52 protein-coding genes (2 of these 52 only partly in view) are annotated in these 57671 nt (G+C 53.6%); 18 read left to right on the forward strand and 34 right to left on the reverse strand.

Annotated elements, in window-relative coordinates; translation table 11 throughout:
* Window positions 1–849: the 3' portion of a transglycosylase SLT domain-containing protein gene (locus LX66_RS13570; RefSeq protein WP_145714336.1), read on the forward strand. 177 nt of this gene lie to the left of the window's left edge; 849 of the gene's 1026 nt are visible here — the last part of the coding sequence; its start codon lies beyond the left edge, outside the window; its stop codon occupies window positions 847–849.
* 5 nt (window positions 850–854) lie between these two features.
* Here the strand turns inward: LX66_RS13570 and LX66_RS13575 are convergent, their stop codons facing one another.
* Genes LX66_RS13575 through LX66_RS13585 form a run of 3 tightly spaced genes read right to left on the reverse strand, consistent with a single transcriptional unit; the run spans window position 855 to window position 4240 of the window.
* Window positions 855–2681, reverse strand: coding sequence for a type VI secretion system baseplate subunit TssF (locus LX66_RS13575; protein ID WP_145714339.1), 1827 nt, complete (start codon window positions 2679–2681; stop codon window positions 855–857).
* 11 nt (window positions 2682–2692) lie between these two features.
* A complete protein-coding gene (locus LX66_RS13580; protein WP_145714341.1) occupies window positions 2693–3124 on the reverse strand; it encodes a GPW/gp25 family protein in 432 nt (143 codons plus the stop codon).
* A gap of 30 nt (window positions 3125–3154) precedes the next feature.
* The gene (locus LX66_RS13585) at window positions 3155–4240 is read right to left on the reverse strand and encodes a PKD domain-containing protein (protein WP_158642631.1); all 1086 of its coding nucleotides are present in this window, start codon (window positions 4238–4240) and stop codon (window positions 3155–3157) included.
* A 217-nt stretch (window positions 4241–4457) separates the two neighbouring features.
* Between LX66_RS13585 and LX66_RS13590 the strand changes: the two genes are divergently transcribed.
* The 5 genes from LX66_RS13590 (at window position 4458) to tssD (ending at window position 8609) form a co-directional block, all read left to right on the forward strand.
* Window positions 4458–5411: a type VI secretion system baseplate subunit TssG gene (locus LX66_RS13590; protein WP_145714347.1), complete on the forward strand. Its 954-nt coding sequence runs from the start codon at window positions 4458–4460 to the stop codon at window positions 5409–5411.
* Window positions 5412–5424: 13 nt separating this feature from the next.
* Window positions 5425–6279 carry a TssN family type VI secretion system protein gene (locus LX66_RS13595; protein WP_145714350.1) on the forward strand — a complete coding sequence of 285 codons (855 nt, stop codon included), beginning with the start codon at window positions 5425–5427 and terminating at the stop codon, window positions 6277–6279.
* A gap of 11 nt (window positions 6280–6290) precedes the next feature.
* Window positions 6291–7466 carry a hypothetical protein gene (locus LX66_RS13600; RefSeq protein WP_145714353.1) on the forward strand — a complete coding sequence of 392 codons (1176 nt, stop codon included), beginning with the start codon at window positions 6291–6293 and terminating at the stop codon, window positions 7464–7466.
* A 55-nt stretch (window positions 7467–7521) separates the two neighbouring features.
* Window positions 7522–8043, forward strand: coding sequence for a type VI secretion system TssO (tssO, locus tag LX66_RS13605; protein ID WP_145714355.1), 522 nt, complete (start codon window positions 7522–7524; stop codon window positions 8041–8043).
* 179 nt (window positions 8044–8222) lie between these two features.
* A complete protein-coding gene (gene tssD, locus LX66_RS13610; protein ID WP_145714358.1) occupies window positions 8223–8609 on the forward strand; it encodes a type VI secretion system tube protein TssD in 387 nt (128 codons plus the stop codon).
* Between the two features lie 64 nt (window positions 8610–8673).
* Here the strand turns inward: tssD and LX66_RS13615 are convergent, their stop codons facing one another.
* The 7 genes from LX66_RS13615 to pfkA all read right to left on the reverse strand — a co-directional run bounded on the left by LX66_RS13615 (window position 8674) and on the right by pfkA (window position 16170).
* Complete coding sequence (locus tag LX66_RS13615) at window positions 8674–9126, reverse strand: DoxX family protein (RefSeq protein ID WP_145714360.1); 453 nt, start codon at window positions 9124–9126, stop codon at window positions 8674–8676.
* A gap of 77 nt (window positions 9127–9203) precedes the next feature.
* Complete coding sequence (locus tag LX66_RS13620) at window positions 9204–9782, reverse strand: Crp/Fnr family transcriptional regulator (protein ID WP_145714363.1); 579 nt, start codon at window positions 9780–9782, stop codon at window positions 9204–9206.
* 147 nt (window positions 9783–9929) lie between these two features.
* Window positions 9930–10859, reverse strand: coding sequence for a type I pantothenate kinase (gene coaA / locus LX66_RS13625; protein WP_211366212.1), 930 nt, complete (start codon window positions 10857–10859; stop codon window positions 9930–9932).
* Window positions 10860–11018: 159 nt separating this feature from the next.
* Window positions 11019–12380: an NAD-dependent succinate-semialdehyde dehydrogenase gene (locus tag LX66_RS13630; RefSeq protein WP_145714370.1), complete on the reverse strand. Its 1362-nt coding sequence runs from the start codon at window positions 12378–12380 to the stop codon at window positions 11019–11021.
* A gap of 78 nt (window positions 12381–12458) precedes the next feature.
* The gene (locus LX66_RS13635) at window positions 12459–13379 is read right to left on the reverse strand and encodes a helix-turn-helix domain-containing protein (RefSeq protein ID WP_158642632.1); all 921 of its coding nucleotides are present in this window, start codon (window positions 13377–13379) and stop codon (window positions 12459–12461) included.
* Window positions 13380–13682: 303 nt separating this feature from the next.
* Window positions 13683–15179: a pyruvate kinase gene (gene pyk, locus LX66_RS13640; protein ID WP_145714374.1), complete on the reverse strand. Its 1497-nt coding sequence runs from the start codon at window positions 15177–15179 to the stop codon at window positions 13683–13685.
* Window positions 15180–15189: 10 nt separating this feature from the next.
* Window positions 15190–16170, reverse strand: a complete 981-nt coding sequence (gene pfkA, locus LX66_RS13645; RefSeq protein ID WP_145714376.1) for a 6-phosphofructokinase — start codon at window positions 16168–16170, stop codon at window positions 15190–15192.
* 262 nt (window positions 16171–16432) lie between these two features.
* Here pfkA and LX66_RS13650 point away from each other — a divergent pair, with 262 nt between their 5' ends.
* A complete protein-coding gene (locus LX66_RS13650; RefSeq protein ID WP_244620394.1) occupies window positions 16433–18541 on the forward strand; it encodes a prolyl oligopeptidase family serine peptidase in 2109 nt (702 codons plus the stop codon).
* A gap of 62 nt (window positions 18542–18603) precedes the next feature.
* Window positions 18604–19506: an SDR family oxidoreductase gene (locus LX66_RS13655; protein WP_145714380.1), complete on the forward strand. Its 903-nt coding sequence runs from the start codon at window positions 18604–18606 to the stop codon at window positions 19504–19506.
* Here the strand turns inward: LX66_RS13655 and LX66_RS13660 are convergent.
* From LX66_RS13660 to LX66_RS13670, 3 genes are all read right to left on the reverse strand, one after another.
* Window positions 19503–20534, reverse strand: a complete 1032-nt coding sequence (locus tag LX66_RS13660; RefSeq protein WP_145714383.1) for an HU domain-containing protein — start codon at window positions 20532–20534, stop codon at window positions 19503–19505. The two genes, LX66_RS13655 and LX66_RS13660, sit on opposite strands and share 4 nt — an antisense overlap.
* 159 nt (window positions 20535–20693) lie before the next feature.
* Window positions 20694–22334 (reverse strand): TonB-dependent receptor, encoded by a 1641-nt coding sequence (locus LX66_RS13665; protein ID WP_145714386.1) that lies wholly within the window; start codon window positions 22332–22334, stop codon window positions 20694–20696.
* Between the two features lie 140 nt (window positions 22335–22474).
* Complete coding sequence (locus LX66_RS13670) at window positions 22475–25546, reverse strand: tetratricopeptide repeat protein (protein WP_145714389.1); 3072 nt, start codon at window positions 25544–25546, stop codon at window positions 22475–22477.
* Between the two features lie 303 nt (window positions 25547–25849).
* On the opposite strand from LX66_RS13670, the gene LX66_RS13675 reads away from it, so the two are divergent.
* The 5 genes from LX66_RS13675 (at window position 25850) to LX66_RS13695 (ending at window position 30289) form a co-directional block, all read left to right on the forward strand.
* Window positions 25850–26257 carry a DoxX family protein gene (locus tag LX66_RS13675; RefSeq protein ID WP_145714392.1) on the forward strand — a complete coding sequence of 136 codons (408 nt, stop codon included), beginning with the start codon at window positions 25850–25852 and terminating at the stop codon, window positions 26255–26257.
* A 58-nt stretch (window positions 26258–26315) separates the two neighbouring features.
* Window positions 26316–26735: an acyl-CoA thioesterase gene (locus tag LX66_RS13680; RefSeq protein ID WP_145714395.1), complete on the forward strand. Its 420-nt coding sequence runs from the start codon at window positions 26316–26318 to the stop codon at window positions 26733–26735.
* Between the two features lie 109 nt (window positions 26736–26844).
* The gene (locus LX66_RS13685) at window positions 26845–28089 is read left to right on the forward strand and encodes a CinA family nicotinamide mononucleotide deamidase-related protein (RefSeq protein ID WP_244620395.1); all 1245 of its coding nucleotides are present in this window, start codon (window positions 26845–26847) and stop codon (window positions 28087–28089) included.
* A gap of 67 nt (window positions 28090–28156) precedes the next feature.
* Window positions 28157–29506 (forward strand): dihydrolipoamide acetyltransferase family protein, encoded by a 1350-nt coding sequence (locus LX66_RS13690; protein WP_145714398.1) that lies wholly within the window; start codon window positions 28157–28159, stop codon window positions 29504–29506.
* Window positions 29507–29623: 117 nt separating this feature from the next.
* Entirely contained in the window at window positions 29624–30289 is a 666-nt protein-coding gene (locus LX66_RS13695; protein WP_145714402.1) for a response regulator transcription factor, read from the forward strand.
* 419 nt (window positions 30290–30708) lie between these two features.
* Here LX66_RS13695 and LX66_RS13700 read toward each other — a convergent pair whose 3' ends face one another.
* Window positions 30709–31032, reverse strand: coding sequence for an RNA recognition motif domain-containing protein (locus tag LX66_RS13700; protein ID WP_145714405.1), 324 nt, complete (start codon window positions 31030–31032; stop codon window positions 30709–30711).
* Between the two features lie 247 nt (window positions 31033–31279).
* Here LX66_RS13700 and LX66_RS13705 point away from each other — a divergent pair, with 247 nt between their 5' ends.
* Window positions 31280–31999, forward strand: a complete 720-nt coding sequence (locus tag LX66_RS13705; protein ID WP_145714408.1) for an HAD family hydrolase — start codon at window positions 31280–31282, stop codon at window positions 31997–31999.
* Between the two features lie 8 nt (window positions 32000–32007).
* Here the strand turns inward: LX66_RS13705 and LX66_RS13710 are convergent, their stop codons facing one another.
* The 10 genes from LX66_RS13710 to LX66_RS13755 all read right to left on the reverse strand — a co-directional run bounded on the left by LX66_RS13710 (window position 32008) and on the right by LX66_RS13755 (window position 46195).
* Window positions 32008–32622 carry a DUF4230 domain-containing protein gene (locus LX66_RS13710; RefSeq protein ID WP_145714410.1) on the reverse strand — a complete coding sequence of 205 codons (615 nt, stop codon included), beginning with the start codon at window positions 32620–32622 and terminating at the stop codon, window positions 32008–32010.
* Between the two features lie 36 nt (window positions 32623–32658).
* Window positions 32659–33180, reverse strand: a complete 522-nt coding sequence (locus LX66_RS13715; RefSeq protein ID WP_145714412.1) for a cupin domain-containing protein — start codon at window positions 33178–33180, stop codon at window positions 32659–32661.
* Between the two features lie 149 nt (window positions 33181–33329).
* On the reverse strand, window positions 33330–34109 hold the full coding sequence (locus tag LX66_RS13720; RefSeq protein WP_145714413.1) for an AraC family transcriptional regulator: 780 nt from the start codon (window positions 34107–34109) through the stop codon (window positions 33330–33332).
* A gap of 38 nt (window positions 34110–34147) precedes the next feature.
* The gene (locus tag LX66_RS13725; RefSeq protein ID WP_170232378.1) at window positions 34148–36919 is read right to left on the reverse strand and encodes a S9 family peptidase; all 2772 of its coding nucleotides are present in this window, start codon (window positions 36917–36919) and stop codon (window positions 34148–34150) included.
* Between the two features lie 175 nt (window positions 36920–37094).
* Window positions 37095–38765, reverse strand: coding sequence for a RagB/SusD family nutrient uptake outer membrane protein (locus tag LX66_RS13730; RefSeq protein ID WP_145714415.1), 1671 nt, complete (start codon window positions 38763–38765; stop codon window positions 37095–37097).
* 22 nt (window positions 38766–38787) lie between these two features.
* Window positions 38788–41973: a SusC/RagA family TonB-linked outer membrane protein gene (locus LX66_RS13735; RefSeq protein WP_145714417.1), complete on the reverse strand. Its 3186-nt coding sequence runs from the start codon at window positions 41971–41973 to the stop codon at window positions 38788–38790.
* Window positions 41974–42210: 237 nt separating this feature from the next.
* The gene (locus LX66_RS13740; RefSeq protein WP_145714419.1) at window positions 42211–43086 is read right to left on the reverse strand and encodes a DMT family transporter; all 876 of its coding nucleotides are present in this window, start codon (window positions 43084–43086) and stop codon (window positions 42211–42213) included.
* A gap of 8 nt (window positions 43087–43094) precedes the next feature.
* Entirely contained in the window at window positions 43095–43844 is a 750-nt protein-coding gene (locus tag LX66_RS13745) for a polyprenol monophosphomannose synthase (RefSeq protein WP_145714421.1), read from the reverse strand.
* Between the two features lie 71 nt (window positions 43845–43915).
* The gene (locus LX66_RS13750) at window positions 43916–44689 is read right to left on the reverse strand and encodes a 3'-5' exonuclease (RefSeq protein ID WP_145714423.1); all 774 of its coding nucleotides are present in this window, start codon (window positions 44687–44689) and stop codon (window positions 43916–43918) included.
* Between the two features lie 150 nt (window positions 44690–44839).
* Window positions 44840–46195: a UDP-N-acetylmuramate--L-alanine ligase gene (locus LX66_RS13755; protein ID WP_145714424.1), complete on the reverse strand. Its 1356-nt coding sequence runs from the start codon at window positions 46193–46195 to the stop codon at window positions 44840–44842.
* 291 nt (window positions 46196–46486) lie between these two features.
* Here LX66_RS13755 and ytxJ point away from each other — a divergent pair, with 291 nt between their 5' ends.
* Entirely contained in the window at window positions 46487–46813 is a 327-nt protein-coding gene (ytxJ, locus tag LX66_RS13760) for a bacillithiol system redox-active protein YtxJ (protein WP_145714426.1), read from the forward strand.
* 8 nt (window positions 46814–46821) lie between these two features.
* Here the strand turns inward: ytxJ and LX66_RS13765 are convergent, their stop codons facing one another.
* Complete coding sequence (locus LX66_RS13765) at window positions 46822–47382, reverse strand: glutathione peroxidase (RefSeq protein ID WP_244620396.1); 561 nt, start codon at window positions 47380–47382, stop codon at window positions 46822–46824.
* A 63-nt stretch (window positions 47383–47445) separates the two neighbouring features.
* Between LX66_RS13765 and LX66_RS13770 the strand changes: the two genes are divergently transcribed.
* Both LX66_RS13770 and aroQ read left to right on the forward strand, forming a co-directional pair.
* Window positions 47446–48012, forward strand: a complete 567-nt coding sequence (locus LX66_RS13770; RefSeq protein ID WP_145714429.1) for a UbiX family flavin prenyltransferase — start codon at window positions 47446–47448, stop codon at window positions 48010–48012.
* Window positions 48013–48117: 105 nt separating this feature from the next.
* A complete protein-coding gene (gene aroQ, locus LX66_RS13775; RefSeq protein WP_145714431.1) occupies window positions 48118–48534 on the forward strand; it encodes a type II 3-dehydroquinate dehydratase in 417 nt (138 codons plus the stop codon).
* Window positions 48535–48550: 16 nt separating this feature from the next.
* Here aroQ and LX66_RS13780 read toward each other — a convergent pair whose 3' ends face one another.
* The 7 genes from LX66_RS13780 to LX66_RS13810 all read right to left on the reverse strand — a co-directional run bounded on the left by LX66_RS13780 (window position 48551) and on the right by LX66_RS13810 (window position 54669).
* Window positions 48551–48832 (reverse strand): helix-turn-helix domain-containing protein, encoded by a 282-nt coding sequence (locus LX66_RS13780; RefSeq protein WP_145714433.1) that lies wholly within the window; start codon window positions 48830–48832, stop codon window positions 48551–48553.
* Window positions 48825–49289 (reverse strand): hypothetical protein, encoded by a 465-nt coding sequence (locus tag LX66_RS13785; protein ID WP_145714435.1) that lies wholly within the window; start codon window positions 49287–49289, stop codon window positions 48825–48827. The genes LX66_RS13780 and LX66_RS13785 overlap by 8 nt, the downstream gene beginning before the upstream one ends.
* A gap of 227 nt (window positions 49290–49516) precedes the next feature.
* On the reverse strand, window positions 49517–50500 hold the full coding sequence (gene bioB / locus LX66_RS13790) for a biotin synthase BioB (protein WP_145714437.1): 984 nt from the start codon (window positions 50498–50500) through the stop codon (window positions 49517–49519).
* A gap of 72 nt (window positions 50501–50572) precedes the next feature.
* Window positions 50573–51673, reverse strand: a complete 1101-nt coding sequence (locus tag LX66_RS13795) for a M42 family metallopeptidase (protein WP_145714439.1) — start codon at window positions 51671–51673, stop codon at window positions 50573–50575.
* Between the two features lie 43 nt (window positions 51674–51716).
* A complete protein-coding gene (locus LX66_RS13800) occupies window positions 51717–52595 on the reverse strand; it encodes a UbiA prenyltransferase family protein (RefSeq protein ID WP_145714441.1) in 879 nt (292 codons plus the stop codon).
* Window positions 52592–54130 carry an acyl-CoA carboxylase subunit beta gene (locus tag LX66_RS13805; RefSeq protein WP_145714443.1) on the reverse strand — a complete coding sequence of 513 codons (1539 nt, stop codon included), beginning with the start codon at window positions 54128–54130 and terminating at the stop codon, window positions 52592–52594. Before LX66_RS13805 ends, LX66_RS13800 begins: the two co-directional genes overlap by 4 nt.
* 86 nt (window positions 54131–54216) lie before the next feature.
* Complete coding sequence (locus tag LX66_RS13810) at window positions 54217–54669, reverse strand: hypothetical protein (RefSeq protein ID WP_145714444.1); 453 nt, start codon at window positions 54667–54669, stop codon at window positions 54217–54219.
* A 99-nt stretch (window positions 54670–54768) separates the two neighbouring features.
* On the opposite strand from LX66_RS13810, the gene LX66_RS13815 reads away from it, so the two are divergent.
* Window positions 54769–55752 carry an acyl transferase gene (locus LX66_RS13815; protein ID WP_145714446.1) on the forward strand — a complete coding sequence of 328 codons (984 nt, stop codon included), beginning with the start codon at window positions 54769–54771 and terminating at the stop codon, window positions 55750–55752.
* Window positions 55753–55763: 11 nt separating this feature from the next.
* Here the strand turns inward: LX66_RS13815 and LX66_RS13820 are convergent, their stop codons facing one another.
* Both LX66_RS13820 and LX66_RS13825 read right to left on the reverse strand, forming a co-directional pair.
* On the reverse strand, window positions 55764–57452 hold the full coding sequence (locus tag LX66_RS13820) for a GMC oxidoreductase (RefSeq protein ID WP_145714449.1): 1689 nt from the start codon (window positions 57450–57452) through the stop codon (window positions 55764–55766).
* A protein-coding gene (locus tag LX66_RS13825) for a VCBS repeat-containing protein (protein ID WP_145714451.1) crosses the window boundary here: on the reverse strand, window positions 57436–57671 show its 3' portion. The gene runs 3148 nt beyond the window's last position; only the last 236 of its 3384 coding nucleotides appear in the window; its start codon lies beyond the right edge, outside the window; the stop codon is at window positions 57436–57438. The genes LX66_RS13820 and LX66_RS13825 overlap by 17 nt, the downstream gene beginning before the upstream one ends.

Genomic DNA, 57671 nt, shown 5'->3' on the forward strand with positions numbered 1-57671 from the left:
GCCAAATCCGAACAATATTTCCCGCTCATCGTGCCCATCCTGCGGCAGTATGATATCCCGGAAGATTTCAAGTACCTGCCGGTAGTGGAGAGCGGCTTTACCAACGCCACCTCCCCGGTAGGCGCACAGGGCGTATGGCAACTGATGCCCGCCACCGCCACAGAGCTGGGCCTGGTAGTGGGCAGCAGCTATGATGAGCGCAACCACCTGCTGAAAGCCACCCGGGCCGCCTGCGTGCTGATACGCAAACTGTATGACCAGCTACAATCCTGGACCCTGGCCGCTGCGGCTTATAATGCCGGCGCCGGTAATATAAGCCGCAACATCCGCCGGCAGCGCAGCAATGATTATTACCAGCTAATGCTGAACAACGAAACGGCGCAGTACATCTACAAGATCATTGCCGTAAAGCAGTTGTTTGAAAGCCCGGAACTGTACCTGCCCGGCTTCGGGTACAACGTGTTCAATAAAAATGCCGTAAATGGCTCCGTATTTGCCGCTACGCCGGTTCCTGAATCAGACGCTGCTTTCAAAAGCATCCGCATCAATGTAGGCAGGCGGCTGCACAAAACGCCCGTCATCACCTACAATGCGCGGTTGCAGCAGGCCGCCGCCTTTAAGGACGGCCAACTGGTAAGTATCCAACTGCTGGATGATCTGCAGTCCGATGGCGTATACATCAGCAGGAACACCCGCATTTCCGGGAAAGGCTGGCTGGTGAGCAACCGTATTTACGTGGACCTGGGTTTTGGCGATACGCTGGTGCTGTGTGACAGCGAAGGTAAAAAGGGCGTGCCCCTGGACCAGTTGAAGGAGGGGGCCGCGGTGCAGCTCATAAAAGGGGGGTAGCCCTGCTAGACGAGGGTATCATTCATAAATATCCGGTAAGGATAGTGGTTGGGGGAGTGCTCCTGCAACTGCATCAGCAATTCTTCTTTCAGGTAATTCAAGCTGCCGTTGGCATAGGTATCTGCCGGCCTGGTCAGCATAATGCGCACGTCAATGCTGCGGCCATAACCATGGGAGCCGGGCAGCAGGGTAACGCCTTTGGTAACGGCCACGGATTGCAGCTCCTTACCCAGGATATGCCGGCACAAAGCCTTAATATCTTCCGGTGTTACGATCCGGTTGTGCGTAAGCAGGTGGTAGCGGTAGAGGTTGATCTTTTCATCAATGCTCAGGCGGTCCTTTCCGCCTTGCGTGTTGGTAAGCAGGGTAATGCTGCCGGGTTGCACCTGTACGGTGCCATACTCCTGCAGGCGGCTGCCCATACGGATGTTATTGGCGGCGGCGCCATTGGTGGTATAGAATGAGATGAACAGGTACTCCGCATTTTCCCTGGGCTTTACCATCAGGTAAGGAATATTGCCTTTGTTGCTGGACGGCTGCAACTGCTCTTCCAGTGAAGCAATAAGCTGGTGCAGCTCCCGCATGCGGCCGGCCACGTAATCGTTCTTCACTTCTTCAAACAGGGAGCTTTCATCCCGGATCACTTCTATCAGGTAGGCAATGATCTCCTTGGCCTCCCGCGTATCAAAGCGCCCGATACCGCTGCTGCGCACTACCAGCTCGCCTTCCTGCATTTCGCCTGCGGTGGTGAAATTACGCACATGATAATCCGTACCTTCCAGGTCATACACTCTTTTTATGTCAAAAAAGATATCGGGTGTATGCAGGGGGATGATGTTCAGGTAGCGGTTCAGCTTCAGCGACTGCTCATTCTGTTTTTTATTAATCACCGGGAAGCAGTTGATGCTGCAATACAGGTCTTCCAGCAGGGAATGGTGGATGGCCTCGGGGAATACCACCTGCACCCACGCTGTTACGGGCGCCAGGGTGTGCCAGTCCTTTCCGAAGGTTTGCTGCAATGCGGCAGGCGCCGGCGCCTGCCCGTTCATGGCCACTGCCTGGTTCACCGTCAGGAAATGCCGGCGGTAGCGCTGCAGCACTTCCCGGCTGTAGCGGGCATTGGCGTCAAAGGCCAGGTTCATCATGGCGTCCAGCTCTTCCTGGTAGCCCTGGCGGCTGTGGTAATAGCCGCTTTGCAGGGGCAGCTCCGTGCCGTTCACAAAAAAGCGGGCCAGCGGCAGGTAATAGTAGAACATTTCCTGCTGGTGGATGTTGCGCAGGTCAAAGAAAAAGGACAGGCCGTTCATATCCTCCGGGAGCGTCTCCATGGACAGGCCCAGCCATAAATGGTTGGGTGGTGCATCCGGCGGCAGGGCGCCCTGCAGCACCTGTTCCTTGAACCAGTGCTCGCGGGTCTCGAACAGCTTGCCGCCAATGGCCATGTAACGCACCTGCCCGCGGAACACGCGGTGCTGCGCCAGCGGGCTGAAGAACAGGTCGTGGCTGTGCGGGCCGGCCTTGCTGCTATAGTAAAACTGGTGATCGGGTGTAATATGCGTGGCCGGCTCATTGGCGCCGGCATGCAAGATGCCATAGGCGGGCTGGCTGCTGGTAATGGGCTCCGGCATCATGATCTGGGCCAGGCGCTCTACCAGGCGCGCATGGGATACGTCCACCTCGCCGGATATTTTTTCCAGCTCACTGGCGCAGGCTTCCAGCAGTAACTGCACAATAGGATCAAAAGAGGTTTCCACCTCCGCATCCGGGTAACCCCAGAGCCTGGCGGCGGTTTTCAGCATGCGGTCCTTTATGCGTTCTTTTTTTTCTTTCATCCTTTCATCAGTTAATCATACGACAGCGGGCTTACAAAAAAATAACTGCTGTAGTGGAAGGGATTATTATTCCGGGCCAGGGTGCCGTTTATGCTTACTTTGATCTTTTTCTTCACCTTCCTGCCATGCGGCATGGATAGTTCCTCCTGGCTTACCAGGGCGCTTACCTTTACTTGCATCAGCCTTTTCTCATATTGTAGGATGGCTGTTTTGATTGCGTTCTCCACCTGCTCCTTTACTTCGTTGTTGGTGGCTTTAATGTCAAAGTCCGTATCCCATAACTGGCAGCCGTACTCCGGGTCATCCTTGTTCTCTCCCAGCACGGTCGTGATCAGCAGGTGTATATGCTGCCCCACGGATTCCTCCAGGCTGCACACCGGCATATCCTTTTTTTGCAGGATATGGGAGAGATTAAGCGGAAGTTTATAATATTGGTGCTTCATACCTCCTGTATCTTACTTCCTTCTTCTTATTTAAAAAATTCCTAAAAATCCTTTTTTGTCATACCGCACTCTTATTTCCTTCACGCAGCCATCCGGTTCCTTGATCAGGTTCACCATTTCTATCTTGATGCGTTTCTTGCCGCGGATGGCATTGCAAAACTCGCTGAAGGTCTTTACTTCCTTGTCGTTCAGCAGCACGCGCGCGTTCAGGTTATTGCAGAGGTAGGGCGCAAAGTCCTGTACCGTTTTCTGTTTGTCGTTCAGTTGCGTCAGCATCACCCTGAACTGTTCATCAGAGATGTCGGGAGCTTTCGGCTTTTCCGGTTCCGGCGCGGCAAGGGCGGTTTCCGGGCTGGGCGTTGGGAAAGGCGGCGGCACAAACGGCTCGTTGGCGCGGCTTTCCGGCGCAGGGAATACCTGTATGCGTTTCTTCACCATCCGGCTGGTGTCACCGTTTACGATCAGCGTCAATATCCTTTCGCCCGGGGAGCTGAATACATATACATGGGATGATTCCCGGTGTGTTTCCGCATTAGGCTGCTGCAGCCGCCATTCCCAGCTATAGGCGCCCGGCGTGCTGTTACGGTAGGTGACAGGCCGGCCTGCCAGCGCTTCATCCGGTCCTTCGATCACAGGAAATATATCCGCTACGGGCGCTGCATCATTTACAGGTGCGGGATTGCTGACCAGCACTTCCTGCCGCCAGCTACATTTGCCTGCATACAGGGTTACGGTATAGCTACCGGCCTCTGCAAAAGCATGGTATACCTGCGGGCCCTGCTGCTGTACGCTGGAATCTCCAAAATCCCAACTGTAGCCGGTGGGCCGGCTGCCGGCATTATCCGCTTTAAAGGTAAAAGTAATGACCTCGCCTACCGTGAAGGAGGTATTCACACCATGCTGCCGGCTGCTCAGGGCAATGCTTACATTGCTGCAGTCCACGCGTGTGCCGGCTTTAAAGGCCAGCATAACGGCACTGATGACCAGCAAGGCCAGGAATGTGTACAACACCATCGGGTCGATATGGCTGGTGATGCTGCTGAAGGGTCTTACCGAGTGCACTTTTCTCTCGTCGGGTGATTTAGGTGGGGCCATCGGTTTTTCACGTTTTTGCAATTTTAAATAATTTTTTAGATAAATTGCCATTAAAATAATGAGTGAGGATTAACCCGGAAATGAACTAACATATTACACAATTGTTCATATCAACAGTAACCGCAGGAAACCGAGTATGATAACCTTGCATACATAGGCGTATGCCGAAGCGAGGTTCCATGAGACCATAAAAAAAGACTAAGTATGACGAGTGAAAAACCGGAAAATAATTGCTTACATGGCGAATAATGCACAAAAGGCGGCTGTGCTGGAAAACGTGATAGACCATATCCGTAGTTTACAGGAAGATGTACGGGCCGAAGTAGTAGTGGGTGAACTGCTGGACAACCAGGTTCAGCAGGACGCGGTGACCGTGCAAATGGAGAACGTGTTCAGCCGGGCTTTTGCGCGGGATATACTCCATGTGCGGCTGGACGACTCGCAACCCTACCATCCCTTTATTTCGTTGCAGCTTTCCCGTGATGGTTTGTACGATCGCCTGCCTGAAGGTGTGTTCCATGAATTTTCCCCGCGGCAGCATAGCTCCGTGCGGGAGATGGTAGCCAGCTATAAAAAGCAGCAGCAGGAGGAAACACAGGCGCGCAGGTTTTTCCGGCCGCTGGAGCATGAGTTTTTCCTGCAACGTGTTTTCCTGGAGCGGCGGGAAAAACATTTGTTGTTCGATGCATTTGGAAAAGACGCGGACCAGTTGTTCCGCTCTTTCTGGCATATTCCCGGCGGGCTTCCCCGGCCGGCGGTGAACAGGCTGGTAAAATTATTGCCTTATATGCACCGCATCGCAGGCAATATTCCTTTTGTGCAATCCTGTTTGCAGGCCATCCTGGAAGAAGAGGTGGACATCGTTTGCCGGTATGCGCCGCAGCGGGTGCAAAGCAACAACAGCATGCCGCTGGGAGAATGTAGCCTAGGCGAGGATACCCTGGCCGGTGAGGATTTTTATACGGACATGCCGGTGATGAAAGTAACGATAGGCCCGCTGCAACGGCGGCGTATATACGACTATCTGCCCTGGCAGCCTTACGGACAGTTGTTGACCACCTGTTATGATTTCATGCTGCCCGCCGATGTGGACGTGGAGACGATCCTGGAGCCCCACCCGGCGGAAAAGGGCGCCGTTGTAGCAGACGAAAACCCTAAGGAAGGAATAGTGGGCTATAACTTATTCTTGTAGAACATTTATTGGTATGTTACTGAAAGCTAAGATATATTTTGTAGTAGCGGCGATGGTGGCCATCGGCTCTATCACTGTAGCCCTGCTGAGCCGTTTCATCCGGAACTTTGCCCTTTACAAAAAGAAAGCGCTGTGGTATCTTTTTTACATGGCGCTGGTATTTGGCGTGGTGGCTTCCCTGCCATACCTGTTCACCCACCAGAACCTGATGAGCCAGTATGTGTTTTATATGATATGGTTCCTGGGGCTGGGCATTGTGCATTGCCACTTTATGTACACGCGGTTTTGGGCCAATGAGAAAACGCTGGGCTCCGAGCTGGCCTTTATCGTGGCTATCTGGCTGTTTGGCGGGGCGGTATCCGTGCTTATACATCACTGGTTGTCCAAAGGCAGCTACCTGTATTACCCCATGCTCACCTCCATGTTCTCCTTTGTGCTGCCCACCTTTGCATACAAGACCTTTGAGCGGATGATGGCCATACCGGTCAAAGTGCACAAGTGGTGGCAGTACCCGCTGTATAACGAAGCGCCGGAGGTGAACGAGGACGAGATGCGCGACCTGATCGTGATCGGGTTTGAGCTGGAGAAAAAAGCCAATGACAACAACCGTATTTATTTCAGGGCCAGAACACCCATTAAAATGGACCTGGGAGACCTGTTCTATCACTTTATCAATGACTATAACGACCGTTATCCCAATACCCCGATCGACTACGTGGATGCCAACGGACAGCCCTATGGATGGGTGTTCCACCGGAAGCCACGCTGGTTTACCGGCGCCAGGACACTGGACCCTGAAAAACCGGTGTTCATGAATGGCATACAGGAGAACAGCGTGATCATTTGTAACAGAGTAACCGTCAGCTAAACATTGTTTTTATGGCAGAGCCTTTAAAATATTTTCCCGTTAACTGGGTGGATGGCATGAAGATCAGGAAGCAGCATTTCGTGGATACCGAAAATGCCATGCTGGACCAGATACGGGATGCCATTTCCGTAGGACTGCATGCGCAGAACTACGGCCTGCTGCCGCCCAAAGCGGAACAGAAGGAATCCCTGCGTTGCTGGTTTGTAACGGACAACCAGCACCAGTGGCGCATCAAGCTTACGGAGTGCCGTGCGGTAACGCCCGGCGGCGGCCGTATAGAGATACCTGAGCATACCGTGCATTCCCTCAAGTATGCCACTACTTTCCCGGAGGCGGTATATAACTGGGACCCTGCACATGCAGAAGCAACGTTCTATATATTGATACAGGTAAACCCTTTCAGCCGGCAGCCCAGCGGTGAGCCGCTGCTGCAGGAAGATCCGCCCCGGCTGCCCTTTGCCACGCCGGAATATTCCCTGTATGTAACACCGGCTTCCCAACTGCCGCAGGGCCAGCTTGGCAGCTACCAGATGATACTGGGAAGGATCAGCGTAAAGGATGGCCGCCCGCAGCTCGACGATGAATACATTCCTCCCTGCACCATGGCCGCAGCACACCCGGCATTAACGGACCTGCACCAGGAGCTGGACCAGTTCCTGGGGCAGATGGAGCTGTACGGCGTGCACATTGTGCAGAAAGTATACGCCCGCAGGCAGGACAATGACCTGGCGCAGGTGGTGCTGTACATCACGGAAAGGATTGTGCAGTACCTGGGTGCGCGTATATCGCAGTTCCGCTGGCTGGGACTCTATCAAACGCCGGCCGCCATGCTGGAAGTGATAGCCGGCCTGGCCCGGGTGATGAAGAATGCTATTGACCAGCGCGCCAGCGCAGGCAAGGAGGAACTGCTGAATTACTTCAGTGAATGGTGCGAGCTGAAACAGGGAGAGCTGGAAGCGCTGATGGTGAACTGCGCCAACATCCGTTATAAACATATGGATGTACGGGAATGCCTGCAGCCCATGGTGCCCTTTGTACGCGCTGTGAACAAGCTGTTTGACAGCCTCAGCCGTTTGGACTACATCGGCCGGAAAACAGACAGCGGCATTTTTGTGAAAGAGGAATCGCCGGAGGACAGCGAATACCTGCGCAAGCACAAAACAAAAAGATGGTTCTTTACCGATTAATAATAGTATGGTTATACGGATATTATTGATTCCTAATTTTTAATTATTAATTGTAATGAAAGTATTGAACAGACAGGAAAGAACAACTGCCTTCTTATGGTTCCTGTTATTTTTCGTAGTAACAGTAGGCCTCTTTGTACTGGCCGTATTCTTTAACTACCAGGTGCCGGTAAAGGAAAATGCCGAGCTCAGGAAGGAGCTGAACACATTCCGCAAGGAGCAGGCATTCCAGGCTTCTTTCCTGCAGGATGCGGAAAAGATAAAAGTGAACCTGGACTCTATCAACATGCCCAACCAGAATGCCATCTATATGGACCAGGAAATTGCGAAACGCCTGTCCAACATGCACCATGCCATTCCCAAAGACGTGGTGACCCATTATAACCTGTATGACAATTATGTACAGGTAGGCTTGTCATTGCTGCAAAGCAAACAGCAGTTGCGCAACCTGCAGGACGCACAGAAAAGCATCGCGGAGCTGAAAGAAAAGGTGCAGGATCTCACCGGCCAGTTGAACCAGGCGGAAAACCAACTGGACTACTACAAACGGCTTTCCAGCAGTACGCCGGGAAGGTAGGGATGAATATTACAGGATACATTACCGTTTTTAAAAATTAGTATAAATTCTATTTGTTAAATTATCATTGAGCCCCCTAAGCCCGTTGGTTACCTGCCCATTAACTGCTAAATTTGGTGCATACTTATTATTATTTCTTCTTGGTATTTTTTTATTTGGTAACCTTAAACATTTAACCCATGTCCTTCAAATCAGAATTAGAAGTAGCTGGCAAGAAGTACGTAGTTAAAAATTGCAGCTACGACCTCACCCAGGAGGTAGATGCCACCGGGCGTCCTTCATCTGTAACCCGTGGCGGCCGTATCCGTTTAACTGTAGAATCTACAGGAGAAACCGATCTCTTTGAATGGATGGTAAACAACTTTGAAAGAAAAGATGGTTCCATCACATTCTACAAAAGGGATTCCGATTCCAAACTGAAAACGGTAAACTTTAAGGAAGGGTATCTCGTGAAGTTTGAAGAAAGCTTCCATGCAGACAACCCGGACCCGATGACCATTACTTTCACTATCTCTGCGCGGGAGGTCAGCTCCGGCAGTGGCACCCACATTAATCAATGGGTGTGATCGTGAATTGCCAGTAGCGCACACATTTATAAAGTTCCGCTGTCTGTTGGCAGCGGAACTTTTTTTATGCGGTCACTGCTGCCCACCATACCCATAATATGTACACCGGCTGGAACGCCAGCCTGCTCCAGGTGTACCAGGGCGCTGCAGGCAGGCCGCCCGGCGCGGGCAACTGCTTTACCGCTACATGAATGTTGGCCGGGAACATCAGCACCAGCAGCAGGATCAGTCCCCAGCCGGCGTATACGCGCGTGGCAGGAAAGCAGAGCCCGATGCCCAGCAGTATTTCCAGTACACCGCTGATCATAACCAGCGCATACGTATAAGGCAGTATCCCTTCGATCATATAAGTGAGCTTGTATGGTTTGACCAGGTGCATGACCCCGATAAGAATGAACATAACAGCGGCGGCTATACGTGCATCTGTTTGCAGTTGCTGCAGGTAGGGAATACGGAAAAGATACCCGGCTAACAGCAGGAGTCCGCCAATGGAAAGTAATCCGGAAAGAAAAGCCATCGTTCAGTTGTTTTATTTACCCTGCAAATATCCGTTACGGAAGGGGTATGCCGGCCTAACATTTGTTAGTTTCTGCACTAGCGGCGCAGTTGCTTCCGGATCCTGCTAAGGCTTTCCGGCTCAATGCCCAGGTAAGAGGCGATATGCTTAACGGGTATGTGCTGCACCACTTCCGGGTGCTGTTCCAGCAATTGCAGGTAGCGCTCCTGTGCGGTGTGTTGCAGGAAGGATAGTTCCCGGCGGTATTTGCGCAGGTATTGCTGTTCCGCTATAAGGCGGCCCATTTTCTCCGCCCCGTGGTGGGCACGGTACAGTTGCTGCAGGTCGTCATAATAGAATGCGAGGCCGCTCACCGGCGTAATGGCCTGCAGGTTCACTTCCGAGGGCGATTGTAATATGAAGGAGGTATAGGCGGTGCTGAACATGCCGGGAAAAGCAAAATCCAGGGAATATTCTTTGTCCTGCTGTTTGGCAAACACTCTTACGATACCGGCGCTGATAAAATAAATGGCATTGGCGATGCGCCCGGCGGCAGCCAGGTAGGCGCCCGCTTCAAAGCTTACCTCGTGCAGCAGCGGCTCAAAATGAGGCCAGCCCTCCGCATAGGCAGGGTCCAGTTGCAGGAGCTTTTGCTGTAATAAGGAAGTGTCGGACATAACTTATATAAGGATGCTAAATGTAAAATACTAAATGTAAAATGTAAAAGTTAGTGGATGTGGTTCAACGTAACTTTGCTGCCTTAATGTACATGACTGCCTACTTTTACATTTGAAATTTTACATTTAAGATTTTACATTCTCCTTTCAGGTTTTCCTTAACTGTATCGACTGTACGAAATGATGGCTGCCTTTTTCCAGTATGAGGCTGGCCCGGTAACGGGTGGGCTCAATATTCTGTTCCAGGTTGGGCCGGTTGATCTCGTTCCATATCCGGGTGGCCATTGCTACGGTTTCTTCATCAGACAGGTGGGCATAGCGGTGAAAGTAGGAGTGCGGGTCCTGGAAAGCGGTGCTTCGCAGGGATTCAAAACGCGTGATATACCATTCCCGCAGGTTCTTTTCTTCCGCGTGCACATAAATGGAAAAGTCAAAGAAATCGGACACGAATACAGCCGGCTCCCGCTGTTTGCGCGCCCTTACCTGCAGCACGTTAATACCTTCCACGATCACAATGTCCGGTGATGCGATCCACTGCAGCTCTTCCGGCATCACATCATATTCCAGGTGGGAGTAGATGGGGGCGGCAACTTTTTCCATGCCGGATTTTACATTGGCCAGGAACTGTATCAGCCGCCGGATGTCGTAGCTTTCCGGGAAGCCTTTGCGGTTCATCAGGCCTTTTTGTTCCAGCACCCGGTTGGGGTACAGGAACCCGTCTGTTGTAACCAGGTCTACCCGCGGGTGGTTGGGGTAGGCGGAGAGCAGGCGTTGCAGCACGCGCGCGGTGGTGCTTTTCCCCACGGCCACGCTGCCGGCAATACCGATAATGTAAGGGACTTTATGCGCGTGATTATCCAGGAAACGGCTGGTGGTGGCATGCAGTTGCTGCGCGGCGCTGACGTGCAGGTTCAGCAACCTGGCCAGCGGCAGGTATACCTGCAGGATCTCTTCGGATGTTAATGGTTCATTCAGCCCCTGCAGCTTGTACAGGTCGTTCTCGAAATGCAGTACGGCATCGTCTCTTCGTTTGGCCCATTCTTCCCTGCTGATGGTGATATACGGCGAGTAGTGCACTGGTTTGGTATGATGTAAGATGTATGAAGTAGGATGTTTGATGACTGAAAAATATGATGTATGAAATAAGATATAAGATGTATGATGTATAAAATTTGAGGCATGAAGTTAAGGCACCCTGCTCATATTTCCTACTTCCTGCCTCCTGCTTCTTCCTTCCTATTTTTTGATATAGACGGTTTTAATATTCAGGAATTCATGCGCGCCCTCGGTGGAAAGCTCCCTGCCGTAGCCGGACTGCTTCACGCCGCCAAAGGGCAGGCGGGCATCTGAATGCACCAGGTCGTTGATAAACACGTTGCCGCTTTCTATCCGGGTGGCCAGGCGCGCGGCCTTTTCCGTGTCCCGGGTCCACAGGGCGGCGCCCAGTCCAAAGGGTGTCTGGTTGGCCAGTTGTATGGCCTGTTGTTCGTCCTGCGCGGTAATGATGGTGGCCAGGGGGCCGAAGGTCTCTTCCTCAAAAGCCGTCATACCGGGTTGCACGCCGCTTACCAGGGTAGGCGCAAAGTTACAGCCTTCGTGCTGTCCGCCCAGCAGCAGGGTGGCTCCCTGTTGCTGGGTTTGCCGTAGTTGCCGGTCCAGTTCTTCCGCCAGGTCCGGGCGGGCCATGGGTCCCATGCCGGTGTCATTGTTAAAGGGATCGCCCTGCTGCATGTGCTGCAGGATGGCCGTTACCTTCGATGTAAATTCCGCAGCTACCGGGCTTTCCACGATCCAGCGCTTGGCGGCGATGCAGGACTGGCCGGCATTCTGCATCCGGCCCTTTACGGCTATGGCCGCCGCCTGGTCCAGGTCTGCGTCTTTCAGCACAATGAAGGGATCGCTGCCGCCCAGCTCCAGCACGGTTTTCTTGATGTATTTACCGGCAAGCTGGGCCACGCTCATGCCCGCCGGCGTACTGCCGGTAAGGGTCACGCCCTGCACGCGCATATCTGCTATAATGGGCTCTATATTTTGGGACGATACGAGCACGGCCTGGAATGCGCCTTCAGGGAAGCCGGCTTCCAGGAACAGCTTTTCTATGGCCAGGGCGCAGCCGCTCACGTTGCTGGCATGCTTCAGCAGGCCGGCATTGCCCGCCAGCAGGTTGGGAATGGCAAAGCGGAACACCTGCCAGTACGGGTAGTTCCAGGGCATAATGGCCAGTATGATACCTTTGGGCTCGTAGGATACATAGCTTTTCACAGCATCCGACTGCAGGGGTTTGGGCTGCAGCATGCCTGCAATGTTCCGGGCATAATATTCTGCGCTGGCGGCGCATTTCAGCACTTCCGCTTTGGCTTCCTTCAGGGTTTTTCCCATTTCGCGGGTAATGATGGTAGCGTGCTCCGTAGCGTTTTGCCTCAGGAGGGCGGCTGCGCGCAACATCCCGTCGGCACGCTGCTGCAGCGGTAGCTGCGCCAGATGCCGGTGGGCAGCATGGCCTGCCGCCAGTTTCCTTTCTATCTCCTCATTTGTATGCGCTGCGTACTCGGCAATGGTCTCCTGTGTGTACGGGTATACGCTTTTAAAGGTACCCATAGGCTATTTTTAAGCCTCAAATTTAAGGGTATATGGCAGAAGGGGAAACTTTTTCTGGAGGACCGGTGGGTGAAGTTGTCAGCTTGTACCTCTTGTTGCTTCCCGGAGTGCGGCAGGGCTGTAGCCAAAATGTTGGCGGAAGGCCCGGGAAAAGGCGGCCGCGCTTTTGTAGCCAAGTTTTTCCGAGATGAATGATATCTTGAACCCGCTCCTGGTCACCCTGTTGAAGGCTTCTTCCATGCGGAAGCGACGGTAGAATGCATGCAGCGAGATATCGTGCAGTTGTTTGAAACGCTGCGCCTGCAACTGTGGATGGCGCAGGTTTAGCGCGGCGCACAGTTTTTCAAGGGAGAATGGCTGGCTCATATGCTGTTTGAGGTGGGCTTTCAATGTGTCGATATCCAGCACATCCTGGGGTGTCAGCCTGTTTGTGCCGGATGGCGCAGGCGTGCCTGCAAAATGCCGGGCAAAGTACTGCAGCAGTGACCATACTTTTGTATTGAGGTATACTTTGGCTGCAAAGCCCTCATAGGTATGCTGGCGAATGTCTTCAATCAAGGTGGCGCAATAGAGGTTGATGGGCACGGGCCGGGAGTTGATATGGCCATTGCCCTTTTTTACAGTGTGCTTAACGGCTCTTGACAGTGAGCTGAATGCCGGATTTTGCTGCATTAATACAAACAGGTCCTTGGAAATATCCAGGTGGAAGAAGATATGCGTGCCTGCTGGTAATTCCGCGTCGTGGCCACCCCGGTATACATAAAACAGGTCTATGCCAGCCGATTTTAACTTCACCAGCTCGCGCTTGTTTAGCGCTGCATCGGCATCGAGTAGGCCCAGCGTGAAATTTAACCGCAGCCCGGTTTGAGTAGCGGTAGCGCTGATAGCGGTCTTTTCACTACGTACCTTGATCGCATGCCACCATATCCTGCAGCCGGGAACATCCATACACTGTGAAAAGGTGGTATGATGCTCCTGTTCATAATAAAACTTTTTCATTCCATGGATCTGGTACTGCTCAAATCCGGTTGGAGTGCCTTTCTTTAGCTTTACAGGAGCTTGCCCGTTTCGAGAGAGAAATAACATTGTTCTGGTTGGTTTTAGTCATGACAATCTCGAGTTAACATCTAATTGTATATATTTTTGTTTATATACTGGTTAACCGATATCTATTGCAAATTGACACTTTAATTTCCAATGAACAGTTAATCACCAGTTAACGCAGAAAATTTTCAGGCACAAAAAAAAAGGAGAAACAGCTTGCGCCGTTTCTCCTGTTCCTATATTATATTAATCGCGTCGTTACTTTTCCTCTGCCACGCGGGTGATCTTCAGCATGTTGGTGGGCAGGTGCTCTTTTACCGGTGTGCTGCCGGTGTTTACCACCACATCGCCGCCCTTGATGAAGCCTCTTTCCTTGAGGATGTTGATCTGGTCAAACACGATATCGTCCAGGCTTTCCTCTTCCGCGTAGTAGAAAGCGCGTACGCCCCAGCTCAGGCTCAACTGGTTTACCAGCGATCTTTCCTTCGTGAATATGTACAGGGGAGAGCGCGGGCGGTAGCTGCTCAGCATAAAGCCGGTATAGCCGCTCTGGGTCATGCCGATGAGGGCATCCGCATCCAGGTCTTCCGCTATTTTACAGGCGTTGTAGCAAAGCGCATCGCTCAGGAAAGTGGAGGAGTGGCGGTGCGGTATCAGGTTACGGTTGTAAATGATATCTTCCTTCTCCACCTCGCCAATGATCTTTTTCATGGTCTGTATCACCAGTACGGGGAACTGACCGGTGGCGGTCTCCCCGCTCAGCATCACCGCGTCGGCGCCTTCCAGCACAGCGTTGGCCACGTCCGTGATCTCGCTGCGGTTGGGGCGGGTGCGGTCTATCATGCTTTCCATCATCTGCGTAGCCACGATCACGGGCTTGGCGCGGTGGATACATTTGCGGATAATGTCCTTTTGGATCATGGGTATCTGCTCTACGGGCAGCTCCACGCCCAGATCGCCGCGGGCGATCATCACGCCATCGCTTTCCCAGATGATCTCCTTCAGGTTCTGGATAGCTTCCGGCTTTTCTATCTTGGAAATGATCTTGATCTTGGAATTACGCTCCTGCAGCTTCTTGCGCAGATCTGTCAGGTCTTTTACGTTGCGCACAAAGGAGAGGGCCACCCAGTCGCATTCCTGGTCGATGATGAACTCCAGGTCTACCAGGTCTTTTTCGGTCAGGGCCGGCAGGGACACCTTGGTATCCGGCAGGTTAAAGCCTTTTTTGGACGACAGTACGCCCGGCAGGGTTACCTCCGCCTTGATCTCGCCGGCAGCGGTCACTTCCTTTACCACGGTCTCTATCTTGCCGTCGTCCAGCAGTATCTTCTGGCCGGGTTTAATGTCGCGGTGCAGGTTCTCGTAAGACACGTAGATCCTTTCCCTGGTGCCTACTACCTTCTCATTCACGAAAGTGAGCAGGTCGCCTGCTTTCAGGGGCAGGGCATTGTTCTCAATTTCGCCCACGCGCAGCTTCGGGCCCTGCAGGTCGGCCAGGATGGCCACGTTGTAAGGCTCTGTTTGATTGATCTGGCGAATGTAAGTTATAATGCGCAGCTTGTCTTCGTGCGTGCCGTGAGAAAAGTTCAGGCGGAACACATTCACACCGGCCTGCACCAGCGCCAGCAATTTTTCATAGGTATCACAAGCAGGGCCTACCGTGGCAACAATTTTCGTCTTGTGGTTGGAATGCTCCCTGGATGCCAGGTGATCCATCTGCTTGTAGTAATATTTGGATAAATCCTTTGTACTCATACGCTTATTTTTAGCTCGCTAGAATTTTACACATCTTAACCCATTCCGGGTCCATTTCCTGTTTGGCCTTGCACGCATGATCCAGCGGTGTATAGTGGATCCTGTCGTTCACAATACCTACCATTACGTTGTGGGTGCCTTCCAGCAGGGCGTTTACGGCGGCATAGCCCATACGGCTGGCCAGGATACGGTCCTGGCAGGTAGGGGAGCCGCCCCGCTGTATATGGCCCAGGATACATACCCGGGTATCTGCATTGGGCAACTGATGCTTGATCATTTCCGCCACTCCATTGGCGCCGCCGGTCTCGTGCCCTTCCGCCACCACGATCAGGTTTACCAGCTTGCGCCGGCGTTCGTTGGCCTGCAGGTCGGCAATGATGTCGTCTACATCGGATTTGTGCTCGGGCATCATAATATGTTCCGCACCAGTGGCAATACCGCTGTGCAGCGCAATGTAACCGGCATCCCGTCCCATTACCTCTATAATAAAGAGGCGGTCGTGGGCGTCGGCGGTATCGCGTATCTTATCGATCGCTTCTATGGCGGTATTTACCGCAGTATCAAAACCGATGGTGAAGTCGGTGCCGGCAATGTCCTTATCAATGGTGCCGGGCAGTCCTATGCAGGGAATATCGAACTCTTCGGAGAATTTCTGGGCGCCCTTGAAAGATCCGTCGCCACCAATTACCACCAGGCCGTCAATATTGTGCTTTTTCAGGTTCTCGTAGGCTTTTTTCCGTCCGGCGGGTTCGTAGAACTCCTTGCACCGGGCGGTTTTCAGGATGGTGCCCCCACGTTGTATGATGTTGGCCACTGACTTGGATTCCATCGGCAGGATCTCGTTCTTCAGCATTCCCCGGTAGCCGTACATGACGCCATACACATTCAACTGATGATAAATACCTGTTCTTACGACTGCCCGGACGGCTGCATTCATACCTGGAGCGTCCCCGCCAGAAGTAAGTACCGCAATGTTGTTCACTTTTTTCATTCGTTAATATCTGTAATTTTCCTGTGCGAAAAAGTGCTTGCGCCCGTTTCATTCAGGATATAATATTTATCTTCCCGGTGTTATACTGATTTGTTAAAAAAACACCGAAAGGGCGCACAAAAATAACATTTTGGATTTTGTTTCCTAACAGATGTGTGACGAAATAACCTAAATTTTCAATTTTCATTAAGTAAAGCAGGAAATTTTTATAAAAACCTCAGATATGTTAAAAATGGTTTATAGACCAATCCTGATATTGTGTATGAGTATATTAACAGGCAGTGCAATGGCACAGCAGGCGTCCGGCATTGAGTACCCGGTTACGCGGCAGACAGATTCAACAGATGATTATCATGGCGTTCAGGTACGGGACCCGTACCGCTGGCTGGAAGACGATCACAGCGCAGCTACCGCCGCCTGGGTACAGGAGCAGAACGCGGTGACCCGGTCCTACCTGTCAAAGATCCCTTTCCGGGAGGATATTGAAAAGCGCCTGTCCGTCCTGTGGAACTACCCGAAAACCGGGGCGCCGTTCCGGGAAGGGGACTACTATTATTTTTATAAGAACGACGGCCTGCAAAACCAGGCTGTGCTATACCGGCAAAAGGGGCTGGAGGGGGAGCCGGAAGTGTTCCTGGACCCTAACCGCCTTTCTGCCAGCGGTACCACGGCCCTCAGCTCCATCAGCTTTTCAAAGGACCACAAATATGCCGCCTACCTGCTGGCAATCGCCGGCTCCGACTGGCAGCAGGCTTTTGTGATGGACCTGGCTACCAGATCGCTGCTGCCGGACAAGTTGAACTGGATCAAGTTCAGCGGCCTTTCCTGGCGGGGCAACGGGTTCTATTACAGCCGTTATGACGCGCCCGATGAAACAAAAAAGCTGTCCAAAAAGAATGAGTTCCATAAAGTGTACTACCACCGCTTGGGCACGCCCCAGGAGCAGGACGAGCTGGTGTACGTGGACAGGGAGCACCCGCTGCGCAATGCGCATGTGGGCGTTACGGAAGATGAGCGCTTCCTGGTGCTCAGCACCTCGGAAGGCACCTCCGGCCGGGAGATCCGCTACCGCGACCTGCAGGATGCAGGCCAGCAGGATTTCAAGCTGCTCATCAAAGGTTTTGAGTACGAGCCGGATGTGATCGATAACGTAGGCGGCCGGCTGCTGGTGCGCACCAATCATGGAGCGCCTAATTATAAGATCGTGCTGATAGACCCGGCACAGCCGGAACAGGCGCACTGGCAAACCATTGTGCCGGAAAAGCCGGAGGTGCTGATCAACGCCGTAACAGCAGGCGGCAAACTGTTTGTGACCTACCTGCAGGATGCCTCCGAGCGCATGTACCGTTACGATCATTTTGACGGGACAGGGGAAGCCGTGGCGCAGGCGGTGGAACTGCCCGGCATCGGCTCCGTAAGTGATTTCAGGGGCAGGAGGGATGACAGGGTGTTGTTTTATTCCTTCACCTCTTTTACCACGCCCGGCACCATATACAAATACGATGTAGCCACCGGCCGCTCCTCCCTGTACAGCCGCCCGGCGGTACAGTTCAACCCCGATGATTACGAGACCCGGCAGGTGTTCTTTAACAGCAAGGATGGCACCCGGGTGCCCATGTTCCTTTCTTATAAGAAAGGTATGCAGCCGGATGGCAATAACCCGGTGCTGCTGTATGGGTACGGCGGCTTCAATATCCCGCTCACCCCCAGCTTCAACGTGTCCAACCTGTTCTTTATGGAGCAGGGCGGCATCTACGCGGTAGTAAACCTGCGCGGCGGCAGCGAGTATGGGGAAGCCTGGCACAAGGCGGGCATGCTGGATAAGAAGCAGAACGTGTTCGACGATTTCATCAGCGCTGCAGAATACCTGGTACAGGAAAAGTATACGCAGCCGTCGCGTATAGCCATCCGGGGTGGCTCCAATGGCGGCTTGCTGGTGGGCGCCTGCATGACCCAGCGGCCGGAGTTATTCAAGGTAGCGCTGCCGGCGGTAGGCGTAATGGATATGCTGCGCTACCAGCAGTTCACCATTGGCTGGGCCTGGGCTGTAGAGTACGGCAGCAGCGACAACCCGGAGCAATTCCGCTATCTTATCAAATATTCTCCCCTGCATAACCTGCGGCCGGGCACGGCATACCCGGCTACGCTGGTGACCACGGCCGACCACGACGACCGCGTGGTGCCGGCGCATTCCTTCAAGTTCGCCGCCACCCTGCAAGCCTGCCAGGCAGGCCCTAACCCGGTGCTGATACGCATTGAGACCCAGGCAGGGCATGGCGCCGGCAAGCCTACTTCCAAACAGATAGAGGAGGCCGCGGACGTATGGGCGTTTACTATGTATAACCTGGGAATGACGTTTGCGGAAAAGTGAAGGGTGAAAGGTGATCACCTTTCACTTTTGATGATTCTTCGTAAATTTAATAAATGGCTGCTATGAAGGTTTTAATCACAGGAAGTAATGGCTTACTCGGACAGCACCTGGTACCGCTTTTTGTTGCAGACGGACAATACGAGGTGATTGCGGCGGGGAGAGGCGTGAACCGCCTGCCCTCGCAGGAAGGATATACCTATGAATCCGTGAACCTGCGCACTGCGCTAAGCGTACAGCAATTGCTGGAAAAGCACCGGCCGGATATTATCATACATACGGCTGCCATGACCCAGGTGGATGAATGCGAACGCAACAAGGACGCCTGCTGGGATACTAACGTGGCGGCTACACGCTACCTGATACAGGCGGCAGAGCAGTACCGGCCCTTTTTTATTTTCCTTTCTACAGATTTTGTATTTGACGGGTTGGAAGGCCCTTACCGGGAAGAGGATCCGCCGAATCCCCTCAGCTATTACGGGGCCAGCAAAGTAGCGGCAGAGCGCATGGTGAAGAACAGCCAGTTGCCCTGGGCCATTGTTCGGACCGTACTGGTATATGGTACAGCTATAGACATGCAGCGCAATAATATTATCAGTTGGGTGAAGAACAACCTGCAGCAGGGCAAGAAGATAAAGGTAGTAGACGACCAGTGGCGCACGCCTACCCTGGTGCAGGACCTGGCCGAAGGGTGCAAACTGCTGGCTGATAAGCAAAACAAGGGCATCTATCATATATCCGGGAAGGAAATGCTAACGCCTTATGAGATGGCGGTGCAAACGGCCCAGTTCTTCAAGCTGGATACCCGCCTGATAGAAAAAGTAAATGCCAAAAGCTTTACACAACCTGCCAAACGCCCGGCCAAAACAGGATTCATTATTGACAAGGCGGTACAGGAACTGGGATACCAGCCCCGCAGCTTCGCAGAAGGACTGGAGATCGTGGCACAGGAAATGGCGGTGCGCTAAAATTCCAGGTACACCTGGCTGTCCCTTCCCCCGTAATTATTCTTTACCGTTTCGATATTGGCGGCCGTGTCGGCTGCTATTGAGCGGAAAGGCACTGCCAGCTTGAAGTTGGCGGAGTCGCGCGTGCTGTACATCGTTACATTCAGCCCCCATCTTTTCATTTTGCGGAACCGCTTGTCGGCGGCGGCGCGGTCTGTGTAGGTGGCAAATACCACGTAATACTGCAGGGTGTCCGTAGCGGATATGATATGCCCGGTATCTGTAGGGGTCACTTCCTGCGGCAGGGACATAGTATCCATAGCGGCGGGCGTTTCGGCTGTTTCCAGGTTGACGGCGGAGGTTTCCGCAGGGGCCTGGTTGTTTATGAACCACCAGATGGCGGTGGCTACCAGGGCGGCGGCAATGGGGATCACCACCCACCACCATTTAAAACGGGATTGCTGCTGTTCTTCCAGCTCCCAGGGCGGTGTGGGGTAGGACTGCTCTTCGCCTGCGGCCTGCTGCGGTTCCTGCACGGGCTGTTCCGGGGCAGCCGCTGCTTCCACAGGGGCCGGGCTTTCCGGGACGGCCGGGGGAGGCGGGGGCGCCGGGGTAGTGGCGGCAGGTTCCTGCGCCGGCGGTGCGTCATACCGGAACACCGGCTGCAGTTGCAGCGTATCCGGCTTACCGGGCAGGCGCTCCGGTTCAAAGTAGATCTGCTTCAGCGCATCCACCTGCAGGGTGCCTATACCCGGCAGTTCCAGCGGATGGCCGCTATGCAGGCTGGTCTTCAGCGCTTCAATGTACTTGTCCAGCTTCATCCGGGCTACTGCCGGCACCAGGTTCTCTTTCAGGGATATCCATTCCAGGCAGGAGCCGTCGTCTGTCCATTGCTCTTCAAAGGTTACCTGCTGCCCGGGGGGATCAAGACTCCTGTCCACCGCGTTATACTGCGCTGGTATATGCTGTAGGGTAAAGGTACCAATACCGGGCACTATGCACACTTGCTGCCGGAAAAGCACGTCCTGGATGTATTGTCGTAATATCATTGCAAATTCCAAAATCCAAATTTCAAAAATCCCAAATTCCAACACCCAAATCCCAAATTCAAAGCTCAAATATCAGATTCCGGGTCCCAAATTCCAAAAGCGGACTGTATTATTTTGGAATTAGGGATTTGGGTGTTGGAATTTAAGTTTCGGGATTCATTAAAATTTAATCATCACCCCTCCCACAATATTGAAGCCGTAGGTGGGGTACCCCTTCCAGCGTTCATAATGGGTATTAAAGAGGTTATTGGCGTTCACCCACACGTTAAAGTTGCGGCCTATGTCGTAGCTGGCGCCGGCGTTCAGGTCCCAGGCGCCCTTGGTTTTGTCAAAGTCCTTGTTGGGCAGCAGGTAGTAGCTGCCGCTCAGGGCGTACAGGTTGGCATCCAGGTGCAGCTTTTTGCCAATGGTGTATTGGGCAAAGGCATTCGCCTGGAAAGGCACCAGGTGCCAGGGCTTCACCTCCGTATCCTGCTTGTTGTAGTTGTACCAGTCGCCGGTAAGGCGCAACTGGAACTTCTCTTCCTCAATATAGCCGATCTCCGCGTGCAACTGGAAGGCGCGCAGCTTTTCTTCGTTGCGCACCAGGAAGGTGTTGCCCACCGTGCTGTCATTCACGAACAGGGGCATATTGTACCAGGTAACGGCGGCAAACTTGGTGTTATAGTTAATATGGCTGCCCAGGGTGCCCTTGATGCCGGTGTATTTTTCCTCTACCCGGGTATTGAGGATGCCGGGCGGGTACTGGCCGATAAAGGGGTTTTTGTTCGCCATATTGCGGAAGCTGTTCTTGTCGATGTAAGAGATCCAGCCGCTGCTCAGGATCACCTTCTTCCGGATCAGGTGCGATTCGTTCACGATATCCGGCAGCAGGTAAAATTTGCTGTTGGTCCAGGTAGGATTTACCCCGGCATGCAGCATAAAGCCCGGTTTTACGATCTCCAGCGCCGGGTGTATGGCCACCACGTTATTGTTCACCTGCTCCTGGTCGTCTTCCTTGAAGGTAGACAGGTCCAGCACGCCTTCCGCTTTCAGGTAAATATCTTCCAGCAACTGCTTGCTCACCGGCGCGTTAATGATCACGGTATTTTCCTTGCGGTCAAAGGCGTCGGTGAACATGATGAATTTGGCCCTGGGCGCTATCATAAAAGCCCAGTCGTTCTGGGTGCGGTTCTTCAGCCCCACCTGTACGGTGCCCTGGTTGAAGGCCTGCTTTACATCGCCTTTGGAGAAGTCATACAGGTTATGATCGTAGCCGTAGTAGTGGATCACGTTCCGGTCAAAGCCCACGCTGCCGTTGATCTCGAACAGGGGGGAGTAGTAGGTGCCGGAGGCCAGCACGTTCAGCGTGCTGTAGTCCTGGTTCTTTATATCGCCTTTGGAGGACGTGAAGTTGCCGTACAGGCCAAAGTTATACTTGTCATTACGGTTGCTGCCAAAGCCGGCCTGTATCAGCGGGGTGCTGTAGTTGCCGAAGCCGCCTTTGATAAAATTGTTCTGCAGCGCGGCCAGCGAGTCCTTGCCCAGGGCCAGGGGCCGGAGCGGTACGGGCTGGTACATGAAATACAGGTTCAGCGCGGGCACCTGGTACTGCAGCCGTGGACGGGCGGTGTCCTGTCCCGGCAGGGAAGCCGTCAGGTTCAGCTTGGCGGCGTTGCGCAGCTTGGGTTGGTAGGTAGAGATGATGTCTATGGTTTCCTGCTTCAGCGAGTCCTGCGCCTGTGCCGGCTGCTGCAGGCAAAAGCCTGCCATGGCCAACATCCATCCCCACCTGCTGATATATCTGGTATTATTGTTCATTATCTGGAATTTCAAATTTTAAATTTCAAATGTAAAATGTAAAAGTTGGTAGGTGTGTTTCAATGTAACATTACCGAGTGTACTGTGCATATCCTCCAACTTTTACATTTGAAATTTTACATTTATCATTTTACATTTTCTTACTTGATCTTTGATGCGGCCTTTTCCGCTGCTTCCACTTTGGCCAGCTTATCTGCTGCTTCCTGTTTCAGCTCCGGGATGGGACAGTTCTCCACCAGGCTCTGGAAGGTGGCCTTGGCGTTAAAATAGTCTTTCTGCTGCGTATATACATCGCCCAGCAGCAGGTAGGCCCTGGCCACCCAGTACCCGTAGGAAGGCGTATTGCGGATCACGTCAAAGCCGGCTTTTTCCGCAGCGGCCAGGTCGTTCTGCTGCAGGTAGCATACGCCGGTATAGTAACGGGCTTCTGCCCCTGTCTCTGATTTGGTAAGGCCGGCCACGGTCTTAAACTCTTCAATGGCTTCCCTGCACTGGCCCTGTTCCTGCCGGGCCCTGCCCAGGTAGTAATGGCTGGTGATCTGGTCGTCCGTGCTGATATTGTTGCTGGACAGCAGCATTTCGGCATAATTGGCCACCTCTTCCCAGTGCTTCAGTTGGTAGTTGCTGCGCAGCAGGCCGCGGGTGGCGGTCAGGGTATTTTCCTTGCTGGTGCTCAGGTCCTGCAGTTGCAGGTAATAGTTGCGGGCCTTTTCGTAGTTCTTTACCTGGTAAAAGTTGATGCTGGCGGCCTGCAGTGCGGAGCGTTCCGCGTACAGGCTGTTATTGCCGGCCAGCACTTTCTCGTAGCCCGGCAGCGCGGCCGTATAGTCCTTATTGTTATACGCGCACTCGGAGCGGTAGAAGTAGGCCGGCAGCAGGAACTGCCCGTTCGGGTATTGCTGTATGTAGCTGTTAAAGGCGGTAATGGCGCCGCTGCAGTCACCGCTGCGGAAGCGGGTTTCTGCGGCTTCATAGGCCAGGGAATCTGCTGCGGAGGCGGTCACCGTTCTGCCGGCGGCTTTCAGCAGGGCCAGGTAGTCATTGGTCCTGCCCTGGCTTACATAAATATCTTTCAGGCTTTGCAGGGCCTCATTGGCTTCCTGTGAGTTGGGATATTTTTCCACCACCTGCCGGTAGTAGGAGAGGGCCCTGCTGCTGTTGTTCATGTTATAATAGGAAAGCCCCAGCTTCAGCAGCGCCCGGGGCGCGTTAGGCCCGTTGGGTTGCTTTTGCAGCACATTCTCCAGGTAGGGAATGGCCTCTGTATATCTTTCTGACGCCAGGTAGGTGTTGGCGATCTCGTAGTCTGCATCGTTGCCGAAGCCGGAGGAAGGGAATTTGTTGCCCAGTTGTTTCAGGAGCGCCAGCTTTTCGCTGTGCTTGCCCTGTATGCCCAGTATGATGGCCTTTTGGTAAAGCGCGTAGTCGGAGCCGGGATCGTTGTTGGCAATGATCCGGTCATACAACTGGTTGGCTTTGGCAAAATCCTCCAGCATGTAGTAACAGTCCGCGCTGCGCAGCATGGCGTCGTTGGCGATGAGGGCCGCATTGGGGCCGCTTACGCGCTGGGCCGCCTGGAAATGCTGCAGGGCGTGGGTGTAGTCCTCTTTTTTCAGGAGGCTGTAGCCCATGTTATAGCTGGCGGTTTGCGCATTGGCCTCGCCGGAGGCAGGCACGCCGCCGGTCAGGTAGCTGTTGAGATTAATGATGGCGTTGTCTGTACGCTGCTGGCGCAGGGCTATTTCCGCTTTCCAGAAGTGGGCCAGTTGCTTGATGTTGGGATCGTACGGGTTTTGGATGGCAATGTCCAGCAGGCGGTCCGCTGCTGCCAGTTGCTGGTCGTTGATCAGTTGCGTGGCGCGGCCATAGGCTACCCGCTGGTAGGCCCGCAGCACGGTGGGGCTTTTGTCGGGAATGGCCTCTATGGTGGTCAGCGCATCCTTGTAGTTATTGGTATTGGCAAAAAGGTTTACCAGTATTTCCCGCGCCTCCTTGTTGTAGGGGGACTGCGGGTAGTTGTTCACAAAATTGGTCAGCTCGGTCAGCGCCACGTCCTGGTAGCCCAGTTCGTAGGACAGCTTGCCGTAGTTGAACCTGGATATTTCCTGCTGCTGCGGGTTGGAATTATTGCGCGCCCCAAAAGCAAAAGCGTTTCGGGCATTAGCTTTTTGGCCGGTGCGCAGGTAGCAGTCACCCAGCAGGTACATGGAGTTCTGCCCCAGGGAGTCTTTTTCGCTGCTCAGTTGCCTGAAGCCGTTAATCGCCTTGTTATAGTCGCCGGTCTGGTAGTAGCAGTAGGAGAGCTGGTATACGTCTTCCTTCCTGACCTCTTCCGCGTTGTCCTGGTATTCCTGGAGGTAGGGCAGGGCCTTTTTAAAGTCCTTTTTCTCAAAATAGGCCTGTCCCAGTAATTGCTTCAGCTCCGTATCATAGTAGATATCGCCTTTTTGCAGGAGCGATTCGCCGTAGGAGATGGCCTCGTCGCGCTTGTTCTGGAAGTAGTAGATCTCCGCCACGTAGTACGGCACGATGGTGCTGTATTTCGGTTCCTGCTCCACGCGCTTGAAGCTGGCCAGGGCCTCGTTGTACTGTTTATTGTTATAGGCGATAAAGCCGTAGTAGTAATTGGCGGGAATGTAATATTTGCCCTCTATTTCCCGGATGGAGGCAAAGAGGGGCTGCGCTTTGTCAAAATCCTTCACATTGAAATAGCAGTAGGCCAGCTCAAAGCGGGCGTCCGCAATTTCGGCGTTGGAAAGGTTGTCGATGTTCGCTTTTTCGTAGTAGGGGATGGCCTCTTTCAGCTTGTTGCGGTGAAAGTAGTACTTGGCCAGTTGATAGCTCACCAGTTGTTCGCGGGCATTGTTATTGGCGCGTTTCAGGAAGCGGAGCGCTGTTTTTTCCGCGTCTGCCTGCTGCAATTTCAGGGCGCATACGGTGTAGTAGTACTGCGCATCGGTTTTCACCAGCCAGCGGTTGGTTTCCCCGAAATAATTAATATTATCCAGCACCTGGTCAAAAAGCTGCATGGACACGGCATATTTTTCCTGCTGGAAAAGCCGCTGCGCATCCTTGAAAACTTTATCGGGATCGGTGTAAATGCGGGTCTGCTGCGCCCTGGCCGCCGGCGCCGCCAGTAAGCCTGCGGCGGCAAAGGCCAATAGGGATATATACAATTGTCCGGGAACCACGATCTTTCTTAAAAATTGCATGCTTTGTGTTTGTTAAAATGATTTATTGGCTTACCTGTTCGTTTAGTGGACCGCTTGTTACTGACAATCAGTTGGTTAAAAAAATTAACAGGGCAATCAATAACAGACAGGGCGGATCTACTAAAGGGACGGATAAACCGATAAACGCTAAATCAATGGTAGCAAATATAAAAGTTTATACCTTTTTCCTTCCGACAGCTTTTCTACAACAATGTGGATAACTCTAATACAAGGCATAGGGGTATTACCCTATCTTGCAGATAATTTATTATAATACAAGAATTAAACCATTTTTAAGATTCTATGAGAAGACTCTTTTCTGCCAGCTTTACCAATGGTACGGTTCATTTCTCCCTGCTGCTCATGCGGGTGGTGTTTGGCGCCATGATGCTGACGCACGGCTGGCCCAAGCTGATGAACTTTGCCAGCCTGTCCCGCAAGTTTGCCGATCCTTTCCATATCGGCAGCACCACCTCACTGGGACTGGTAGTATTTGCAGAGGTATTTTGCTCCGTATTTGTGATACTGGGCCTGCTGACCCGCCTGGCGGCCATTCCGCTGATCATTTGCATGTGCGTGGCATTATTTGTGATACATGCGCATGATGCGATCGAAGTAAAGGAGAAGGCCATCCTGTACCTGACCGCTTTCATCGTGGTATTGTTCTGCGGTCCCGGCAGGATCAGCTTTGACAGCATGATCGGGCGATAGGAGGCAGGAAGTAAGAGGTAGGAAGTTAGAAGTATGATGTAGGATAAAAGAAGAAGAAATGTTTACGTCCATTACACAAATACGTGTGCGCTACGGGGAAACAGACCAGATGGGGTACCTGTATTACGGTAATTACGGCCTGTATTACGAGGTAGGCCGTGCAGAAGCGATCCGGGAGCTGGGCTTTACCTACCGGGAGCTGGAAGAGCAGGGCGTGATCATGCCCGTGGCGGAGCTGCAGATCAAGTACCTGCGTCCCGCCTATTATGACGACCTGATAACCGTAAAGACTATACTGAAAGAGCTGCCTGCCGGTCATAAAATACAGTTCCACTCGGAGCTGTACAATGAAAAAGGCGAGCTGCTGAACGTGGGAGTGACCACCCTGGTGTTCCTGCATACAGCAACGAAAAAGAAATCCAACCTGCCGCAGCCGTTAAAAGAAAGGCTGGAGCCCTTCTTCCGGCAGCAGGTATAAGGCGCTGGCTGTGTTTACGCAAAAGCCCTGCCCGGTTTACAACTGCCTGGCGGGGCTTTTGCTATATGTTTTTCTCTATATTTGAGCCTCGTTTATAAAACCGTTTTGTGTGGAAAAGATAACAGCCAGCATCATCACCATCGGGGATGAATTGCTGATAGGACAAACGATCGATACCAATTCCGCCTGGATGGCGCAGCAACTGAACGCTATGGGCATCTGGGTGAAGCGCCGTGTAGCCGTGGGCGATAACCGGCCGGCTATACTGGCGGCGCTGGATGCCGAAAGCGCGGAGGCAGACATCATACTGATCACGGGTGGACTGGGCCCGACGGCCGATGATATTACCAAACCTACCCTGCGCGAATATTTCGGGGGCGGCATGGTGCAGCATGAAGCCACCCTGCAACGCCTGATGCAGCTATTTGAAAGCCGGGGCCTGCCGGTGCTGCAGCGTAACATAGACCAGGCGCTGGTGCCGGACGCCTGTACGGTGCTGCTCAACAATTGGGGCCTGGCGCCGGGCATGTGGTTTGAAAAGGACGGTAAAATATATGTGTCCATGCCGGGCGTGCCGCATGAAATGAAAGGCATTATGCAGGATCATGTATTGCCCCGCCTGCAGGAACGGTTCCAGGCAAAGGCTGTGATACACCAGACCCTGCTCACTTCCGGCATGGGCGAATCCTTTGTGGCGGAAAAGCTGCTGGCGTTTGAGGCCCAATTGCCTCCATACATCAAGCTGGCCTACCTGCCCAGCTACGGCCTGCTGAAGCTGCGACTCACCGCCCTGGGGGAGGACAAGGTGTCCACCGCAGCGGAACTGACCCTGCGCTTCCAGGAAATGAAAGCCCTGTTGTCCGATATCGCCGTGTACGATGAGGATATCCCGATGGGCGAGGTGCTGGGGAGACTGCTATCTGCTAAAAATAAGACCGTAGGTACGGCAGAAAGCTGCACCGGCGGCTTTATAGCGCATAATATCACCGCCATTGCCGGCAGCTCCGCCTATTACAAGGGCAGCGTGGTGACCTACGCCAATGAAATGAAGATGAAACTGCTGGGCGTGCAGGAGCAAACCCTCCGTGAACATGGCGCAGTGAGCGAAGCTACGGTACGCGAAATGGCGGCCGGCGCACTGCAGTTGCTGGAAACGGACTACGTGATCGCCGTTTCCGGTATCATGGGCCCGGAGGGCGGTACGCCGGACAAGCCGGTGGGCACCGTATGGATAGCCGTGGGCAGCGCCGGGCAACTGGTCACCGTTAAATACCGCCTGCCCTATGACCGGGAGCGCAATATCCAGATGACGGCGGTGTATGCCATGAATGAACTGCGGAAGCTGATATGCTGATGTGCAAATGTGCATATTCGTACATTAACCTTATTTTTGTTGACAGCTAAACACTAAAATAGATCTTATGGCCATTGTAGAACTGGTAATGCCTAAAATGGGGGAAAGCATCATGGAAGCCACCATATTGCGCTGGCATAAAAAGCCCGGTGACCAGGTAAAAGCTGATGAGACCGTGCTGGAAATTGCTACGGACAAGGTGGACAGCGAGGTGCCCTCCATCGCCGACGGGGAAATTACCGAGCTGCTGTTCGCAGAAAACGAGGTAGTACCGGTAGGCGCTGTCATTGCCCGTATCAGCACCGCCGATACGGCGGAAGAAGATACCCCGGAGCCGGTAGTAACGCCGCCGGCCCGTCATGCTGCGCCAACTGCCCACCATACTACCGAACCGGCAGCCCCGGTAGCGGCGCCCCAGCCTATAGAGCCCAAGTTCACCACCGGCAGCCCGCGTTTTTACTCCCCGCTGGTGCTCACCATTGCACAGCAGGAAGGCGTGAGCTTTGCCGAACTGGAAAAGATACCCGGCAGCGGCAACGAAGGCAGGGTGACCAAAAAAGATATCCTGCACTACGTGGAAGCGCGCAAGCATGGTCATGCCCCGCAGCCGGCGGAAACGGAAACCGCCACCGCTACCGCCGCTCCGCGCCCGGCAGAAAGCGCACCGGTAATGACGCCCGCGGTAAATTACAACGGCAGCACCGGCGGCAACGTGGAGATCATTGAAATGGACCGCATGCGCAAGCTGATAGCAGAGCACATGGTGCGCAGCAAGCATACCAGCCCCCATGTGACCAGCTTTGCCGAAGCAGATGTAACGCACCTGGTAAAATGGCGCGACGGGGTAAAAAAGGAATTTGAACGGCGCGAAGGCGAAAAGCTCACCTTTACGCCCCTCTTCATAGAAGCGCTGGTAAAATGCATCAAGCGTTTCCCGCTGGTAAACTGTTCGCTGGAAGGCGACAAGATCATCCTGAAAAAGGATATCAACATCGGCATGGCCACCGCCCTGCCCAGCGGCAACCTGATCGTACCGGTGATCCGCAACGCGGATATGCTGAACCTGGTAGGCCTTACCCGGCAGGTAAACCACCTGGCCAATGCCGCCCGCCAGAACAGGCTGAAGCCGGAAGATACCCAGAACGGTACTTTTACACTTACCAATGTAGGCACTTTTGGCAGCCTGGCCGGTACGCCCATCATCAACCAGCCGCAGGTAGCCATCCTGGCGGTAGGCGCTATTAAGAAGCGGCCCGTGGTGATTGAGACCGAGCACGGCGATTCCATTGCCATCCGCCATATGATGTACCTGTCCCTTTCTTATGACCACCGCATTGTGGACGGCGCTTTAGGCTCCACCTTCCTGAGCGCGGTGGCGCAGGAGCTGGAAAGCTTTGACCCGCATAAGGAATATTAACCAGGATAGTCAATAGTAAATGAACAGGCAAAAGCAGCGGCGATCCCGCTGCTTTTGCCTGTTATAACACAAACGTTACTGCCATCATTAACATTTAATTAACTGCTAAATGATTAAATGACAGTAATTTACTATGCCTATCCTATCCATATGATCAGTATCGGGATTATTGAAGACAACTATTTCCAGCTCTGCAGCTACAAAGAATTTTTTGAGGACTTCCGGGAATGCAGGGTAGCGTTTGCCTGTCTGTCCATGGAAGCATTCCGGGTGCTGTCTTACCATGAAATGAATGTGGAGGTGATCCTGCTGGACCTTTCCCTGCCCGGGGAGTCCGGGATGGAGGGAATTACCCGGCTTCGCTGCATTTTCCCGGAAGCAAAGATCATTATCCTTTCCGCCCATCGTGAAAAGCAATATGTGGTAGACGCTATCAGGCAGGGCGCGCATGGCTATATTGTAAAGACCAGCCGGCTGGCGGATATTTACCAGGGCATACAGGATGCCATAAAGTACGGCGGCGCCTTATGCCCCAAGGTGGCTTACCAGTTGATCAGCCATGTGGGTGAAGACCCGCTGCAGGCCATCCGGTACAAGCTTACCGAACGGGAATACGAGTTGCTGACCCTGCTGAAGGAAGGCCATTCCTACAAAGTAATGGCAGAGCGCCTGCACCTGTCCGTTTTTACGATCAATCATCACCTGAAGAAGATCTACCAGAAGCTGAACGTATCCTCGAAATCGGAGCTGGTTTCCAGGATATGCCTGAATAACCTGGATTAGCCACTATATTAAGTAGGCGGCGCTGCAAGGCTATGCGGGGGAATCACTTGAATCAGTGGCGGCCGGCAGTGCGGTTTGATACCTGGAAAACAGATTTTCACATTATTATATCACAAGCAGTTTCAACCTTATTATACGAAGGGGGGGTATAAGAGATTCTAACCGGTAATTGACCAGGTTAGTGATCCATATCCATGAACAACGTATATGGCGCCGCACACTAAAAGTTGTGCTCCGTTCCCGGAGCATGCTACGGTTTTCACAAAGGCAGCGGCGCCATCTTTTCCTGCCTGCGTATGTGTGGGGAAACATTACAACCGGGCACAAGAAAAGGGCCGTCTTGCTTATAACAGGACGGCCCTTTCAATTCGTTCTGGCCTTTGAAAAACCCGGCGCAATAGAATAAATAACACCATTAATTAATAGCGACGATCGCGGCCGCCGCCACCATATCCACCGCCACCACGGTTTCCACCACCACTCCTGAAGTTATTATTCGGTTGTTTAGGTCTAGCTTCGTTTACCATTAATTGTTTGCCTTCAATCTCGCTGCCGTTTAAACTGTCCATAGCCTTTGATGCTTCGTCCTGGTTAGGCATTTCCACAAATCCAAAACCGCGGGAACGGCCGGTTTCGTGGTCTTTAATGATTTTAGCGGAGGTCACTTCCCCAAATTCGCTGAATATCTGGTGAAGGTCCTCATCGTTCAACCTATAGTGCAGGTTGGCTACGTAAATGTTCATGACTAAAGAGTTAAAATGAAAAATAATACTGAAGATAAAGAAATTACTTTGATAAAAGTGAGAACCGCGTAAACTATTTGTAAAAAGAAGCCCCGGGGGTATAGGTCATATACCCCGGATACTGCACAGGCGAAGGTTTTGCCCACTTTTTTTGAATATTTATTTAGATGATATGAGTGGTAACATGGGCTGCAGTTATCATCTTTTTTTTGTAAATTTAATATATAATCCATTAAATTTTATTACTATGGGTGTATTGAGTGAAACCTGGTTTGCAGACGGGTATATAGACTTTGAACAGAAGAAGTATACTTTACTGGCCTACCTGCAGGAAATCAACCGGTATTTCAATGAGAACAAGCTGTACCCCCAGTTGGCGGATGTGATCTTCCACTATAACAACCTGGTGGCTTTCCGGGAAAACAAGCAGCACCTGCAGCAGCATTTTCCCAAACGGCTCACCGCCCTGAATATGGAAAAGCTGCAATTGCTGTTTGAACAGATGATCGCGGATGACGAGCTGATGCTGGAGCTGGAAAGTATTATTCACTACGCCCTCAAAAAAATGGACCATACCATCAAGGAGGGTACGGAGATCTACGAGTTTGTAGAGGACAGCATTAACATAGCGCCGGTGGGCCTGATACCGCTGGATACGCAGGAAGGGTACCTGTTCCTCTCCGACGGCCGGCACCGGGATACGCTGGTGTATGAATACCGCCTCACCATTTTTGAACGGCATGATGAAAAGTACCGGGGCATTCACACCCACTATATCGATGCCTACCGGAAGGACCTCGTGCATTCCGCCGAGCACATCAAGACCATCCTGATCCGCCAGCGCAAGAAGCTACCCAATCCCGCAGTGTACCATATTGATACCAAACTGGCCTTTCCGCTGGACGAAACGCTGCTGCCGGTGGCAAAAAGGTGCCTGGTGAAGTATATTGCGAAGAACGCTGCCTGATGTGCGGATTATTGCAGCGCCGGCGCACTTCCTTCTTCAAACACCACTTCCAGCGTATGATCCTGTAAAAAGGGCTGGTAGTACTGGGTGATGATCTTCTTTATCTTGTCTTTTGACTGCTGCTGGTATACCGCATTGGATTCCAGTTGAACGCGGGAGGTTTGATAGAGTTTCTTCTGCACGTCGGTATAGGTCTCATCATCCTGGAACAGCAGCCAGCCCTTGCGGTTGGAGGTTTCCATTTTATCCAGCTTCAGCTCGTAGCTGAGCAGGCGGGGGGCCGGCAGTCTTACCGTGATCTTTTTATCGGTAACGGTAAGCCGGAAATTCTTTTCATTGATGTCTACCCCGTATTTGGCCAGGTAGGGCACGGATACCCAGATGGTGTGCTCCAGGAACATTTTTTTCAGGTTGTCCGTCCAGTCGCCGCTGTTTTCCAGGTTGCTGCGCTTGATGCTGGCTACGCCTTGTACTTCCAGGCTGGCCAGTTCCGCTATCTCCTTTACTACCAGGCTGTTGCTGAGCACTTCCTGGCTAAGCGTTCTGCTGCCGAACTGTTTGCCCAGCCAAAACACGAGTAATATTACCAGGGCGAATACAAGTAAAGCGAAAAATCTCTTCATGCTTTAAGATACTTAAATAATTGTACGCTGCACACCTTATGCCCGTGTAAGCGCACTGATCAGGTCTTTGTGCTGCGGATAGAGGGATTGCAGCGTTTTGCGCTGCGCCAGCTCAAAGTCCTCAAAATCAAAGCCGGGCGCTACGGTGCAGCCTACCAGGGTAAAACCGGCTTCCCCGTCTATGCGGGCGGCAAACCAACTGCCGGCGGGGATCACTACCTGCAATTGCTCGCCTAGGTGGAGCTGCCGTCCCAGCCGGTGCACGGTCAGCCGGCCGGCCTGGTCTATTTCGTAAATGCTTAAGGGCACGCCGTCGTAGAAATGCCAGATCTCGTCGGCGGCTATGCGGTGAAAGGCGGAAAACTCGCCCTGTTCCAGTAAAAAGTAAATGCAGGTAGCGGCATGCCGGTTGCCTTTCATGCCGGGCGGCAGGGCGGATTTGTGCAGTATCCATGGGGAGCGGTAGTGCTCGCGGAAAGCGCCGCCTTCCACATGCGGCTGCAGTTGTAACTGTTCCCGCCAGTAGGCAGCAGTTCTATCAGTTGTCAGCGTGGTCATGTATTTTGGGTTTTTCGTATGAGGGAGTGGGCAACGTACCCCTTTGCCCGGTAGGAAGCACTGGACAGGAAGGAATGGATCACCGGTACCCGCATGATCTCCATAAGTCATGAAAATTGTTCCGGCAGCAAAATAGTAAAAAAGCTGCTTTACGCCACTGCTGCTCCTGCCGTTGCCTGGGCGGGCAGTTGCGCCACGGCTGCTGCTGCGGGCGCAAAGAAAGAGGGCATCTGCACAGCTTCTCCTGGCTGCCGGCGGCTGGCGTTTATCTGCTGCACCACCCGCATGGACCATTTAAAGCGCAGCATCTGTGCATACAGCTTGGGCGGCAACCCTACCACTTCCAGGAACATACGCTCCAGGGTAGGCCTGGATAGCCGGAACCGGGCTGCCAGGTGGCCGATGTTCACCTGCCCGTTCTGCTGCTGCAAGAAGTCCGCCACCTGTTCCACCTGCCTGCACTGGTATACCTTTTGCGCCATCCCGGTTTGCAGGGCCTGGTCCAGCAGGGCGGGCGCCTGGCCGGCGTTCACGGTACGCAGTTGCGCCGCCAGTTGCTGCCAGTGGCCGCCCGGCAGCTTGGCGAGGTTGCGGTAATAGTTGTTGATAGAGTGCATGTTAATGCCCAGCATGCGGTAGCCGCCATAAGCATTCAACTGCACGATCACGGCTTTTACCGGCCCTTTTACCTTTAGCTGGCTGGAGCAGGTAAAATGTCCTATCACGGAAGCTTCGGGCAGGCTGAAGGCAGCATGCCGGCAGGGCTGGCAGTTTACTGCTCCTTCCAGGAGGAATACCATATACTGATCACCTAATGACAGGAGGCTTTGCGGTAAGGTAATCACCCCCGTTGTATCATCGTGCCAGTAGTAATAATGTTTTACATACGGATGCAAGTTGGCTGCAGGACGATAGATATGGAAACTCATAGGATAAACTGTTGGCTATGTAAACATAGTGAAAATATTTAATAATTCCATCCCCAATTTATCCCTTTTTCCGTGGCGGGCACCCCGTGCAACAACCATTGGGGCGCGGGGGCGCCTTTCAGGAAATGGTCAAAGAACTGTTGCTCACGCCTTTGCACATCTTTCCGGTTCTGGCGTTGCACCAGGTTATGCGCTTCGTTGTTGTAATTGAGCAGCCAAACCGGTTTGCCCAGGCGGCGCAGGCCGGTGAACAACTCTATGCCCTGGTACCAGGGCACGGCCCCGTCCGCATCATTGTGCATGATGGCCAGGGGAGTGGTTACATTGGGCAGGTGGAAAAGGGGAGAGTTTTCTATATACAGCTCCGGTTTTTCCCACAAGGTGCCGCCAATACGGCTTTGGGTATGCTCGTACTGGAACTGCCGGTTCATGCCGCTTTCCCAGCGGATGCCGCCGTAGGCGCTGGTCATGTTCGCCACCGGGGCGCCGGCCCAGGCGGCCTTGAACAGCGAGGTTTGCGTGACCAGGAAGGCCACCTGGTACCCGCCCCAGCTCTGCCCCTGTATGCCGATGTTGGTGCTGTCTACCCAGGCATGCTGCGCCAGCGCACGGGCGCCGCTCACAATGTAATTATAGGCGCTCCGGCCCGGGTGCCCTGCTTCATAAATAATATCCGGTGCAAACACGAGGTATCCCCGGCTTACGAAAAAAGGGATATTCAGCCGGGAGGGCGTAGGGGCGGGCGGCTGGTAATGATACAGCAAGTCCGTCAGCTTCTCGTAGAAGTAAATGATCATGGGGTAGCGTTTCGTACTGTCAAAATCCTCCGGTTTATAGAGAATGCCTTCTGCGGGCTGGCCGTTATAGGCAGTCCATTTGAACAGGGAGGCGGTGCCCCAGTTATATTGTTGCTGCTGCGGGTTAATGTGGCTCAACTGCTCCGCTTTTGCAAAGGACGGGCGTTTGCCGCCGGCCAGCGCGGTGTAGATATCCGGCGGCAGTTGGAAATTGCTTTTGGCAAAAATATACCGGTCCGCATTTTTGGCCTTTTCCGGCAGGCGGTAGGCATATGGTCCCATGGCCAGTTGTAGCAGGGCGGCATTACCGGCCCTGAGCAGGTAAAAGCCATTGTACTTGCTGGTTTCGTTGTAGGCGCTAAGCAGCAGGTCCTGGTCTTTTTTGAAGAAATGCTCGTCCTTGTCCAGCTTTTCATAGCGGAAGCGGGTCTTTTCCTGCCGGCCCTGCCCGCCGGTGAGATTTACGGGGGTGGCTGCGCCGGCAGGGTCTACCTGCCAGATGTCGTAGCGGTCATAGAGGTATACATACCGGTCGCCTTCCAGCCAGCCTGCCATCCCGTAGGGCCCGGGTGTATCCGGGTGGTCGTCGTCCTCTTCATACATGGTTGCGGGAATAGCGGTAGTGATGTTACGGATAGCGCCGCCGTCCACCTGGTAAGTGAACCAGTGTCCAGCCGTCCTGTCAAACCAGAGCAGGTAACGGCCTTTGGGCGAAATATAGAAACGGCCGTCCACCATTTCCTTTACCAGGCGGCGGGCGCCATTGGTGACATTTACCAGCCAGGCGGTTTTCAGGGTGCGGCCGGTCCATTGCATGGGAATGCGCTGGTCCTTGTCCGTATAGCCGAGGGCGTAGTTGCTGTCGCCTTCGTCCGTTGTGGCCAGGTCTTCCAGCGACTGGTCGGCCAGTTGCACCACTTTCCCATTATCAGGGTAGTACACAGCGGTGTAGCTTTTCTGCAGGTCCTTGCGCCGGTTCTTCAACTGCATGGGCTGCAGGTAATCATCCTGGTAGTGCCAGATATCCACTTTGGCCACTTCAAAGTCCACGATGGTGGTATCTTTTGGCGGCCGTACAGGGGCGGCGCCAAAGAATAGCCGCTGGCCGTTTTTACTGAAGCTAAGGGCGCTGCTGTCCGCTACTCCCCATTGAGCAGGCAGGCCGGCGGTGTGCTTGTCCACGGCTATGCGCCCGCTGTCCTGCCCCGGGCGGTAGTAGTACAGGCAGTAAGTATGCTGCAGGGCTTTGGCGCTGTCGCGGGTGCTAAGCCAGGCGGCCTGTTGTCCGGTTTCGTCAAACGCAAAGGCGCTGCGCCGGCCCGCGCCCCTGCTGAGGGTATCTGCGCGGCAGGTGGCAATGTCCCATAGCAGCACGCCCGCGGTGGCCAGGCTGTCTTTCCCGGAGGGCGCTATTGCTGCCAGCAGCTTGTTACCTGCCTTGCTGAACGTATATTCCAGCACATGATCAATGGTATCCTCCCGGCCGGCGGGCAGGTTGCGGATTACCAGGGGCGTACCGCCGGTGCTGTCTTTGCTGCCCTCCGGCTTTTCCAGCAGGTAGGCCAGCACGCCGCTGCCTTTTTCCGGTGTTTTAAATGATTTTACGCGCGGGGTTTTCCAAACCTGCCATTGCTCCAGGGATACAATGCCCAGGGAGTCTTTTGGCATGGCGGCGGATTTCTTCTTTTTGATCTTTGCCTGCCGCACTTCGCTGTAAAGCGGGTCAATGTTGAATACGACATAGCGGGAGTCCTCCGTGATCACGGCGCTGCTGCCGCGCGGCACTTCCAGGCTGCGCCGGTTTTTGGTGTTGTATATCACCAGGCGGGCATCACCCTGCTGGGGATTGATAGTATATACGATCCACTGGCCGTTATTGCTTACTGCTTTGCTGTTAATACTTTCCCAGCCGTCGTACACGCTGTGGTCCAGCGGAGGTTTCGCAGGGGACTGCGCATAGGTAACAAGGGACAGGCCGGAACAAGCCGCCCACAACAGTATATTGCGTATCATGATTGCTAAAATAGGAGAAAAGATGAAAGGGCGGAAGGGAAAAAGGAAGAGTGGCGGGAGGGGGAGAATATCAAATGTAAAATGATAAATGTAAAATGCAAAAGTGGAAGGAAATTCCCTTTCTTGCATTTTACATTTATCATTTAATATTTATCATTTTACATTCCTCACCACTTTACCAACCCGGGTTCTGCCCCAGCACGCCTTCCGGGTACAGGGCTATTTGCCCCGTTGGAATAGGCGCCAGGTAATGTTTCGGGTCCAGGAAGATTCTTTTGGTGCCGGCCTGGTAAGGCGTAATATAGCCATCCGGGTTCCGCAGCACCGTGCCGTTATCCGGCACTTTGGCGCCCAGCATAATCTCCGGGTTCTTTTCCGTATCCATATAGGTACCTTTTTTCCAGCGCAGGATGTCCCAGTAACGGAAGCCGTCCATCATCAGCTCCACCCTTCTTTCCCGGCGTATTTCCCATACCAGGGAGCTTACATCCGCATCTTTTGCCGGGTCGGTATAGGGTACGCCGTTCACGGCTACGCCCTGGGCGCCGCTTAGCTGCAGGTGCGGCAGGCCCGCCCGGTTGCGCAGCAGGTTAATGGATCTATCCAGGTCTGCCTGGGAAATGGCATAGGTGCCCAACTGGTCCAGCTCAGCGCAGGCTTCCGCATAGTTCAGCAATACTTCGGCCAGCCAGAAGAGGGGGCCATCCGTATCATTGTAAGGCGAGCGCTCGTCTGCCACTTCCGGCTGCAGGAACTTGGAAGGCCGGTAGCCCGTGCTGGAGCTTAAGCCATTCACCAGCGATCCGTTGTAGCAGAGGAAAGTATCGATGGTGATCAGCAGGCGCTTGTCGCGGTTGGCCCGTACATTGGTAATGTTGTCATCGCCCATGTAGCGGGCAGACAGGCCGATGGGCAGGCCGTCGTCGCAGAGATAGGCTTCCACGGCCGATTTGGTGAGGCCGCGCATCTGGGTGGTGGCGGTGGTGTACCCGATCACGGAGTGGGTGAGGATACCGGGCACGTACCTTTTATACAGCAGCACTTCTTTGGCAGCGGGGCCGCCGCTGAGGTCCAGGGAATTGTATATGGCCTGGTAATCATCGGATAATGCATAGCCGGCGGTCAGCAATGCTTCCGCGGCGCTCCTGGCTTCCTGCAGGAATTTGTCTGCACCGCTCAGCCCCAGTTCCGTATGGTACTTGCGGTAGGTGCCTTCGTGCAGGCATATACGTGATTTAAGCGCCAGCGCTACCTCGCTGTTCACGGTATTGGCCACATTATCCTTTGTGCGCATGTGCTCCACCGCGAAATTGATATCGGCCAGTACACTGTCCATCACCAGCGCGCGGGGATCGCGGGGCTTGTAGATCAGGTCCGTTTCAGCAATGTCCAGGGAGCGGCCTATCCAGGGCACGTCCCCGTAGTTCCGCACCAGCTCAAAATACCGGAGCGCACGGAAGAAGCGGGCCACGCCTTTCCAGTGGTCTTTGGCTTCATCGCTCATGGGCACCCGGTCTATACGTTCCAGCATAATATTGGCCTTGCGGATGTAGGTCCAGCTCCATTCATTGGATGAGGCCGGGGCTGATACGGCGTAGTTGGCAAAGCTGGGCGCCGCTTGGTCGTCCGAGAAGGAGGTAAAGTAAAAATCCCCGAAGCCGGAGCCGTTGCCATAGCCGGTGAACATGTCGTAAAAACCCCAGCTATAGGTCCTCACCTTGTCTTCAGAGGTCCAGAAATCGTTGTCGTCAAACTGGTCGGGCAACCCCTTGTCTATGAACTTGCTGCAGCCTGCCAGCATGAACAGCAGCAGGGCCGGGCATATATATCGTATGATCGTTTGCATGGGTCAAATGTTTTTAAGGTTATTAAAAGATCACCTGCAGGCCAAAGGAATAGGTGCGCTGGAAAGGGAAGGTGCGGCCTATGAAGCCCAGCTCACCGTCGGTGATCTCGGGGTCCAAAGGAATACCTACGTTGGAAATAATATCCGCCAGGTTCTGCCCGCTCACGTACACGCGCAGCTTCTGCAGGTGCATGCTTTTCAGCAGGTGGTCCGGCAGGCTGTAACCGAGGGTCACGTTCTTCAGGCGCAGGTAGGCCAGGTTCAGCAGGTATTTGGACTGCGGGTAAAAGTTGTTGCCGCCATTAGCCAGGCCGGCTATCCTGCCACTGGCATTGCCGGAATAGGGGCGGGGGTATTTGGCGCCGGTGTTGGTGGGCGTCCAGTAATCCAGTTGGTGATCGTACATAATGTCCGCGCCTCGGTACAGGGGCAGGGCTACATCGCCAATGCCCCAGAAATCGCGTTTGCCCACGCCCTGGAAGAAAATGTCCAGGTCCAGGTGCTTCCAGCTACCGCCTATACGAAAACCGTACTGGTAACGGGGCTGGTTGTTGCCGATCACTTTCAGGTCGCCATGATCGGTAGCGGTCAATTTGCCTGCATTGATCACGCTGTCGCCGTTCAGGTCTTTGTACTTGATATCGCCGGGGCCATATACAAAGTTGCCACTGGCCAGGGCCGTCTGGTCCGGTATCTCTCCCTTGTTTTCCATATCGTCCTGCTCCGTAAAATAGCGGTCCGTCTCAAAACCCCATATCTCGCCCCAGGTTTTGCCGGCGTAGTTTTGGGAGAGCAGCATGGAGGGATTGTCCCACTGGGTGATCACGGATTTGCTGTCGGCCAGGGTGAATACACCGTAGATAGCCAGGTCCTTGTTGATGTTGTAGACACCGTCAATGCTGATTTCCCAGCCGCGGGTGCGCAGGGTGCCGTCGTTCACTCGGGGAGCATTGGCGCCAAAGGTAGCGCCTACGGCCTTGCTGGTGTGCATGCCCGTGGTGTTGCGCTCAAACCAGTCGAAGGTAACGCCCACGCGGTTGTTGAACAGGCTGATGTCCGTACCCAGGTTCAGCATCTTCACTCTTTCCCAGGTGAGGGACTCCGCTACGGCAATGGGGGCGCCGATGGCCGGCGCTCTCACGTTGTCCGGCGTTACCCAGTTGGCGGAAGTTACGGGCATGGAGGGAATGAAGTATTTCCCGCCTACGTCCTGGTTGCCCAGCGTACCATAGGAGGCGCGCAGTTTCCAGTCGCTTAAGGTGCGCCGGATGCCCTGCATAAAAGGCTCTTCGGTAACGCGGTAGCCTACGGAGCCGGAGGGGAAGAAGGCCCATTTGTCGCCGGCAGGAAAGGAGGAAGACCCATCGTAGCGGCCGTTCAGCTCCAGCAACCACTTGTCGCGGAAGGCATAGTTAAACCGGGTAAAGTAACCGGCATAGGCGTCGTTGCCATGGTAGCCGTCTACTGTCTGGGCGCCCACTGCCAGGGGCAGCTCGCCTTTTTCCGGGTCCAGCGGATTCTGCCTGTTGGCGGTAAAGCCGATGGATTCGTTTTCTTCCGCGTTCACACCTGCCATGAACTTGATCTTGTGCTTCCCGGGAAAGGTGTTCTCATAAGTAGCATAGGCATTCAGGGTGTTCACCTTGTAGCGCCCGGTGCCGTATTCCACTTCGTTCTGCGAAGCGGTGGCAATGTTCCTGACCTGCGGTGCGCCGGAAGCCCAGAAGTCCCAGGCGCTGATAGGGCCGCCTACTTCGTGCCGTATGTTGTTGTCCCGGCCAATGGTATAATCCGCCCGGATGTTGATATGCTTGTTCACCTTGATGGTAGCGCCCAGGTCTACCCGCTGGTAGTTGTCCGTCAGGCTGGAGGTGCGGGCTTGTGACAGGTAGGCCGGCACATGGCGGAAATAAGTGCCTTCGCGGGTGCCGTAGGGGAAATAGGCTCCCCAGCGCCACATATAGTAAAAGTAGCTTTGGTACTGGTAAGGATATTCGTATTTGAATTGCCGGTACAGCATGCGTCCCCGTACGTCCAGCCATTTGGTAACGGTGGCGTCCACGCCGGCCACGATGTTATACTTCTTTACATTGTCCGGGTTCATTTTCATTTCCCCACCCTGGTCGCTGTAGCCGGCGGAGAGGTAGTAGCCTACTTTTTCGCTGCCGCCCATTACTTTCAGGTCGTGTATCTGCTGGGGCGTCCATTTCCGCAGCATTTTGTCCTTTACATCCCACACGCGGTAAAAGTACATACGGCCGTCCTGCATCTCGAAATCTTCGCCTTCCACCATTTCGTCGCTGGTGCGGTTGCCGGCATACTTTTGCTGCCAGTTGGCAATGCCGTCGCGGAGCTTGAGCAGTTGCATACCGAATATTTCCGGGGAGGAAATGCCGGAGCGCTGTGCGCCTTCATAGATGCCGGTCAGCTCCTTCACCGGGTCGGCAAAGTCGGGCAGCGTGGTGTAGGTGCTCCAGGAGAAGTTGTTGGAATAGCTCACGGTGGTCTTCATATTCCGCAAACCGGATTTTGTTTTGATCAGCACCACGCCAAAGGCGGCGCGGGCGCCATAGATGGAGGCGGAGGCGGCATCCTTCAGCACGGATATGCTTTCGATGTCGCTGGGGTTGATGATGGAGAGATCGCTGGTCTCCACGTTGTCTACCAGTATCAGGGGACGGCTGGCGCCGTTGACGGAGCCGATGCCCCTGATGTTGATGCCCGGCGCGGTGGTAAGCCCGCCGTTTCCGTAGGTGATGGTAAGGCCCGGCACCACGCCCTGCAGGGCTTTGCTGGGATCGGTGAGCGGCCTGCTTACCATGGTTTTGCTTACATCTACCGTGTTAACGGCGCCGGTAAGGTTTGCTTTCCTTTGTGTGCCATAGCCTACGGCCACGTACTCATCCAGGGAGCGCCCGTCCGTTTCCAGTTGCACGGCATAGCTCTTTTCACCGGTCAGCACAATGGTCTGTGTTTTGTAACCGATAAAGGATACCTGTAATGATTGGGCGCCCTCGGGCACCTGCAGGGAGAATTCCCCTTTTTCATTGGTAACGGTGCCATGCGTTTTATCCGCTGCAATGGTGGCGCCGATAACGGGTTGATGGGTGGTCTTGTCAAAAACGGTTCCGCTGACCCGCTGCCCCCAGGCAAAGGAGCTGAGCCCGCATAGTAACGCGAGCAGGAATAGGATTTTGCGTGTGTACATACATGTTAGATTTTGGTAAGTGATACATGATATGAAATGTGAAGTGAGAAGTATGATGTAGGATATAGGATATATGCAGCAGGAAATAGAAGGAAGATAGCAGGAGTTTCATCATACTTCCTACTTCTTACTTCATAAATGCTACATTATATACAGGTATAGCTACATAGTACAGTTACGTATAGGTTCAATACTCTCTACCTGTGAAAGTAACAAATGTTTGCGAAAAAATATAGTTTATGGTTGCACCGGCTGCCGGCTTACGCGCATCATTTGCAGCACTACCGACAGCAGTATGCAAAACAGCCCGGCATAGAAGGAAAGGTGCAGGTATTTGTTTTCCTGGAAGAGGAGAAAGGCCAGCAGTATGCTGTATACCGGCTCCAGGTTGAAGCAGAGGTTCACCGTAAAAGCGGATATCTTTTTTAAGGCGTTCAGGTTAAGCGCATACAGCCAGACGGTGCAGGCCCAGGCCAGCGCCAGCAGGTAAGCGGCATCGCTGAGAGAGGGCAGCAGCGATGCTGCGGGAAATGCGCGCAGGTAAAAAGGCAGGATGAGCGTGATGCTCAAGGTGCCCACTACCAGCTCGTAAAAGCCCAGGGTATAGGTGTCAAAACGCAGTATTAACCTTTTGTTAAATACCGTGAACAGGGCGGCGAACATGGCGGAGATAATGCCCAGGATAATACCGGTGCGGTACTGCGTGTCAAAATGAAAGATGAGCAGGATGCCCAGGAGGGTGAGCAGGCTTAGCAGCATATCCACTCCGTCAAACCGCCGGCGGTTGATCAGCGGGTCAAAGATGGCGGTGAACAGGCTGGTGAGTGAAAAGCAGACCACGCCGATGGATACGTTGGCATATTTGATGCTGCCGTAAAAGAAGATCCAGTGCAGCCCGATGATAGCGCCGTTGGACCCGATGATCAGCACATCGCGCAGGGGGAGCTTTTTGAGCAGGCCGCGCCAGCGGAACAACAGGTATACGGTAATGGCGGAGATCAGGAGGCGGTACCAGGTGAGCAGCCCTTCATTCATGGAGATCAGCTTTCCCAGTATGCCGGTAAAGCCGGCCAGGAAAACGGAGAGATGGAGCTGTATGAATGCCTTTTTCATGTTGTCACTTACGACTGCCGGCTGCTGACCCTTCTTTCATAGCGCCGGAAAAGGCTTTGCCATTGTATTTTCAGCACGCCCAGGATGCCTTCCTTTATAATGCCCTTGCTCATTTTGGAATAGCCTTCTCTCCGGTCGCGGAAGGTGATGGATACTTCCTTTATCCTGAAGCCCAGTTTCCAGGCGGTGAACTTCATTTCTATCTGGAAAGCATATCCTACAAACTGGATGGCATCCAGGTTAATGGCTTCCAGCACGGCGCGCTTGTAGCATACAAAACCGGCGGTAGCATCCTTTACGGGCATCCAGGTAACAAAGCGCACATACACGGATGCGCCGTAGGACAGTATAGCCCGGTCCCAGGGCCAGTTCTCGGTGCGCCCGCCCCTGACATAACGGGAGCCTACGGCCACATCGCCGCCGCCGGTGGCGCAGGCGTCGTACAGCCGTACCAGGTCTTTGGGATTGTGGGAGAAATCCGCGTCCATTTCAAAGATGTAGGCATAGCCTTGTGCCAGGGCCCATTTAAAGCCGTGGATATAGGCGGTGCCCAGTCCCTGCTTGCCGCTCCTTTCTTCCAGGAACAACTCGCCCGGATGCTGTTCCTGCAGTTGCTTTACGATGGTGCCCGTACCATCCGGCGACCCGTCGTCTACAATGAGCACATGAAAATCATGCTGCAAGGAAAATACAGCGTCAATGATCTTCCGGATATTATCCTTCTCATTGTACGTGGGTATAATGACAAGCTTTTCCAATCAGCGAAACATGGTTTTGGACTGCGAAAATAGTGTAATCAGGCCGCAAGATAGGACGTTCCTTAAAAATATTACATTTTTTTTAACATCATACTGTGATAAATTTCTGTCAGTTTCTGCTTGGTGTTCAGCGGGAAGTCCGCCTTCATCATCCAGTCATAATACTGCGGCTCCACCTTCAGCACATCGCGCACGGGGCGGCCTTTGTACTTGCCGAAGTTGAACACTTCCACACCGCTTTGCATCACCATGCGGCGGGCAAAATCAATGTATTCGTCTTCCCGCGTAAATTCCGCCAGTCCGTCCACGTCCGCTTTCAGCGCCTCATACCGGTTCAACTGGGCCTCCAGTATCTCGTAAGTGGCCAGGGCATCGGCCTCTGCGCTATGGGCGTTTTCGAGCTGCTTGTCGCAATAGAATTTGTAAGCCGCTGCGAGCGTACGTTTTTCCATGAGGTGGAAGATCTTCTGTACATCGATGAACTTGCGGTGGGACACGTCGAACTCCAGCCCGGCGCGGAGAAATTCTTCTACCAGCATAGGGATGTCGAAGCGGTTGGAGTTGTAGCCGGCAATGTCGCAGTTGTCCAGGAACTGGCGCATCTCGTTAGCCATCTGTTTAAAGGTCTGGCAGTCCTTCACATGGTCGTCCGTAATGCCGTGTATGGCAGTAGAGGCAGGAGGGATAGGCATTTCAGGGTTAACACGTTTTACCTTTGACTGGGTGGACCTGTCGGGAAATACCTTTACGATGGCAATTTCAATGATACGGTCTGTGGCCACGTTAGTGCCGGTAGTTTCCAGGTCGATAACAGCCAGGGGCCTTTTAAGTTGTAAAGTAGACATGAGTGCAATTTTTCAAATTCCAAAAAGGGAAATTCCAAATTCCAGCATCCAAATCCCAAAGTTGGCACATGTTGCCTGAGCTATTGGCAGGCTGCAATTTACGCGTGACTTATCCGCCGGTTTGGAGTTTGGGATTTGGGTTTTGGAATTTTATGACAAGTATTTTTTTAACGAATTTACATCCAATCCTTCATAGTCGCCAGAGGTCATCATCAGCAGGTTCGTGTTGCTGTAGTCCTGTGCGTCCAGGAAATTTTCCAGTTGTGCGCGGTTGTTGAACACCTGCAGGTCTTCCCGGCCAAAGCCTGTTTTTACCTGTTCCGGCTGCAGGTCCGGCATGCGCTTTATTTCCAGCGCGTGGCGGCTGTAAAACACCCCAGCTACGTCTGCCCCGGCCATAGCGCCCTGGTACTGGCTCATGAAGCCGGCATTGAGGCTGCTGTAGGTATGCAGCTCCAGCACGGCTATGAGCCTGCGCCCGGGATACTGGTGCTGCAGGGCCTGTATGGTAGCCTTTACCTTGGAGGGCGCATGGGCAAAGTCACGGTAGATAGCGCAATGCGCATTGCGGCCCACCAACTCCAGCCTGCGGGCGGCGCCTTTAAAGCTGGCAATGGCCTGCAGGAAAGCTTCATCATCAATGCCCAGCTCGTTGCACACCAGTTTGGCGGCGTGCATGTTCAGCAGGTTATGCTCCCCGAACACCTGCAGATCGGCATAGCCTTCATCGAAGAACACGCGGGTAATGCCTTCCCGGATCATGTGGATAGGCAGGTTGTAGGGCACCAGTTTCAGGTGGCGGCCTGCTGCGTTCACCAGGTGGTTCAGGGCTTCATCCGCGCTGTTGTAGATGAGCGTGTGGCCCGCCTCCATCTGCCGGATAAAAATGGCAAACTGCTCCAGGTAAATGTCGTAGGTGGGGAACACGTTGATGTGATCCCAGGCAATACCGCTGATAACGGCAATATGCGGATGCAGGAAATGGAACTTGGGACGTTTTTCTATCACGGAGGCGGGGTATTCATCGCCCTCGCACACGATCAGCGGCGCGTCCGTAATGTTGACAGACTGCTCAAAACCTTCGAGGCGTGCGCCTACCAGGTAGTCAAACGGTTGCTGCCGCGCTTTGAGCACGTGCATGATCATGGCGGTGATGGTGGTTTTGCCATGACTGCCGCCTACCACTACCCGGTTTTTCTGTCGGCTTTCCTGGTAAATATATTCCGGGAAGGAATAAATGGGAAGGCCCAGCTCCTGTGCGCGCAGCAGCTCCGGGTTGTCTGCCCGGGCGTGCATGCCCAGGATCACCGCATCCAGGCCGGGCGTAATGCGTGCGGCATCCCAGCCCATGGCGGCCGGCAGGATGCCTGCCTTTGCCAGGTTGCCGAGGGCGGGCTCAAATATTTCATCGTCACTGCCGGTTACCCGGTACCCTTTACGGTGCAATGCAATGGCCAACTGGTGCATCACACTACCCCCGATCGCAATAAAATGGACGTTCATCATTTGTCAGGAGGAGATCACAAGGTGTTATCTTGTTGTTTTCTTTAATATATTTTTTATATTTGCAAAGTAACGTTACAAAGGACGATTAAAAAAGCGTTTATAAGAATCCCTATGAATTTTCGTTTAATATCTAAACTTCCAGTCATGACATCTCGTGCTAAATTATTGGGCGTTGCCGGCCTTGTTTGTATCTTTGCGGTTTTATTTACATCGTGTGCAACGCATTCGAAGCTGGGATGCCCGATGAAGATCACGAAATCGGCCCCTGCTGAAAAAAGCAAGGATTGTTAAATGAACTGGATCACGCTGGACAGCGAATCTCAATTAGATCAGATCAAAACTACCTCGGCCACGCAGCCGGTAGTGATATTCAAGCACAGCACCCGCTGTGCTATCAGCGCTATGGTAAAGTCCCGGCTGGAACGTGCCGGGGCGCCGCAGGGAATGGATTTCTATTACCTGGACCTGATACGCCACCGTTCCCTTTCCAACAGGATAGCTGATGATTACGCGGTGGAGCATGAATCGCCGCAGGTGCTGCTGATCCGCAACGGGCAATGCGTTTATGACGAAAGCCATAGCGGGATCAGCATGGAGGAGCTGGCCAGGATGTGCTGATGCGCACATTACTGCACGGCTTTTATTACTTTACCGCCAAGGGGGGAGACTGAAGGGCCAAAATAGCACTGTAGTGCGCCCGTTTCATCTACCAGGTATTTACTGAAGTTCCATTCCGGTGGCTGCTCATTCCAGCCATTGGCGGCGGCATCCGTTAACCAGCGGAAAACGGGATTTTGCTGCGGCCCTTTTACCACGCTGCTTTTGGCGGCCAGCATAAAGCGCACCCCGAAATTCACCTGGCAGAACCGGGCAATCTCCTCATCCGTACCTTTTTCCTGTTCCTTAAAATCATTAGCCGGAAAACCGATGATCACCAGTTCCGGGAACCGGTCCTGCAATTGCTGCAGCTCCGCGTACTGGGCGGTATAGCCGCAATCGGAAGCGGTGTTCACCAGCAACAGCTTCCTGCCGGCAAACCTGTCCAGCGGTATGGTATCGCCGGTGTTGCTTACAACATGCAGCGAAGCAAGCGGCACCGGGGGCCTGGCGCCTTTGTCATTCCGCAGTATCTTGCTGTTGGTTCCCAGCAGGCGGGTAGCCTTCATTAACAGCGGGTAAATTTTCATGAGGAAAGATTGTCGGCCTGTCATGCCTCAAATTTCCTAGTTTTGTGCCATATATACAAAAGCATGAAGCATCGTATAGTAGTAGCTGTTACCGGCGCCAGCGGCTCCATTTATGCCCGCCAGTTGCTGGGCAAGCTGCAGGCGGCGGCCGCGCAGATCGATACCGTAGCCGTGGTAATGACGGAGAATGCCAAAACCGTGTGGGAAACGGAACTGGGCAGCAGGGACTACGACCAGTTGCCTTTCCGCTTTTATACGCAGCAGGATTTCCATGCGCCTTTTGCCAGTGGCTCCGGGCAGTTCGGCACCGTGATCATCTGCCCCTGCTCCATGGGTACGCTGGGCCGTATTGCTACCGGTGTTTCCAACGACCTGATCACCCGCGCGGCGGATGTGGTGCTGAAGGAGCGCCGTAAGCTGATATGCGTGGTGCGGGAAACGCCCTACAACCTGGTGCACCTGCGCAACATGCTGACGGTTACGGAAGCCGGCGGCATTATTTGCCCGGCTACGCCTTCGTTCTACAGCCAGCCGGCTACGCTGGAAGCAGTGGCGGCCACCGTTACAGACCGGGTGCTGGACCTGGCGGGGATTGAGCAGGAAACGTACAGGTGGGGGCATTCTAATTAACAATGAATAGGTAATAATTAATAATATGCGTTACACAGGCGCTTTATTGAAACAGCAGTGTTGCGGATATTATTAATTATTCATTCTTAATTATTAATTACATAAATGCATATTGTCATTATCAACGGGCCTAATTTAAACCTGCTGGGCAAGCGGGAGCCGGGCATTTACGGCAGCGAGTCTTTCGAAACCTATTTTGCCACGCTGCAGGCGCAGTACCCTGCGGTAACGTTCAGCTATTTCCAGAGCAACGTAGAAGGGGAGATCATCAACTACCTGCACCAGGAGGGGTTTACGGCCGACGGCATCCTGCTGAATGCAGGCGGCTATACCCATACTTCCGTGGCTATACGGGATGCCATTGCTGCTATTAAAGCGCCGGTGATAGAAGTGCATATCAGTAACGTATACGCGCGGGAAGAGTTCCGCCATACCTCGCTGATAGCGCCCAAGTGCGTGGGGAGCATCTGTGGCCTGGGAATGAAGGGGTATGAGCTGGGCGTGAAGTATTTTTTGAAATAGTACTGCACACCGCGTATTATTTTTTTGCTTTGGAGAAATTCAGCGGTGTATCTATAATTTTTTCGCCCAGGGCTTTTTGAATGGCGGAGATGGTGGACAGCGTAAAGTTGTGGGTGCCGCGCATCCATTTGCTGATCTCCGATTCCCGTTTACCCATCAGGTTGGCAAGATCGCGTTGCGTCATCCCTTTTCGTTGCAGGATGGCGGAGATCTGGTCAATGATGTCAAAGTTCAATGACACCCTTTCCCGGACATCCTGGGGAATATCATGAATGGCCTGTTCAAATAATTTAGTCATAACAGTCTCCGATTTCAAAATTCAGGTCGCCGGTCAGGATACCGTCTTTTTCTGACAAGGTCCTTTCCCAGACCCTTTTGTTTATATTTTTCATTAAGGCGTTCATCAGTTCAAAATGGGGCCGGCAATCCGGGCTGTTTTCAGGAAGGCGGGAAGTCTTAACGCCTCCATTACACAATATCACGATCCGGCCGGAGTAGCGGCCGCAATACAAACGTAAATTACCTGATTTGTAAGGTGGTGGCAGCGCTTCACCATAGCGCTCCCCACGAAAATAATCTACGTTCGCGCCCCTGTTTCTCCCCATTTCATTGATCACGGCCATGATCATATTAAAATCCTGCCCGTACAGGGCGTGATCCTTAAAACGAGTAATGAACTTTTCGGTTTCCGTTAATTGCGCTCCCCTGAACTGGAAGGAGTAGTAAGTGACCCTGGGCATTTGTTGCTGGATCACCAATCTACCTTTATAACACTTCACTTTTAAGTTAAGTTCGAAGTTAAACAATAATTTTCTGAACCGCAAAGAAAAATTATTATTAACTGGCAGGGAGTTAATTACATATTAATGTGCAGCAAGAGGTTGGGAGATGTGCAAATGAAAACAGGTATAAAAGCAGCATGTGCAGATGCCGGTATTCGTTCCAGGCCATCTGCACATCCTTATATCAGTATCAGTATTATCTACGCTTCCACTTTCTCTTCCTTGAACGCTTCCCGGGGCTTCAGGCCCAGCAGCTCAAACATCATGTGATCCTGCTCAAAGGAAGGATTATCCGTAGTCAGCAGTTTTTCCCCGGTAAAAATGGAGTTGGCGCCCGCCATAAAGCACAGGGCCTGTTCCGACATGGACATTTCCGCACGTCCGGCGCTGAGGCGTACCATAGCGCCCGGCATCAGGATGCGGGTAGTGGCGATCATGCGCACCATGTCCCAGAACTCCACTTTGGGCATATGCTCCAGCGGGGTGCCTTTTACGCGGGTGAGGGCATTAATGGGCACGGATTCCGGGTGCGTGGGCAGGTTGCTGAGGGTGTGCAGCATCTTGATGCGGTCCTCGTGTGTTTCGCCCAGCCCTATGATACCGCCGCAGCATACGCTCACGCCTGCCTTGCGCACGTTATCCAGCGTTTGGAGGCGGTCGTCGTAGGTACGGGTGGTAATGATCTCGCTATAATATTCATCGGAAGTGTCCAGGTTGTGGTTGTAGGCATACAGCCCGGCATCGGCCAGCTTTTTGGCCTGTTCTTCGGTGAGCATGCCCAGGGTGCAGCATACTTCCATGCCCAGCTCGTTTACGCCTTTTACCATGTCCAGCACGCGGTCAAAATCGCGGTTGTCGCGCACTTCGCGCCAGGCAGCGCCCATACAGAAGCGGGTGGAGCCGGCATCGCGGGCCTGGCGGGCATATTGCAGCACATCTTCCTTCTTCATCAGGCCATGCACATTGATATCGGTATGGTAACGGGCAGCCTGGGGACAGTAAGCGCAATCTTCCGTGCAGCCGCCGGTTTTGATGGAAAGCAGCGTACAAACCTGTACCTCCGCCGTATCCTGGTATTGCCGGTGCAGGGTGGCTGCACGGTATACCAGCTCCAGCAGCGGCGTGTTGTAAATGTCTTTTATCTCTTCAATGGTCCAGTCATGACGGATCTGCACATCTTGCATAATTGTAAAATTTAATAGGAGCAAACCTACACAAAAAAAGCAAAAGGTAAAAAGTAAAAAGAAAAAGCCGGTTTACAGATATTGGAAATTTGTTTTAGGTGTAATGGCCAGCAACGTATGGTATATGAGCTGAATGGTATGCTCTATATCCGATTTCTTGACCATTTCCACGGTGGTGTGCATGTAGCGCAGCGGAAGGCTGATCAGAGCGGAAGGCGTGCCGCCGTTGGTATAGGCAAAAGCGTCCGTATCCGTACCGGTGCTGCGGCTTACCGCATGCCGCTGGAAGGGGATGTCGTTCTTCCTGGCGGTTTTAATGACCAGGTCGCGGAGAATGTTATGCACCGCCGGGCCGTAGGTAATGCTGGGCCCGTTGCCGCAGCGCACTTCCCCTTCAATATTCTTGTTGATCATGGGCGTGGTGGAGTCGTGCGTAACGTCCGTGATAATGGCCACGTTGGCATTAATGCGCTTGGCCACCATCTCGGCCCCGCGCAGGCCTACTTCCTCCTGTACGGCATTCACAATGTACAGCCCGAAAGGCAGGGACTGTTTGTGCTCTTTCAGCAGGCGGGCCACCTCGGCTATCATAAAGCCGCCGATGCGGTTATCAATGGCGCGGCAGATGAAGTAATCATAGTTCAGCTCTTCAAAGCCATCTTCAAAGGTGATCACGCAGCCTACGTGAATGCCCAGGTCCTCCACTTCTTTCTTGGAGCGGGCGCCGCAGTCCAGGAAAATGTTGTCCACTTTCGGCTGCGGTTCCTTGCCGTCTGATCCGCGGTTGCGGGTATGGATGGCGGGCCAGCCGAACACGGCTTTTACAATGCCTTTTTCCGTATGGATGTTCACCCGCTTGGAAGGCGCTATCTGCTGGTCGGAGCCGCCGTTGCGGATCACGTATATCAGGCCTTCGGGCGAAATGTAGTTCACAAACCAGGAGATCTCGTCGGCATGCGCCTCTATCACCACCTTGAACGGCGCGTCCGGGTTAATGATACCCACCACGGAGCCGTAAGGATCTACAAAATGTTTGTCAATATAAGGTTGCAGGTATTGCAGCCACAGCTTCTGTCCTTCCTTCTCAAAGCCGGTAGGGGAGGCATTGTTCAGGTAATTCTTCAGGAAGGCCAGCGATTCTTTGCTCAATATGGATTTTTGTTTCTTGGACATGATCTGCATTGTTGTATTAGAGGGCAAAAATAAGGAAAGATCATTAGCTATCAGCCAGGAGATACAGCACCAGGTGCAGCAGGGCGGACAGCATCATCAACCCGTCCAGCACAAAATAGTACATATAGTCGGAACGGTTACGCCGGGCTTTTTCCGTGAGCAGCCAGGTCACGGCCACTGGGGCCAGCAGCGTGGCGATAACGGCGGGCGTGACAACAGGCCACAGCAGCAGTGCCCCCAGGGCAGACAACACCAGGGAAAGGTAGTAGACCCTGAATAATTGCTTTTCCGGCAGGAAGGTGATCAGGCTGCGGATGCCCTGCTGCTTGTCCGCTTCCACATCCCGGAAATCAAACAGGATGCAGATGGCATAGATCAGGAAAAAGCGGTGCAGGGCAAAGGATACGGTGCTCCAGTTTACCAGCTCGTCGGAGATCAGCACGGGCAGCAGGGTGGTCACATACATCCATACAAAAGTGAGGAACAGGGTTTTTCCTACCGCTATTTTACGCAGCCATACAAATGCCCTTTGCGGTAGCTTGGGCGCGGAGTAGAGGAAAGTAAGCACAGCCGCGCCGCTCAGCGGCAGCCAGTGCGCCCGCAGCAGCCACCCGTAATACACGGCGCCCAGCCCGCCTGCTGCGCAAAGCCCCAGTTGCAGCGCTTTGTGCCGGGCGCCCCATTGTATGCGCTCCGAGGTGGAGTATTCCGCCGGCGTCAGGTACCAGTGAAAGTTATAGCTGCAAATGGTGGAACAGCACACAAAGGCAAAATAGATATAAGAATGCGCAGATGCCCGGATGTGCGGGTAGGTGGAAGCATAGCCGTATTGTAAACCCAGCAGCACATCCGTTTGCCACACCATCAGCACTGCGCACAGGGCGATATAGAGCGAACTGAAGATGAAAAACCTGAATATCAAAGCGGTATATTTCCGTGTTTTTTCCTGGGCATGTGCACTACCTTGTTCTCCAGCATTTTAAAGCCTTTCATCAGTTTGATGCGGGCCTGGTCCGGGATGATCACCTCGTCTATATAGCCTTTCTCCGCGGCCAGGTAGGGATTGGCGAACCGCTCTGTGTACTCCGCCACCAGCTCGTTCATACGCGCTTCGGGATCGGCGGCGGCTTCTATTTCCCTTTTGAAGATGATCTCTACCGCACCTTTGGGCCCCATCACGGCAATTTCCGCCTGGGGAAAAGCATAGTTCAGGTCCGCGCCGATGTGCTTGGAGTTCATAACGCAGTAAGCGCCCCCGTAAGCTTTGCGGGTGGTGACCGTTATCCTGGGCACGGTGGCTTCGCTCAGCGCGTACAGCAGCTTGGCGCCGTTGGTGATAATGGCGTTCCATTCCTGGTCGGTGCCCGGCAAAAAGCCCGGTACATCCACCAGCACCAGCAGGGGAATATTAAAGGCATCGCAGAAGCGGGTAAAGCGGGCGCCTTTTACGGAGGCATGTATGTCCAGCACGCCTGCCAGGTGGGCCGGCTGGTTGGCAACAATGCCAATGCTGCGGCCACCAATCAGGGCAAAGCCCACAATAATGTTCTCCGCAAAATCGCGGTGCACTTCAAAAAAGCTGTCCGTATCCGTCAACTGGGCGATCACTTCCTTCATATCGTAGGGCTGGTTGGGATGCTCCGGTATGATATTGTTCAGGGCCAGGCGGGTTTCATCCGTCTTTTCGTAGGGATATACCGGTGCGTCTTCCTCGCAGTTCTGTGGTATGTAGGTGAGCAGGCGTTTGATATATTGTATGCACTCCACTTCATTGCTGCAGGCAAAGTGCGTCACGCCGCTTTTGGTAGCATGTGTTTGCGCCCCGCCCAGCTCTTCGGCCGTTACTTCTTCATGGGTTACGGTCTTTACTACGTTAGGTCCGGTCACGAACATGTAGGAGGTTTGCTCTACCATCAGGATAAAGTCCGTAATGGCGGGCGAGTATACGGCGCCGCCGGCACAGGGGCCCATTACGGCGGATATCTGCGGGATCACGCCGGAGGCGCGGGTGTTGCGGTAAAAGATATCTGCATAGCCGCCCAGGCTTACCACGCCTTCCTGGATGCGGGCGCCCCCGCTGTCATTCAATCCTATTACCGGTGCGCCATTTTCCATGGCCAGGTCCATGATCTTGCAGATCTTGCGGGCATGCGGCTCGGAGAGGCTGCCGCCGTATACCGTGAAATCCTGGGAGAACACGTATACCAGCCGGCCGTGAATGGTGCCATAGCCGGTTACCACCCCGTCACCCAGGAACTGCTCCTGGTCCGCAGTGAGGCCCCGGTTGCGGTTGGCCACCAGCATGTCCAGTTCTTCAAAAGAGCCTTCATCCAGCAGCAGTTGCAATCTTTCCCGCGCGGTGAGCTTGCCTTTCTTGTGCTGGGATGCAATGCGGGTCTCACCGCCACCCAGGACGGCTTCCGCCATTTTGGTCTGAAGTTGTGCGATCTTGTCCATGTGCGTTAATAAGGGGGTAAAGCTAAAAAATAAAAGGATTCCTGTGAAAAAGGAATCCTCTTATGAACTAAGTTAGGTATTCTGCGCTAATATTTTATAATAGGTATCTTGGGAGTGATGATGGTGTCGCTGCTGTTGCCTGCATCATCTATAATAAACACCCTTAAACGGAAGCTGTCGGGGTTTACGTTCGGATCATATATTTTGAAATCGGAGCTTTGCAGGTTATAGATCACTTCCGCATCCACCTTACTGCCTTTGTGCGCGCCGATGTTGGGCATTTGCCGGGGGGCAAAGGCGCTGTCTGTCAGGGAGAGCGGGTCGCTGTCTATCACCGGGCGGAAGTAGAACTGGTTCTGTATGTCGCCGTCGCCGTCCACCACCTGGAAAGTAGCGTCAAACTGGTCTACCAGGCTGTCAACAATGGCGGGAATGGAATAGGACTTGAAGGTGATCTGCGGCTTGGTGCCCACACTATCTTTGGAGCAGGCCACCAGCACCACTATGGCTGCCGCGGACAGTAAAAGTATTTGCTTCATATAACAAACCTACGTTAATTATTTTACATTAATAAACGCGTTTAGGGCATCATTTGTTACCTGGCAGGCGTAACTTTGTGCGGTTTTTAAAAACGACTGATGAACGGCCTGTCCCCGGAACATATTTTCAACCTGCAGGCGCCGGACCTTGAACCGGTGGCGCTGGAACTTTTCCGGTTCCAGTACCGGCATAACGACCTGTACCGGGCCTATACGGACGCACTGCACATACGGCCCGCCGGGGTAAATGCCCTGACGGATATTCCCTTTTTGCCCATACAGTTCTTTAAAACGCATACGGTTACCACGGGCCATTTTGAGCCGCAACTGGTATTCGAGAGCAGCGGCACCACCCAAACGGTGAACAGCCGCCACCTGGTAAAGGACGCTTCCCTGTATGAACGCAGCTTCATCACCGCCTTTGAACAGTTCTACGGCCCGGTGACGGATTACGTGGTGGTGGGATTACTGCCATCTTACCTGGAAAGGCAACATTCCTCGCTGGTGGTAATGGTGCAGGAAATGATACGCCGCAGCGGGCAGGCCGGCAGCGGTTTTTACCTCTACGAACATGAAAAGCTGTACCGGCAGTTGCAGGAGACGGAGGCCCGCGGGCAGAAAGTGCTGCTCATTGGCGTTACGTTTGGCCTGCTGGATTTCGCGGAAAAATACCGCCTGTCCCTGCAGCATACCATTGTGATGGAGACCGGCGGCATGAAAGGCCGGCGGGAGGAATGGACCCGCGCACAGGTGCATGCGTTCCTCCGGGAAAGGCTGGGAGTGAGCGCCGTGCATGCGGAGTACGGGATGACGGAGCTGCTCTCACAGGCTTATTCCTGCGGGGAAGGTATCTTTAATACCCCTCCCTGGATGAAGGTGCTGCTGCGCGATGAAAATGATCCCTTTCAATTATTTACCGGCCGGGCCTCCGGCGTGATCAATGTAATAGACCTGGCCAACGTATATTCCTGTGCGTTCATCGCCACGGAGGACATCGGCAAGCTGCATGACAACGGCAGCTTTGAAGTGCTGGGCCGGCTGGATAACTCCGCCCTGCGGGGCTGCAGCCTGATGGTCAGTTGAGCGCCGCAGCGTCACAGGTTCCTTTTTTTCAGCTCATTAACGGCATGGTCCACTCCCCGGGCGGTAAGCGCCATGTAGGTGAGCGAGGGATTCTGGCAGGCGCTGGAAGCCATGGCGGCGCCATCGGTCACAAAAACATTTTTGGCGTCCCACACCTGGTTATAGGCGTTGAGCACGGAGGTTTTCGGGTCTTTGCCCATACGGGCGGTGCCCATTTCGTGAATGCCATGCCCCATGATATGGCCGTAATCCCAGGTTTGTATATCCTTTATACCGGCGGCTTCAAACATGTCTACCAGCTCTTTCAGGATATCTTTGCGCATGTTTATTTCATTTTCTTTCAGGCCGGCGTCCATGGCCAGTACCGGCAGGCCCCATTTGTCCCGGCGGTTTTTGTCCAGCGTTATTTTATTCTCATGGTAGGGAAGTATCTCACCAAAGCCGGTAGCGCCAATGGCCCAGTCCCCCGGCGTTGTCACGGCCTCCTTGAAAGCGGCGCCTACCCCCAGCTCCGCTACGGCCCGGTGCCAGCCTTCCCGGCTGGCGCCGCCCTGGTAGCCGAAGCCGCGCAGGTAGTCCCTTTTATCATTATACAGGTTGGCAAAGCGGGTAATGTAAAACCCGTTGGCGCGGCGGCCATAATAATATTTGTCCTCGAAGCCTTCCACGCGGCCGGTAGCGCCCAGCATGTAGTGATGGTCCATCACGTTATGTCCCAGTTCCCCGCTGCTGCTGCCCAGCCCCTCCGGCCAGATGTCCGTAGCGGAGTTCATGAGCACCCAGGTGGAATTGAGCGCAGAGGCGTTCAGGAAGATCACTTTTGCATAGTATTCATAGGTCTGGTTGGTTTCCGCATCCAGCACTTCCACCCCTTTGGCCTTTTGCGTATCCTTATCGTACAGTATCCTGGTGACGATGGAGAAAGGACGTACCGTGAGCCTGCCTGTTTTCATGGCAGCGGGCAGGGTGGAGGACTGTGTGCTGAAATACCCGCCAAAGGGACAGCCCTCCCAGCAGCGGTCGCGGAACTGGCATTGGTTCCTGCCTTCAATGGGCGCGGTGAGGTTGGCTACCCGGCCGATGATCATATGGCGGCTGTTATGGTAGTGCTGTTTTATCCGGGCGGCTACATCTTTTTCCACGCAGTTCAGTTCCATGGGTGGCAGAAACTGCCCGTCCGGCAGGTGGGGCAGGGCTTCTTTGGAGCCACTGATGCCGGCAAACTTTTCCACGTAATCATACCAGGGCGCTAGGTCGCGGTAGCGGATGGGCCAGTCCACCCCGTACCCGTCCTTAGCATTGGCCTCAAAGTCAAAGTCGCTCAGGCGGTAGCTTTGCCGTCCCCACAAAATGGAGCGGCCGCCTACCTGGTAGCTGCGCCACCAGTTAAAGGGCTGTATTTCCGTATAGGGGCAGTCCTGCTCATTGGCCCAGTAATCCATGATCGGCTCATAGGCGGCGGTGCCATAGGTCCAGAACCGCGATATCACGGGCCGGTCCTTCTTTTGCTGCACAGTGGCGCGGCCGCGGTGTGGAAATTCCCATACGCTCTGGCCGGCGCTCTTGTAATCTTTGATATGCTCAAAGTTCCGTCCGCGTTCCAGCATCAGTGTTTTTAATCCTTTTTCCGTCAGTTCTTTGGCGGCCCAGCCTCCGCTGATGCCGGAGCCTACTACAATAGCGTCATAAGTGTTGGTCATGCTTCCTGTGTGGTTTTGATAAGCCGGACAGCTCTTTGGATACTGCCAGGCTGGAAGGCGCGTAAGTAAATATTTTTACGGCTTCATTGTTCATGGCTACTACCAGCAGCAGCGATTTTCCTGCCTGCAGGAGGGTCATATCCCGTACCGGTCCCCTGATGCAGATGCCGCTCTGCTGCGCCGGCAGGGCGGTAAAATTACCTTTGCCGTCGCCTTTCA

Origin of the sequence: Chitinophaga japonensis (genome assembly GCF_007830125.1) — a bacterium.
GTDB lineage: Bacteria > Bacteroidota > Bacteroidia > Chitinophagales > Chitinophagaceae > Chitinophaga > Chitinophaga japonensis.

Excerpts from the sequence above, each read along its gene's own strand:
- LX66_RS13675 (WP_145714392.1), top strand. The coding sequence starts at position 25,850 with ATGAGAAGACTCTTTTCTGCCAGCTTTACCAATGGTACGGTTCATTTC.
- LX66_RS13750 (WP_145714423.1), bottom strand. The coding sequence starts at position 44,689 with ATGTCTACTTTACAACTTAAAAGGCCCCTGGCTGTTATCGACCTGGAA.
- pfkA (WP_145714376.1), bottom strand. The coding sequence starts at position 16,170 with ATGAAAAAAGTGAACAACATTGCGGTACTTACTTCTGGCGGGGACGCT.
- LX66_RS13755 (WP_145714424.1), bottom strand. The coding sequence starts at position 46,195 with ATGATGAACGTCCATTTTATTGCGATCGGGGGTAGTGTGATGCACCAG.
- LX66_RS13770 (WP_145714429.1), top strand. The coding sequence starts at position 47,446 with ATGAAGCATCGTATAGTAGTAGCTGTTACCGGCGCCAGCGGCTCCATT.
- LX66_RS13690 (WP_145714398.1), top strand. The coding sequence starts at position 28,157 with ATGGCCATTGTAGAACTGGTAATGCCTAAAATGGGGGAAAGCATCATG.
- LX66_RS13575 (WP_145714339.1), bottom strand. The coding sequence starts at position 2,681 with ATGAAAGAAAAAAAAGAACGCATAAAGGACCGCATGCTGAAAACCGCC.
- LX66_RS13705 (WP_145714408.1), top strand. The coding sequence starts at position 31,280 with ATGGGTGTATTGAGTGAAACCTGGTTTGCAGACGGGTATATAGACTTT.
- LX66_RS13815 (WP_145714446.1), top strand. The coding sequence starts at position 54,769 with ATGAACGGCCTGTCCCCGGAACATATTTTCAACCTGCAGGCGCCGGAC.
- LX66_RS13615 (WP_145714360.1), bottom strand. The coding sequence starts at position 9,126 with ATGGCTTTTCTTTCCGGATTACTTTCCATTGGCGGACTCCTGCTGTTA.
- LX66_RS13725 (WP_170232378.1), bottom strand. The coding sequence starts at position 36,919 with ATGATACGCAATATACTGTTGTGGGCGGCTTGTTCCGGCCTGTCCCTT.
- LX66_RS13710 (WP_145714410.1), bottom strand. The coding sequence starts at position 32,622 with ATGAAGAGATTTTTCGCTTTACTTGTATTCGCCCTGGTAATATTACTC.
- LX66_RS13780 (WP_145714433.1), bottom strand. The coding sequence starts at position 48,832 with ATGACTAAATTATTTGAACAGGCCATTCATGATATTCCCCAGGATGTC.
- LX66_RS13600 (WP_145714353.1), top strand. The coding sequence starts at position 6,291 with ATGGCAGAGCCTTTAAAATATTTTCCCGTTAACTGGGTGGATGGCATG.
- tssO (WP_145714355.1), top strand. The coding sequence starts at position 7,522 with ATGAAAGTATTGAACAGACAGGAAAGAACAACTGCCTTCTTATGGTTC.
- LX66_RS13795 (WP_145714439.1), bottom strand. The coding sequence starts at position 51,673 with ATGTCCAAGAAACAAAAATCCATATTGAGCAAAGAATCGCTGGCCTTC.
- LX66_RS13590 (WP_145714347.1), top strand. The coding sequence starts at position 4,458 with ATGGCGAATAATGCACAAAAGGCGGCTGTGCTGGAAAACGTGATAGAC.
- LX66_RS13695 (WP_145714402.1), top strand. The coding sequence starts at position 29,624 with ATGACAGTAATTTACTATGCCTATCCTATCCATATGATCAGTATCGGG.
- LX66_RS13660 (WP_145714383.1), bottom strand. The coding sequence starts at position 20,534 with ATGATATTACGACAATACATCCAGGACGTGCTTTTCCGGCAGCAAGTG.
- LX66_RS13820 (WP_145714449.1), bottom strand. The coding sequence starts at position 57,452 with ATGACCAACACTTATGACGCTATTGTAGTAGGCTCCGGCATCAGCGGA.
- LX66_RS13655 (WP_145714380.1), top strand. The coding sequence starts at position 18,604 with ATGAAGGTTTTAATCACAGGAAGTAATGGCTTACTCGGACAGCACCTG.
- LX66_RS13665 (WP_145714386.1), bottom strand. The coding sequence starts at position 22,334 with ATGAACAATAATACCAGATATATCAGCAGGTGGGGATGGATGTTGGCC.
- LX66_RS13700 (WP_145714405.1), bottom strand. The coding sequence starts at position 31,032 with ATGAACATTTACGTAGCCAACCTGCACTATAGGTTGAACGATGAGGAC.
- LX66_RS13670 (WP_145714389.1), bottom strand. The coding sequence starts at position 25,546 with ATGCAATTTTTAAGAAAGATCGTGGTTCCCGGACAATTGTATATATCC.
- LX66_RS13635 (WP_158642632.1), bottom strand. The coding sequence starts at position 13,379 with ATGAAAAAGTTTTATTATGAACAGGAGCATCATACCACCTTTTCACAG.
- LX66_RS13735 (WP_145714417.1), bottom strand. The coding sequence starts at position 41,973 with ATGTACACACGCAAAATCCTATTCCTGCTCGCGTTACTATGCGGGCTC.
- LX66_RS13765 (WP_244620396.1), bottom strand. The coding sequence starts at position 47,382 with ATGAAAATTTACCCGCTGTTAATGAAGGCTACCCGCCTGCTGGGAACC.
- LX66_RS13650 (WP_244620394.1), top strand. The coding sequence starts at position 16,433 with ATGAGTATATTAACAGGCAGTGCAATGGCACAGCAGGCGTCCGGCATT.
- LX66_RS13720 (WP_145714413.1), bottom strand. The coding sequence starts at position 34,109 with ATGAGTTTCCATATCTATCGTCCTGCAGCCAACTTGCATCCGTATGTA.
- LX66_RS13680 (WP_145714395.1), top strand. The coding sequence starts at position 26,316 with ATGTTTACGTCCATTACACAAATACGTGTGCGCTACGGGGAAACAGAC.
- bioB (WP_145714437.1), bottom strand. The coding sequence starts at position 50,500 with ATGCAAGATGTGCAGATCCGTCATGACTGGACCATTGAAGAGATAAAA.
- LX66_RS13595 (WP_145714350.1), top strand. The coding sequence starts at position 5,425 with ATGTTACTGAAAGCTAAGATATATTTTGTAGTAGCGGCGATGGTGGCC.
- LX66_RS13730 (WP_145714415.1), bottom strand. The coding sequence starts at position 38,765 with ATGCAAACGATCATACGATATATATGCCCGGCCCTGCTGCTGTTCATG.
- ytxJ (WP_145714426.1), top strand. The coding sequence starts at position 46,487 with ATGAACTGGATCACGCTGGACAGCGAATCTCAATTAGATCAGATCAAA.
- pyk (WP_145714374.1), bottom strand. The coding sequence starts at position 15,179 with ATGAGTACAAAGGATTTATCCAAATATTACTACAAGCAGATGGATCAC.
- aroQ (WP_145714431.1), top strand. The coding sequence starts at position 48,118 with ATGCATATTGTCATTATCAACGGGCCTAATTTAAACCTGCTGGGCAAG.
- LX66_RS13740 (WP_145714419.1), bottom strand. The coding sequence starts at position 43,086 with ATGAAAAAGGCATTCATACAGCTCCATCTCTCCGTTTTCCTGGCCGGC.
- tssD (WP_145714358.1), top strand. The coding sequence starts at position 8,223 with ATGTCCTTCAAATCAGAATTAGAAGTAGCTGGCAAGAAGTACGTAGTT.
- LX66_RS13715 (WP_145714412.1), bottom strand. The coding sequence starts at position 33,180 with ATGACCACGCTGACAACTGATAGAACTGCTGCCTACTGGCGGGAACAG.
- LX66_RS13810 (WP_145714444.1), bottom strand. The coding sequence starts at position 54,669 with ATGAAGCAAATACTTTTACTGTCCGCGGCAGCCATAGTGGTGCTGGTG.
- LX66_RS13630 (WP_145714370.1), bottom strand. The coding sequence starts at position 12,380 with ATGGGTACCTTTAAAAGCGTATACCCGTACACACAGGAGACCATTGCC.
- LX66_RS13805 (WP_145714443.1), bottom strand. The coding sequence starts at position 54,130 with ATGGACAAGATCGCACAACTTCAGACCAAAATGGCGGAAGCCGTCCTG.
- LX66_RS13580 (WP_145714341.1), bottom strand. The coding sequence starts at position 3,124 with ATGAAGCACCAATATTATAAACTTCCGCTTAATCTCTCCCATATCCTG.
- LX66_RS13620 (WP_145714363.1), bottom strand. The coding sequence starts at position 9,782 with ATGTCCGACACTTCCTTATTACAGCAAAAGCTCCTGCAACTGGACCCT.